This is a genomic window from uncultured Psychrobacter sp. (genome assembly GCF_947500265.1).
In the GTDB taxonomy this organism is placed as follows: domain Bacteria; phylum Pseudomonadota; class Gammaproteobacteria; order Pseudomonadales; family Moraxellaceae; genus Psychrobacter.
The window spans coordinates 57672-115342 of record NZ_CANMRN010000008.1; the positions used below are offsets into that span (position 1 = coordinate 57672).

57 protein-coding genes (2 of these 57 cut by a window edge) are annotated in these 57671 nt (G+C 42.5%); 28 read left to right on the forward strand and 29 right to left on the reverse strand.

The window, feature by feature from the left end; genetic code table 11:
- Positions 1–1040: the 3' portion of a dipeptidase gene (locus tag Q0788_RS11430; protein WP_298810732.1), read on the forward strand. The gene continues 16 nt to the left of window position 1, outside the view; only the last 1040 of its 1056 coding nucleotides appear in the window; its start codon lies beyond the left edge, outside the window; its stop codon occupies positions 1038–1040.
- A gap of 82 nt (positions 1041–1122) precedes the next feature.
- Here Q0788_RS11430 and Q0788_RS11435 read toward each other — a convergent pair whose 3' ends face one another.
- The gene (locus Q0788_RS11435) at positions 1123–2037 is read right to left on the reverse strand and encodes a LysR family transcriptional regulator (RefSeq protein ID WP_238070080.1); all 915 of its coding nucleotides are present in this window, start codon (positions 2035–2037) and stop codon (positions 1123–1125) included.
- A gap of 175 nt (positions 2038–2212) precedes the next feature.
- Here Q0788_RS11435 and Q0788_RS11440 point away from each other — a divergent pair, with 175 nt between their 5' ends.
- From Q0788_RS11440 to Q0788_RS11450, 3 genes are all read left to right on the forward strand, one after another.
- Complete coding sequence (locus Q0788_RS11440; RefSeq protein ID WP_298810768.1) at positions 2213–3187, forward strand: hypothetical protein; 975 nt, start codon at positions 2213–2215, stop codon at positions 3185–3187.
- Positions 3188–3455: 268 nt separating this feature from the next.
- Positions 3456–4112, forward strand: coding sequence for an oxygen-insensitive NAD(P)H nitroreductase (nfsB, locus tag Q0788_RS11445; protein ID WP_298810771.1), 657 nt, complete (start codon positions 3456–3458; stop codon positions 4110–4112).
- A gap of 172 nt (positions 4113–4284) precedes the next feature.
- The gene (locus tag Q0788_RS11450) at positions 4285–4674 is read left to right on the forward strand and encodes an ester cyclase (RefSeq protein WP_298810774.1); all 390 of its coding nucleotides are present in this window, start codon (positions 4285–4287) and stop codon (positions 4672–4674) included.
- Between the two features lie 170 nt (positions 4675–4844).
- Here Q0788_RS11450 and Q0788_RS11455 read toward each other — a convergent pair whose 3' ends face one another.
- Positions 4845–5738: a LysR family transcriptional regulator gene (locus Q0788_RS11455; protein WP_298810777.1), complete on the reverse strand. Its 894-nt coding sequence runs from the start codon at positions 5736–5738 to the stop codon at positions 4845–4847.
- Between the two features lie 147 nt (positions 5739–5885).
- Between Q0788_RS11455 and Q0788_RS11460 the strand changes: the two genes are divergently transcribed.
- Complete coding sequence (locus tag Q0788_RS11460) at positions 5886–6761, forward strand: MBL fold metallo-hydrolase (RefSeq protein WP_298810779.1); 876 nt, start codon at positions 5886–5888, stop codon at positions 6759–6761.
- A gap of 133 nt (positions 6762–6894) precedes the next feature.
- Complete coding sequence (locus Q0788_RS11465) at positions 6895–7509, forward strand: GNAT family N-acetyltransferase (protein ID WP_298810782.1); 615 nt, start codon at positions 6895–6897, stop codon at positions 7507–7509.
- A 53-nt stretch (positions 7510–7562) separates the two neighbouring features.
- Here Q0788_RS11465 and Q0788_RS11470 read toward each other — a convergent pair whose 3' ends face one another.
- A complete protein-coding gene (locus Q0788_RS11470) occupies positions 7563–8432 on the reverse strand; it encodes a DMT family transporter (protein ID WP_298810784.1) in 870 nt (289 codons plus the stop codon).
- A gap of 131 nt (positions 8433–8563) precedes the next feature.
- Here Q0788_RS11470 and Q0788_RS11475 point away from each other — a divergent pair, with 131 nt between their 5' ends.
- Positions 8564–9454, forward strand: coding sequence for a LysR family transcriptional regulator (locus Q0788_RS11475; RefSeq protein ID WP_298810786.1), 891 nt, complete (start codon positions 8564–8566; stop codon positions 9452–9454).
- 122 nt (positions 9455–9576) lie between these two features.
- Complete coding sequence (locus tag Q0788_RS11480; protein ID WP_298810788.1) at positions 9577–10323, forward strand: carbon-nitrogen hydrolase family protein; 747 nt, start codon at positions 9577–9579, stop codon at positions 10321–10323.
- A gap of 171 nt (positions 10324–10494) precedes the next feature.
- Here the strand turns inward: Q0788_RS11480 and Q0788_RS11485 are convergent, their stop codons facing one another.
- Both Q0788_RS11485 and Q0788_RS11490 read right to left on the reverse strand, forming a co-directional pair.
- Positions 10495–11082, reverse strand: coding sequence for a 2-hydroxychromene-2-carboxylate isomerase (locus Q0788_RS11485; protein ID WP_298810790.1), 588 nt, complete (start codon positions 11080–11082; stop codon positions 10495–10497).
- Between the two features lie 63 nt (positions 11083–11145).
- Positions 11146–11874, reverse strand: a complete 729-nt coding sequence (locus tag Q0788_RS11490; protein ID WP_298810792.1) for an SDR family oxidoreductase — start codon at positions 11872–11874, stop codon at positions 11146–11148.
- Positions 11875–11976: 102 nt separating this feature from the next.
- On the opposite strand from Q0788_RS11490, the gene Q0788_RS11495 reads away from it, so the two are divergent.
- Complete coding sequence (locus Q0788_RS11495) at positions 11977–12450, forward strand: helix-turn-helix domain-containing protein (RefSeq protein ID WP_201569071.1); 474 nt, start codon at positions 11977–11979, stop codon at positions 12448–12450.
- Between the two features lie 58 nt (positions 12451–12508).
- On the forward strand, positions 12509–12697 hold the full coding sequence (locus Q0788_RS11500) for a zinc-binding dehydrogenase (protein ID WP_298810795.1): 189 nt from the start codon (positions 12509–12511) through the stop codon (positions 12695–12697).
- Between the two features lie 166 nt (positions 12698–12863).
- On the opposite strand, the gene Q0788_RS11505 is transcribed toward Q0788_RS11500, so the two are convergent.
- The 9 genes from Q0788_RS11505 to Q0788_RS11545 form a co-directional block, all read right to left on the reverse strand.
- A complete protein-coding gene (locus Q0788_RS11505) occupies positions 12864–13169 on the reverse strand; it encodes a putative quinol monooxygenase (protein ID WP_298810796.1) in 306 nt (101 codons plus the stop codon).
- A gap of 99 nt (positions 13170–13268) precedes the next feature.
- Positions 13269–14318 (reverse strand): zinc-binding alcohol dehydrogenase family protein, encoded by a 1050-nt coding sequence (locus tag Q0788_RS11510; RefSeq protein WP_298810964.1) that lies wholly within the window; start codon positions 14316–14318, stop codon positions 13269–13271.
- Positions 14319–14460: 142 nt separating this feature from the next.
- Positions 14461–15330 (reverse strand): SDR family NAD(P)-dependent oxidoreductase, encoded by an 870-nt coding sequence (locus tag Q0788_RS11515; RefSeq protein WP_298810797.1) that lies wholly within the window; start codon positions 15328–15330, stop codon positions 14461–14463.
- 502 nt (positions 15331–15832) lie between these two features.
- The gene (locus Q0788_RS11520) at positions 15833–16750 is read right to left on the reverse strand and encodes a LysR substrate-binding domain-containing protein (RefSeq protein WP_298810799.1); all 918 of its coding nucleotides are present in this window, start codon (positions 16748–16750) and stop codon (positions 15833–15835) included.
- 297 nt (positions 16751–17047) lie between these two features.
- Complete coding sequence (locus Q0788_RS11525) at positions 17048–17398, reverse strand: cupin domain-containing protein (RefSeq protein WP_201607756.1); 351 nt, start codon at positions 17396–17398, stop codon at positions 17048–17050.
- A 19-nt stretch (positions 17399–17417) separates the two neighbouring features.
- On the reverse strand, positions 17418–18734 hold the full coding sequence (locus Q0788_RS11530) for an FAD-binding oxidoreductase (RefSeq protein ID WP_298810803.1): 1317 nt from the start codon (positions 18732–18734) through the stop codon (positions 17418–17420).
- A 10-nt stretch (positions 18735–18744) separates the two neighbouring features.
- Positions 18745–20100 carry an FAD-dependent oxidoreductase gene (locus Q0788_RS11535; protein WP_298810806.1) on the reverse strand — a complete coding sequence of 452 codons (1356 nt, stop codon included), beginning with the start codon at positions 20098–20100 and terminating at the stop codon, positions 18745–18747.
- Positions 20101–20126: 26 nt separating this feature from the next.
- Positions 20127–21557: an aldehyde dehydrogenase family protein gene (locus Q0788_RS11540; protein ID WP_298810809.1), complete on the reverse strand. Its 1431-nt coding sequence runs from the start codon at positions 21555–21557 to the stop codon at positions 20127–20129.
- A gap of 1 nt (position 21558) precedes the next feature.
- Complete coding sequence (locus tag Q0788_RS11545; RefSeq protein WP_298810812.1) at positions 21559–22752, reverse strand: aromatic ring-hydroxylating dioxygenase subunit alpha; 1194 nt, start codon at positions 22750–22752, stop codon at positions 21559–21561.
- Positions 22753–23078: 326 nt separating this feature from the next.
- On the opposite strand from Q0788_RS11545, the gene Q0788_RS11550 reads away from it, so the two are divergent.
- Both Q0788_RS11550 and Q0788_RS11555 read left to right on the forward strand, forming a co-directional pair.
- Complete coding sequence (locus Q0788_RS11550) at positions 23079–24728, forward strand: BCCT family transporter (protein WP_298810815.1); 1650 nt, start codon at positions 23079–23081, stop codon at positions 24726–24728.
- A 524-nt stretch (positions 24729–25252) separates the two neighbouring features.
- Entirely contained in the window at positions 25253–25861 is a 609-nt protein-coding gene (locus Q0788_RS11555) for a Crp/Fnr family transcriptional regulator (RefSeq protein ID WP_201569081.1), read from the forward strand.
- Between the two features lie 8 nt (positions 25862–25869).
- Here Q0788_RS11555 and Q0788_RS11560 read toward each other — a convergent pair whose 3' ends face one another.
- From Q0788_RS11560 to Q0788_RS11570, 3 genes are all read right to left on the reverse strand, one after another.
- Complete coding sequence (locus tag Q0788_RS11560; RefSeq protein ID WP_298810817.1) at positions 25870–26865, reverse strand: dihydrodipicolinate synthase family protein; 996 nt, start codon at positions 26863–26865, stop codon at positions 25870–25872.
- Positions 26866–26889: 24 nt separating this feature from the next.
- On the reverse strand, positions 26890–28074 hold the full coding sequence (locus Q0788_RS11565) for an L-lactate dehydrogenase (RefSeq protein WP_298810819.1): 1185 nt from the start codon (positions 28072–28074) through the stop codon (positions 26890–26892).
- 121 nt (positions 28075–28195) lie between these two features.
- Positions 28196–29377 carry an alpha/beta hydrolase gene (locus Q0788_RS11570; RefSeq protein WP_298810820.1) on the reverse strand — a complete coding sequence of 394 codons (1182 nt, stop codon included), beginning with the start codon at positions 29375–29377 and terminating at the stop codon, positions 28196–28198.
- A 363-nt stretch (positions 29378–29740) separates the two neighbouring features.
- On the opposite strand from Q0788_RS11570, the gene Q0788_RS11575 reads away from it, so the two are divergent.
- The 3 genes from Q0788_RS11575 to Q0788_RS11585 are packed head-to-tail and all read left to right on the forward strand — an operon-like array spanning position 29741 to position 31110.
- The gene (locus Q0788_RS11575; RefSeq protein WP_298810821.1) at positions 29741–29869 is read left to right on the forward strand and encodes a hypothetical protein; all 129 of its coding nucleotides are present in this window, start codon (positions 29741–29743) and stop codon (positions 29867–29869) included.
- Positions 29870–29881: 12 nt separating this feature from the next.
- On the forward strand, positions 29882–30916 hold the full coding sequence (gene ampC / locus Q0788_RS11580; RefSeq protein WP_298810823.1) for a class C beta-lactamase: 1035 nt from the start codon (positions 29882–29884) through the stop codon (positions 30914–30916).
- A gap of 59 nt (positions 30917–30975) precedes the next feature.
- Positions 30976–31110, forward strand: coding sequence for a hypothetical protein (locus Q0788_RS11585; RefSeq protein ID WP_298810825.1), 135 nt, complete (start codon positions 30976–30978; stop codon positions 31108–31110).
- A gap of 234 nt (positions 31111–31344) precedes the next feature.
- Here Q0788_RS11585 and Q0788_RS11590 read toward each other — a convergent pair whose 3' ends face one another.
- The 4 genes from Q0788_RS11590 to Q0788_RS11605 all read right to left on the reverse strand — a co-directional run bounded on the left by Q0788_RS11590 (position 31345) and on the right by Q0788_RS11605 (position 36420).
- Positions 31345–32253, reverse strand: a complete 909-nt coding sequence (locus Q0788_RS11590) for an AraC family transcriptional regulator (protein ID WP_298810827.1) — start codon at positions 32251–32253, stop codon at positions 31345–31347.
- A gap of 289 nt (positions 32254–32542) precedes the next feature.
- Positions 32543–33397, reverse strand: a complete 855-nt coding sequence (locus tag Q0788_RS11595) for an SDR family oxidoreductase (protein WP_298810829.1) — start codon at positions 33395–33397, stop codon at positions 32543–32545.
- A 349-nt stretch (positions 33398–33746) separates the two neighbouring features.
- Entirely contained in the window at positions 33747–34964 is a 1218-nt protein-coding gene (locus tag Q0788_RS11600) for an acetamidase/formamidase family protein (RefSeq protein ID WP_201569086.1), read from the reverse strand.
- A gap of 274 nt (positions 34965–35238) precedes the next feature.
- The gene (locus Q0788_RS11605) at positions 35239–36420 is read right to left on the reverse strand and encodes an MFS transporter (protein ID WP_298810835.1); all 1182 of its coding nucleotides are present in this window, start codon (positions 36418–36420) and stop codon (positions 35239–35241) included.
- Positions 36421–36685: 265 nt separating this feature from the next.
- Here Q0788_RS11605 and Q0788_RS11610 point away from each other — a divergent pair, with 265 nt between their 5' ends.
- The 4 genes from Q0788_RS11610 to Q0788_RS11625 all read left to right on the forward strand — a co-directional run bounded on the left by Q0788_RS11610 (position 36686) and on the right by Q0788_RS11625 (position 41864).
- Positions 36686–38065 (forward strand): PLP-dependent aminotransferase family protein, encoded by a 1380-nt coding sequence (locus Q0788_RS11610; protein ID WP_298810836.1) that lies wholly within the window; start codon positions 36686–36688, stop codon positions 38063–38065.
- 255 nt (positions 38066–38320) lie between these two features.
- The gene (locus Q0788_RS11615; RefSeq protein ID WP_298810838.1) at positions 38321–39295 is read left to right on the forward strand and encodes an EamA family transporter; all 975 of its coding nucleotides are present in this window, start codon (positions 38321–38323) and stop codon (positions 39293–39295) included.
- A 278-nt stretch (positions 39296–39573) separates the two neighbouring features.
- Positions 39574–41004, forward strand: a complete 1431-nt coding sequence (locus Q0788_RS11620) for a patatin-like phospholipase family protein (protein ID WP_298810841.1) — start codon at positions 39574–39576, stop codon at positions 41002–41004.
- A 428-nt stretch (positions 41005–41432) separates the two neighbouring features.
- Positions 41433–41864, forward strand: a complete 432-nt coding sequence (locus Q0788_RS11625; protein WP_298810842.1) for a DUF6789 family protein — start codon at positions 41433–41435, stop codon at positions 41862–41864.
- Positions 41865–42040: 176 nt separating this feature from the next.
- Here Q0788_RS11625 and Q0788_RS11630 read toward each other — a convergent pair whose 3' ends face one another.
- The 3 genes from Q0788_RS11630 to Q0788_RS11640 all read right to left on the reverse strand — a co-directional run bounded on the left by Q0788_RS11630 (position 42041) and on the right by Q0788_RS11640 (position 45662).
- Positions 42041–43168 carry a M14-type cytosolic carboxypeptidase gene (locus Q0788_RS11630; RefSeq protein ID WP_298810844.1) on the reverse strand — a complete coding sequence of 376 codons (1128 nt, stop codon included), beginning with the start codon at positions 43166–43168 and terminating at the stop codon, positions 42041–42043.
- A 225-nt stretch (positions 43169–43393) separates the two neighbouring features.
- Entirely contained in the window at positions 43394–44938 is a 1545-nt protein-coding gene (locus tag Q0788_RS11635; protein WP_298810846.1) for an ATP-binding protein, read from the reverse strand.
- Between the two features lies 1 nt (position 44939).
- Positions 44940–45662: a heavy metal response regulator transcription factor gene (locus Q0788_RS11640; RefSeq protein ID WP_057760064.1), complete on the reverse strand. Its 723-nt coding sequence runs from the start codon at positions 45660–45662 to the stop codon at positions 44940–44942.
- 220 nt (positions 45663–45882) lie between these two features.
- Here Q0788_RS11640 and Q0788_RS11645 point away from each other — a divergent pair, with 220 nt between their 5' ends.
- The 7 genes from Q0788_RS11645 (at position 45883) to Q0788_RS11675 (ending at position 51608) form a co-directional block, all read left to right on the forward strand.
- A complete protein-coding gene (locus Q0788_RS11645) occupies positions 45883–46167 on the forward strand; it encodes a hypothetical protein (protein ID WP_201569095.1) in 285 nt (94 codons plus the stop codon).
- A 177-nt stretch (positions 46168–46344) separates the two neighbouring features.
- On the forward strand, positions 46345–46641 hold the full coding sequence (locus Q0788_RS11650) for a hypothetical protein (RefSeq protein WP_298810851.1): 297 nt from the start codon (positions 46345–46347) through the stop codon (positions 46639–46641).
- Between the two features lie 194 nt (positions 46642–46835).
- The gene (locus Q0788_RS11655) at positions 46836–47429 is read left to right on the forward strand and encodes a cytochrome c (RefSeq protein WP_298810853.1); all 594 of its coding nucleotides are present in this window, start codon (positions 46836–46838) and stop codon (positions 47427–47429) included.
- Positions 47430–47584: 155 nt separating this feature from the next.
- Complete coding sequence (locus tag Q0788_RS11660; protein ID WP_298810854.1) at positions 47585–48238, forward strand: DUF411 domain-containing protein; 654 nt, start codon at positions 47585–47587, stop codon at positions 48236–48238.
- Positions 48239–48357: 119 nt separating this feature from the next.
- A complete protein-coding gene (locus Q0788_RS11665) occupies positions 48358–50058 on the forward strand; it encodes a copper resistance system multicopper oxidase (RefSeq protein WP_298810856.1) in 1701 nt (566 codons plus the stop codon).
- Positions 50059–50083: 25 nt separating this feature from the next.
- Positions 50084–51097, forward strand: a complete 1014-nt coding sequence (locus Q0788_RS11670; RefSeq protein ID WP_298810857.1) for a copper resistance protein B — start codon at positions 50084–50086, stop codon at positions 51095–51097.
- A 43-nt stretch (positions 51098–51140) separates the two neighbouring features.
- Entirely contained in the window at positions 51141–51608 is a 468-nt protein-coding gene (locus Q0788_RS11675) for a DUF305 domain-containing protein (RefSeq protein WP_224737935.1), read from the forward strand.
- A 35-nt stretch (positions 51609–51643) separates the two neighbouring features.
- Here the strand turns inward: Q0788_RS11675 and Q0788_RS11680 are convergent, their stop codons facing one another.
- Together Q0788_RS11680 and Q0788_RS11685 are read right to left on the reverse strand one after the other, a co-directional pair.
- Complete coding sequence (locus Q0788_RS11680) at positions 51644–51865, reverse strand: hypothetical protein (protein ID WP_298810858.1); 222 nt, start codon at positions 51863–51865, stop codon at positions 51644–51646.
- A 217-nt stretch (positions 51866–52082) separates the two neighbouring features.
- A complete protein-coding gene (locus Q0788_RS11685; protein WP_298810859.1) occupies positions 52083–53219 on the reverse strand; it encodes an alkene reductase in 1137 nt (378 codons plus the stop codon).
- Between the two features lie 174 nt (positions 53220–53393).
- Between Q0788_RS11685 and Q0788_RS11690 the strand changes: the two genes are divergently transcribed.
- A complete protein-coding gene (locus Q0788_RS11690; RefSeq protein WP_298810862.1) occupies positions 53394–54278 on the forward strand; it encodes a LysR family transcriptional regulator in 885 nt (294 codons plus the stop codon).
- A gap of 231 nt (positions 54279–54509) precedes the next feature.
- Here Q0788_RS11690 and Q0788_RS11695 read toward each other — a convergent pair whose 3' ends face one another.
- Positions 54510–55337, reverse strand: a complete 828-nt coding sequence (locus tag Q0788_RS11695) for a class III extradiol ring-cleavage dioxygenase (RefSeq protein WP_298810865.1) — start codon at positions 55335–55337, stop codon at positions 54510–54512.
- A gap of 88 nt (positions 55338–55425) precedes the next feature.
- On the reverse strand, positions 55426–55872 hold the full coding sequence (locus tag Q0788_RS11700; protein WP_298810868.1) for a DoxX family protein: 447 nt from the start codon (positions 55870–55872) through the stop codon (positions 55426–55428).
- Positions 55873–56033: 161 nt separating this feature from the next.
- Here Q0788_RS11700 and Q0788_RS11705 point away from each other — a divergent pair, with 161 nt between their 5' ends.
- The gene (locus Q0788_RS11705) at positions 56034–56948 is read left to right on the forward strand and encodes a LysR family transcriptional regulator (protein WP_298810871.1); all 915 of its coding nucleotides are present in this window, start codon (positions 56034–56036) and stop codon (positions 56946–56948) included.
- An 83-nt stretch (positions 56949–57031) separates the two neighbouring features.
- Here the strand turns inward: Q0788_RS11705 and Q0788_RS11710 are convergent, their stop codons facing one another.
- Positions 57032–57671, reverse strand: partial view of a hypothetical protein gene (locus Q0788_RS11710; protein WP_298810872.1) — the 3' portion only. It continues 74 nt past the right edge of the window; 640 of the gene's 714 nt are visible here — the last part of the coding sequence; its start codon lies beyond the right edge, outside the window; it ends in the stop codon at positions 57032–57034.

The window sequence follows — 57671 nt, forward strand, 5'->3', positions numbered from 1 at the left end:
AGCCTCTCATATTTGATGGACATAATGATCTGTTGACTCGCCTTTGGCTAAGTTCAGCTGCCGATCCGGTACATGACTTTATTTATGGCGCGTTACCGGGACATTTGGATTTACAACGCTGCAAAGAAGCAAATTGGATGGGCGGATTATTTTCTATTTTCCTGCCGCCCTACGCTTATGTGAAAAACAACCATCCTGACAAATTAGCCAACCCATCACATTCAGATTTTACTCCGCAAGAAATCGTCGATATCTGCTGTGCGCAATTGAAACTAGCCCAGCAACTACAGGCAAGATCTGACGGTCAGATTCAGATTTGCACCTCGTTAGAACAAATTCAGGCCTGTCAGCAGAATAAGCAACTGGGCATTGTATTGCATTTGGAAGGTGCTGAGTTTTTAGCCATACAGCCTGACCTGCTGGATGTGTTTTATGAGGCAGGACTCAGAAGCATTGGCCCACTATGGAATAGAAAGAGCCTCTTCGGTGATGGCTTAAATGCGTCTTTTCCACACTCTCCAGATACTGGATCTGGGCTGACTGCTCAAGGCAAAGACCTCATTCTTAAGTGCAGTGAAAAGCATATGCTGATCGATGTGTCGCATATGAATGAACGCGCTTTCTGGGATACGCTAGAGATTGCCTGCCAGCCGATTGTTGCGACACATTCAAACGCACATACTCTCTGTCCGCAAGCAAGAAACCTAACCGATCAACAACTGGCTGCCATCAAACAAAATGGTGGTATGGTTGGGGTGAATTTTGATGTGGCGTTTCTTCGTGCAGATGGGCAACGTAATACGCAAACCTCACTTGATGTGATTGTTGATCATCTTGATTATCTGATCGACCATCTAGGCGAAGATCACGTTGGGTTTGGCTCTGATTTCGATGGTTGCCTACTGCCTGATGAGTTATCTGATATCAGTCAAATCTCTATGTTGATTGAGCGAATGCAACAACGCCATTTCTCTGATCAACTTATTGAAAAGGTGACGTCAAAAAACTGGTTTACGGTACTTGATAAGGTATGGCAATAATTACAATACCCATCAAGCAATTACTGTCTAGGGACTACTGTTTTGCTCGTCTGATCAAACAGGGTAATCATTAGCTTTCGTTTTACCTTAATACCTGCTCTACTCGTTCAATCAAGTATTCTTTGACCGCATTAAACAATGGATCGATTAAGCGCCGTTCTGGACAAATCAAATATAGTGGATAGTTGGCCACTTGCCAGCCGTCCAACTCTACTTCAACCAGTCTCCCTGCCTTTAAATCGCCGGCGATATCTAACTGAGACTTTAATGCGATGCCTTTACCCGCGACTGCCCAGCGGCGTACAACGTCACCGTCTTTACTTCTGCGATTGCCATCCACGGCCACACGTTTAGTCTTTCCCGCTTTCTCAAAAGTCCACTCGCTCAAATACTTTTCATCATGACCCAAACGTAAGCAATTATGCTGCGATAAATCTTCCGGCATTTTTGGGATACCAATATCCTTATCAATTTTGCTCAAATACTCCTTTGACGCACACAATATAGGACGATTATTCAACACTATGGGTAATGCGACCAGTGACGAATCTTTGGGTGCGCCGTAACGTAGTGCCAAATCAATCTGCTGACCGTACAAGTCCACATAGCTGTCAGACATATGTAGCTGCACCGTCACTTTTGGGTGAATGTCTATAAAATCGTCCAACCAAGGCAAAATTAGGTTTCGACCCAAATCTGATGATGCCGACAGCCGAATTGTACCCGTCAGCTCAGCATCATTGTCATGTAGTCCTGCATAAGCATTGTCTAAGATAGCCACCGCATCTCGGCAATGCTTTAAATATTGTTCACCCTTGCTAGTTAAACGCAGCCTACGAGTAGAGCGAACAAACAACACCGTCTCAATTTCCGCTTCTAATCGCTTGACCGCTGCACTCACAACGGCAGGCGATAGATCTAAGTGCCGAGCACAGGCAGATAGGCTACCCAAGCGAGCGGTCTCAATAAAAATACGTAGATCCTGCAAATTTTTCATCGTCATGCCTTCGTTCAATTAGCGTCTAACTTAGCAACCACCATCGCTTGCTGTTGCTAGCCTCATCATTATATAAAAATTATTGAAACTGTTTCTCTAAACCTGCTGATTATCAAAATCATTAATTATAGTAGCATGCACCTATAAGATTTACTCACACATTTGGAGAGACACGATGGATACTATAATACGGCCTACGAGCACACAGGATACTCAACACCATAGCCACCATGATGGAGATAATCAACAGAGCGCACTACAGCAAGCACGCAACTTACCACTACCTTCAAAATCAGACATGCTTAGACGTGCACCATCGGTAGAGCGTTTCTGGCATCAAAACAGCCAGTTACTAGAGCAAGCATGGGCAGAGTGGGAAACCACTGAGCATGACTTGCCTGTACTTGATGACTCATTATTTGATCCAACTCTACGTGATGCAGTGACGCAAGCATGGCGCACTCCTTCTACGGAGACGGCTGTTAAAAGTTTATGGCAAGAGATACTACCTGACGTATATCAGGGGCAACTCTTTGACCCAGCACAACTATCAACACTGCGCCGTTATTTGCAAGCAATCGCAGACGCTAACATTCCCATACGTCCTCCTTATGGTATTGCATTGAACAGTAATGGGGCCATGCTAGATGCGCGCTCGCTAGGCTATCTGGCCACCCCTAATTTTCAGGCGTTTTATCATAGAGTCATGAATCAATATATGCGCCCTATCGCTCGGTTATTATTTGCCAATGTTTATGGCTATGACACTCAGACCTTTGGGTTCTCGATTCAATACCAGCCGGCAGGCGACACATCGCTACAACTTCATACTGATGCTTCAGCGGTGACGATGAATATTAACCTAAATTTGCCAGGCGAAGACTTTACTGGATCAGAAGTTGACTTTGTCGATCGCCATTTAGGGCAAACCAAACGTGCCATCTTTAAACCTGGCATGGCGATTATTCATAGAGGCTCGGTGCCGCACGCCGCACACCCAATCACCAGTGGCAAACGTACCAATATGGTGCTTTGGCTATATGGCGATAATATGCAAGTACCACGAGGAGTTGGGCTTAATAGTCATATTGATGCCAATCAACGTTGGACTGCTACGCACAGCCAGCCTGATAATTTCGCGCCGTTTTAAGATGAGTTTATGCGTTTAATGGATTTATCAATTGATAAATAACCTTTAAACAGATTAAAAACGCCATATTATCAAAATAATATTGAAAGTATTTACTCTTATAGCTAGTGGTTCTAATGTATGAACTTTACTATTATGAGTCATCACTAGGACGGACTAATCAGTTAACTTAACGATGAACGCTAAGGATTGAGTGGCACCGTTTGTTAAATCCATTTGTATTACCAGCTGACTAAAAAACTGAAACTTACTTTACTTAAGGACAATCATGAAAACCATTAATGAAGCACTAAACTGGCGTTACAGCACCAAAGTATTTGATGCCAATAAAAAGATATCTGCTGAAGATTTTGAGCAGATTAAAGACATGCTACAGATGAGTCCATCAAGTACCAATATTCAACCATGGAGCTTTGTCATTGCAGATGATGATGCAGGCAAAGCACGCATTGCCAAAAGCACGCAAGGCGCCTTTCATTTTAATACACCTAAAGTCCTAGATGCCTCACACGTGGTGGTTTTCTGTACTCGTATCCATGCCGACGATGAATACATGCAGGCGGTGTTAGAAAAAGAAGATCAAGATGGTCGCTATGCGCAGCCAGAATTCAAAGCACAGATGCATCAAGGTCGCCAATTGTTCTTAGATATGCATCGATTCGATACCAAAGATGAGCCACATTGGCTTTCCAAACAGGTATATCTCAACATGGGCGGGGTACTATTGGGCAGCGCGCTTTTGGGTATTGATACCGTCCCTATGGAAGGCGTTGATTTACAGGCGCTTGATACAGAGTTCGACTTACGTAGCAAAGGATATTCTGCTGTGGCAGTGGTATCGTTTGGCTACCGCAGCGATGATGACTTTAACGCCAAAATACCTAAATCGCGCTTGAGTGAAGAGACTATTTTTATTAAGGCTTAAGCAATCACTAAGCGAAGTCTAAACATTATCAAATGGTCAATAAGCATAATTTTAGCGTTGCTATTGGCCGTTTGAGTTTCTGCTATAGATTTTCTGACGTTTTTTAATAATATTTCTTATTAATTTACTGTATTGCTTTTAAAATAAACATAAATAATAACTGGAGCCGACGATGAATTTGGCAAACAATAAAAAGAATGCTATCGCGTTCTATAAGACCGCTTACGAGGGTAATCCACAAAAGGCCGTCGCTGATTATGTGGGCGATGATTATATTCAACATAATCCCGCCGTAGCCAATGGTAAATCAGGATTTATTGAATACTTTGAACGGATGCAAGCACAGTATCCGAATAAGTCAATTGAGTTTGTACGTTGTATCGCTGAAGATGACTTAGTCTCATTGCATACCCATCAAGTCTGGCATAACGAAAATAAAACCATCGATGAGTTCGTGACGATGGATTTCTTTCGATTTGATGATAGTGGGAAAATTGTCGAGCATTGGGATTCTATCCAACAAATACCAAAAGATTCTGCTAATGATCAAACCATGTATTAGTTCATATATATAGAGAGGTGACAATCCCTTTTATGCGTAATCAGACTGTGCATAATCTACGCCTTTAATCCTTAATCATAGTAGTAATAGAGACCTATTGGCTAACGTTAACATTAGAGCCGTCGTAAGATATTTCCTATCTATTAATATCCTAGTTTATGAGTTTCTTGCTACCAATAAGGCGAACGCTTTATTTCTTCGGCAAGAAAATCAATAAACTTTCTTTGTAGTGGTGTCACCTGCTTTCGATTGGCATAAACCACATAAACACCCAAGGTTTTGGGTTTCCATTCAGGCAATAACTCAATAAGTTGTCCAGATGCAATCAAAGATTTGACTGCGCCAGATGGCTGTAAGCTGATCCCATGTCCACGCAACGTGGCAGAGAGCAAGACTTCAGAGATATTGGCGCTGATATTGCCAGAGATAGGAACAGACTCTGGACCATTTGGCCCATCAAACACCCATGCCGACCGTCCAAAATACGCAAATGATAGACAGTTGTGATGTACAAGCGACTGTACATCTGTAGGTCTGCCACGACTTTGTAAATATTCAGGTGCAGCGCATACGATAGAGTGGCACTCACCGATACGTCTGGCAACGACATTTGGCTCCAAGTCATTGGTGATACGAATCGCCAAGTCAATACGGGCATCAACTAAATTGACTGAATCATCAGTGGTAAGAATATCAATTGCTGTTTGAGGCCAGTGAGAAACAAAGCGACCAACCACATCCATCAAAAGGCTATCAATCAGCGAAAAGCTGGCAGTGATTCGCAGCTGACCTTTTAGCTCCAAAGTATTCTGATTGCGTATCTGATCCAACGAGTCGGTCAATCCAAGCAACTGGTACGCCACCTCAAGAGTCTGCTCACCAGGTGCAGTGAGGCTCAGACTTCGAGTCGTGCGATGTAATAAGCGCATATCCATCCAACTCTCAAGCTCTGTCAGATAGCGCGTTACCTTAGCTCTAGACATGTCTAAATTGTCCGCGGCACGGCTCAAGCTACCTTGTTCAACGATCGTAACAAACACCTGCAACGCGGTCAGCCTATCCATCTCTCCATCCTTATTTGCGCGAAAACTGAAACAGTAAATGCCGAATTATAGCGTATTTAAACGAAATACAATCGAATAGAATAGCCATTAACAACGAATACCGCTATTAACGCGGTCTATTTACTCAAACGAAAATATAGGTGAATTATGAAAAAATTAATGACAGCTTCTATGGCGGCCAGTGTGCTACTGCTTGCAACCCAAGCAAACGCAGCCGACCTACAACTACAAGCATATAAACCTGATCAAAATGCTATTTTCCCAGTGGTTTCTGTGCTGGCAAGTGGCGAGAAAGATGCTATTTTGTTCGATGCACAGTTTAGTGTCAAAGATGGTGAAGCATTGGTTGATATGATCAAAAAAAGCAATAAAGACCTAAAAATGATTTATATCACAGCAGGCGATCCAGATTATTATTTCGGTCTTCAGCCTTTAGTCAAAGCCTTCCCCAATGTAAAGGTTATGTCTAGTCCTTCTATTATTGAGCACATTGAGGCGACTAAAGATGCAAAATTAAAGCATTGGGGTCCAATCCTTGGCAAGCATGCGCCTACCAACATCACAGTACCGCAAACACTTGATCAGTCCACACTGACCCTAGAAGGTCACAAAATCGAAATCAAAGAGATGGGAACCCATCAAGCATATATGTGGGTACCAGAGTCAAAAACCGTTTTCGGCGGTGTGTCAGTAACATCAGGTATGCATGTGTGGACTGCTGATACCCAAACTAAAGAAGCTCGTAGCGAGTGGATGCAATCATTGGAACACATGAAGCAATTAAAGCCAAACCTTGTGATACCAGGTCACTATTCAGGCAACCTACTCAAAAAAGACTATGCTGTTGATTTTACCCTCAGTTATCTAAAAACCTTTGAGAAAGCACTGGATGAGGCAAAAAAGCAAGACTCCAAGAAATCAGAAAAAGTGATTTCTACCATGGAAGTAGCTTATCCCGCGTTATCTGGGGATACTAGTTTACAAATAGGCAGTAAAGTAAATACAGGTGAAATGAAGTGGTAAATACGGACTATTAGATAAAAAGAATTATACTTTGCTAAGTCTGTTAGCGAAATACGAGTGTCAAAATGCTGGCGTATGAATGCTTGGTCAATCAGCATACGCTAGCACTTTTAATGATAAATGAGAGTGACTAATGACAATACAGTATCGTCGTGCTACGCCTGAAGACTTTACAGCCATTGTCGACCTCTTTGTCGTCAATATGAATTTGAGTGTCTTTACTACTGCTACAGATAAGCAGGTTCTAAAGCAACTGGCTACCCTATTTCTTGCGAAAGACTATCATTATGCTACTTTTATACAAGTTGCAGAATATGATGACATTATTTGTGGTGTGGTTATAGGGGTCACTAAAGAAGATCAATATAAGGCATTACGATTCGATGATAAGCCTATTATTGATCAGATAGAACACAAGCTGGGTCTATCTGATCAAGGTCGACAGGTATTAAGTGATTTACAGAAAAAAGAAACGGCTGGTGCGAAACGAAAAGAAGTCGATTTTGATAGCGAGCTACAGTTCTTCTGTGTAAATCCAGACTATCGTCGTCACCGTATTGGAGCGACGTTGATTCAAGCATTTGAGGCTTATCTCGTGGCACAGGGTGCAGACACGTATGCACTACATACAGACACCCTGTGCACTTATCAGTACTACGATAATAATGGCTATCAACGTGTTGATGAGCACCCCAACCATCTAAACCCGCAGATAATGCACTATACCTATATCAAACTCTTGTCTTAACACGTTTATAGAGACAATCATCCATGATGACCAAAAAATACAATCTAAAAGCTCTATAAGGCTGTTCTTTTATATTTAATAGACTCAAGCGTGGCGAGCCAAATGAGAGGGATGATAATCAATGCTGAACCTATCAATAAGCTGATATCTGGTATCTCATGGAACCACACGATGCCGATGAATACTGCTCCTAACAGGCCCGTATATTCTGCACTAGAGATTTTATGCGCTTCCACCGCACGGTAGACCAGTACGCAGATACCTGCATAGATCAAAATAAACAGATTTGAGCCGGCTGCTATCCATAGCGCGTACCAACTCAAAGGGGCATTTTCCCAAATAGCCAAACTAAGCCCAAATGGTATGCCGACTAAATTGGTCAAAAACAGTGTTTGTGCAACGGTGTGATTCGAAGGCAATTTACGCACTAGTAGGTTGTTTGTCGCCATGGTTAAGGCCACGATCAGCGCAAATATAGCACCCATATTAATTTGTGTTGGTTTTACCACGACAAGAATACCTATAAAGCCTAGTATTGCCACAATGATGCTTGGTGCTGTGAGTCTGTCTTTATAAAACAGAAACCCTAAAGGCAACATCAGTAAAGGCGCAGTATAAAAAATCGCATTGACCGTTGCTAGCGGTAGCGCTTGGATAGACAACACCATAAATACCGCGCCAAATAACCAAATATGCCCACGCACAAAATGCCATTTTACGTTACTAAGTAGCTTGGCTTTTTGGTTGAATAAACAAAACGGTAGCAGCATCAAGACAGCTGTTAGCTGACGCAATAGCACAAACTGATAGACCGCTGCGCCATCTGGCAACTCTTTTATCAGCGCATCTGAAAGGACGGCAATCATGTTTCCTGCAACCAACAGTATCATTGCAAACCCAACACTCATCTTCGGCATTATCATGCTTATACCTATCTCAAAATACATAAAATTTTAAATTAAGCCATTTAATCTAATGGTCAGGTAAATAGTATATTCGCGTATACTCATGACGTATAATGATATAAAAACGTTTAGTATTAGTTGAACTCATAATGAAACTCCCCCCATTACGTGCCATACAATGCTTTGAATCTGTAGCAAGGCTTAATAGTTTTTCTAAGGCAGCAGAAAGCCTCAATGTAACGCAAAGTGCCGTGAGTCATCAGGTTCGAACGCTTGAAGAATATCTTGGTGAAGCGTTGTTTTATAGGCAGGGCCGAACCCTTTCTTTAACAGATATAGGCGAGCGTTATTTCACAGAAGTAAATCAATCGCTGACGGCTCTGTCCAATACCAGTCAGGCCATTCGCCATGATAAGCCTGGCCATATTCGCCTAGCGCTGTATAGTTCAGTGGCTGTCAATTGGTTGATTCCTCGGTTAGAAAACTTCCGCGAACAGCACCCAGAGATTGAGCTGACCTTAAATATGGTGACAGACCAAGACGACTATAATGAGCAGTGTTCGGATTGCTTTATTACCGTCAATCCACCGAAACGCAATGTAGTCAGCAAGCTTTTATTCGCTGAGAAGCTATTTCCTGTCTGTGGCCAAAAACTTTGGGCGGAAATAAAGGATCAGCCATTGCCTGAGGCGTTATGGCAACACCCTATACTGTCCGTAAAATATTCTGACAAAAGTGAAGGTACGGCTAATGATTGGCTAAAATGGTGTAAAGCAGGCGGGTTTGAGCTGCCAAGCGAGGTAAAGATTAATCAATTTAGCCATGTACTGCTTGCCGCACAGGCTGCACGTTATAACTTAGGTATTACGCTTACCGACAACTATATGATGCTAGAACAAACACATCAGCAAAATCTTGTCAAAATCCCAATGCATGAATTACTCACTGGCGACAGTTTCTATTTCTTTTATAATGACTTAAAGTCAAATCAACCAGACATCATTAAATTGAGTCGTTGGTTAGAGTCACAATGTCTTTAAAAGTGTTTTAAATAGCATTTTAAATAAGTGTTTCTAACGACCATCATTAACGAGTATTACCTATAATTGCGACCAATAAGCACTGTGAAAGTATCAACCCCCTACGATAAAGAGCAAGACCTATGCAAATAATCCTCAATCAAATGGATATTACCGATTATCAAGTATCAGTAAATGCTGCTGCGATATTAAAATCAATCCATGATCATCAAGTTTGTGATGGCTTTATGATTTTTCCAGAACTTGCTTTGACTGGCTTTCCGACGCTAGACAATATTGAAGCGTTGTATCATCAATCAACAGAGCACTTTCACAGCATATTGGAAGCAAGCAAAAATACAGATTCAACCATCATTATTGGACATATTGACAAGCAGGATCAACTTTTCTATAACGCATGTTCTTTTATAAAAAACGGCAAAATCATTCATAAACACCGAAAGTCAAAGCTTTGGCTTGATGATGTTGGGGTATTTACAAGCGGAGAAGACTTGTCAGTGGTTAGCATTAATGATGTGGTTTGTGGTGCTCAGATTTGTTTTGAGCTAGAGTTTCCAGAAGGCTCAAGAGCACTGGCAAAAAAAGGCGCACAGATCATATTTATGCCAAACGGCAATATGTCTCCCTATGCAAATACCCACTATGTATTGACTCAAGCGCGTGCCATTGAAAACCAATGTTTTGTGATTACTTGCAACGGTGTGGGCGTCGGTCATGGCGGTCAGTTTGTAGGAGAGAGTCTGGTGGTCTCTCCTACGGGACGAATCATCAAAAAACTTGGTTCGTCGCCAGATATAGTAACAGTAGATATAGATTTAGAGGAACTAGAGCAGTCTAAGCAAAACTATCAATATATAGACTTGTCTTAATGTCACCATAGAGCTTAGTCATTAAACTGAGTGGCAAGGTTGTTTTCTAGAGAAACCACAGTGAAGAAAAATCACCGTTACGTATCGCGGCTGATGTCTGGTGGCTTGAGAGCCGATGGATTATCGTTGAGCTAGTACAGCGCAATCTATATATCCTATGACTTACTATTCTCAGTCTCTCAAAGCATCTTCAACAAAGCTCAACCGGTCTTGACCAAAGTACATTTCATCATTTACGAAGAAACTTGGTGCCCCAAATATGCCTCGTGCTACTGCTTCTTCGGTACTAGATTTTAAACGCGCCTTGACCTCAGGCTCACTAATACGCGCCATAAAATCAGTCGCCTCAATACCTACTTTCGACAGAACTTCAGCCACGACTTCTGGTGATTCCATATTTAACTTTTCAGCCCATAGCCCATTAAAGACAGCGGATAAATAACTCTCAAATTTAGGTGTCCCCAAATAAGCGGTAACACCGCGCATAAGCTGCATCGTATTGACTGGGAAAAATGGATTGAAGCGAAAAGGCACGTCATAGATGGCTGAAAAACGCTTAAGGTCTTTGAGCATATAAGCGCCTTTAGCAGGTACGGCAGCTGGTGAGGTGTTACCAACGGCTTGGAACACTGCGCCAAGTAACATAGGTCGCCAAACGACCTCGGCATTGTGACGCTGCGCGATACTCGCTAACTGTGTCCATGCCAAATAACTGGCTGGGCTGCCCACATCAAAGAAAAACTCTACTTGTTTATTCATCTTTGCATTCCTTGCAATATATTAAAAATCCATTAAAATTTGACGGTTACTAATTAGATAAGATCAAAAAGTTTCCATCCATGGGCGTAAATCCAGCTCATGCGTCCAGCTATCTCTTGGCTGACAGTGCAACTGCCAATACTGCTCAGCGATATGTTCTGGATTTAAAATACCGTCTTGGTCTTTTAGCTCATAGCGCTCAGGAAAGTTGTCACGAATAAAATCAGTATCAATAGCACCGTCAATGATAGGATGTGCGACATGGATGCCCTTTGGCCCCAACTCTCGCGCCATGCTTTGTGCCAATGCCCGCAGAGCAAACTTAGCGCTAGCAAAAGCCGAAAAACCTTTACTACCGCGTAAAGACGCTGTTGCACCCGTAAAAATAATTGTCCCCCTCTCACGTGGAATCATGACTTTTGTCGCTTCTCTACCTGTCAAAAATCCAGCCAAGGCACCCATCTCCCACACTTTTCGATAGACCCTCTCTGTCGTATCTAAGATGGAGAAATGAACGTTTGCCCCGATGTTAAACACCACCACTTCAATCGGGCCAATGTCTTTTTCAATATGAGCAAACAGCTCAACCATCTCTTGCTCGACACGCGCATCACAACCAAATGGCTTGACTACTCCTCCAGCCGCTTCGATATCACTGACTAATGTCTCTAGCTTCTCAACAGTCCTTCTGGTTACGCACAAAGTAAAACCTTCTCGCGCAAAACGTCTGGCAACAGCGCTGCCAGTGGCATCGCCTGCGCCGATTACAACTGCTACGGGTGCTCTGTTCATATCTATTTCCTTATAGGTTCCTTTTTAGAACTAACAAAAACATAGCTTTATTTTTGGACCCTGTCAAGCTAACCTATATCTTAAAGATAAAGGAGATAACCTATGCGCTGGGATGAACTGGACCAACAGTCTTGCTCGGTGGCTCGCACTTTAGCAGTCATTGGTGATCGTTGGACGCTCATGATTTTACGCGATTGTTTTTTGGGAGTCAGACGATTCGACGTATTTGAGCAACGCTTGGGCATTACACGCCATGTCCTATCTAACCGTCTTCGTAAATTGGTTGAATACGATATTTTAAAAAAAGTCGCCTATCAGCAGCGGCCGCTACGTGAGGAATATAGACTGACAGAGTGTGGATTAGATTTGCACTCTGTCGTACTGGCATTGGTCAGTTGGGGTGATAAACACATGGCTGATGAACGCGGGGCACCGCTGTTGCATAGACACAAGGCATGTGGTCACATTATGCATCCGGTGACAGTATGCTCCGAGTGCGCTGAAGCCGTTACCGCACGTGATATTGAGGTTGAAATAGGTCCCAAATGGATCGGTAATGATGGAGTGAGTATTTAATATAGTAGCGGTTGATGAATAACTGGAGCTAGACATCAGAACACTTTATTTAAAAGACTTGACCTTTTACGGTTGTACCGTACTACAGCCTGAAGTATTCCAAAACCTCGTTAACTGTATCGAACAACGTAAAATAAATCCAATCGTGGCGTGTACCTTTCCATTAAAAGAGATACATACTGCTCAAGCGGTTTTCTTAGAAAAGAAACATGTCGGTAAAATCGTTTTGAAAGTTGCTCAAGAATAATCATCGATCAATAGCAAACAAATAGCGTGTAAATAGCTTTGAATATTTTATTCAAAGCCATTCATATCTAAATCAATAGCTACTATTTTGAAGTATAAAAGTCAATCTTATCAGTCATGACTTTCAACCATTCATTTTATTGTTAGCAGTAGAATATAGATAAAACCTATGAAATGACTGTCATTTCAGTGACGACAAACTCATCGACCATCCCATCTGTTACTTGTATATAGTTTTGGAAATGCGGGCTTTGTACATGTTGCTGAAGACACTCGTTGTTTTCCCAAATCTCATAAACAACGAAACCGTTACTATTTGCATTTTCTTGATGTAAGTCATATTGGATACAACCTTGATCATCTTGTGATGCTGCTGTCAGTTTAAGCAGCTCAGTTTTAACTTGTTCAACGTGCTCAGGTTTGGCTTTGATAGTGGCGACGATGGTAAGTGGTTTGTTTGCTTGCGTGCTCATCTATTTATCCTATATTTGTTATTATCATTGATTTAAATAGGTCCAACGTGTCTGCTAAAAGCGTCACATTGGACCTATTAATCTAAATGGCGTTATGCGTTATGCAGACCAACCTTCTAATACAATCTTGCCATGCGCTTGCTGTTTTTCTAGCATTTGGTGCGCACTACGTAGATGTTCAGCGGTGATAGCCCCAAGGTTGTGAGCGACCGTGGTTTTGATCTCGCCTGCATCAATCAATTTTGCCACCGCATTTAATAAATGATGCTGTTCAATCATGTCTGGCGTATTGAACATTGAGCGTGCAAACATAAACTCCCAGTGCAGACTTAAGCTTTTGGTTTTAAGAGGGTTGGCATCTAATGATTTTGGATCATCAATCAGTCCAAGCTTACCCTGCGGCTTTAAGCATTTAATGATTTCTTCATAATGATCTTCAGTATTATTGAGACTCACAACATAATCTACTTCAGCAATACCTGTTTTTTGTAGTTCATCAGACAATGGGTTGCGGTGATTGATGACATGATCAGCACCCAAATCTTTGAGCCACTGCACGCTCTCATCTCTCGAAGCTGTACCAATAATCGTGGCAGATGTTCTTGTTTTTAATAACTGAGTTAAGATAGATCCAACGCCGCCCGCTGCGCCAATGACCAATACTGAGACGTTATTAGCATTCTCGCTACTACCGCTGTCATTCGCTGCGCTATCAGAGACAGGCACTTGTAAACGATCAAATAACATCTCCCAAGCCGTAATCGTTGTGAGTGGTAATGCCGCTGCCTCAGCGAAAGACAAAGAGGCTGGCATGTGTCCAACGATACGCTCATCGACCAACTGATATTCAGCATTGCTGCCTGAACGGGTCAAATCTCCAGCATAATAGACGTTGTCGCCTACTGAGAATAAACTGACATCTTCACCGACAGCCGTCACAGTACCAGCAGCATCCCAACCAATAACAGCATACTCACCCTCTGCAGCAGGACGCCCTTCACGGATTTTGTAATCTACTGGATTGACTGATATGGCTTTCACTTCTACGAGAATATCGCGGCCTGAAGCAACTGGCTTATCAAGGGTAATGTCTTGTAGCGACTGTTCATTATCGATAGGTAGGTTGTTTTGATAACCAATGGCTTTGATAGTTTGCATAATATTGTGTCCTGTTTTTAATGAGAAAGTTTTTAATAATAAAATTTGAAAATATAGTTATTTGAAAATATAGTTAGTAATGGTTCAATTGTTTGAAATTTATTGATGCTGCTAAATGCAAGTTTTATGCATCTTATGCAAAAATTGACTGCAATACTGTTTGAGTCTGCTGCTCAAGCTCTGTAATGGCTGCTTGGTTTAGAGCATCAGCATGTGGTCGTCCAAACGCCCCTCTTGCATCGCCATGTGCGCCATCTGTTATATCGTTATCAAAGTATTTACCAGTATCATCAGCGAACTCATCCGAGATGGCCAACTCCGTTAAGATATTTGCGCCCTTGTCTGCTGATGACCAATGCTGACCATACGCTTCGTTGGCCATTTTTGTGTTCAGCAGCGAGCCTGGATTGACGGCAATGACATTAATATCGTTGCTAGCGACGGTGTCAGCTAATGCCATACTCCACATCGTGAATGCTAGCTTACTTTGGGCATAAGCATCCTTATCATCGAGGCGGGTCTGGCCTGCAAGTGCTTGATAAGATATGGACGCTTGCGCAGCTGAGCTTAAGTTCACAATACGCGCTTTATCAGACTGCTTGAGCAAAGGTAATAAAGCATTTGTCAGCTCATAAGGCGCTAGGTAATTGACTACGAAACGTACATCCAAACCGTCTTTAGTCAATGCTGATGCCGTGGTATAAATCCCTGCGTTATTTATGAGCACATCAAGCTTTGGCAGTTTTTCATTGACGTCTGCTGCCATCTTTAGCACATCCGTTAAATCAGAAAAATCAGCCACAAACCCATCAATATTATCTACTGCTGCGCCTGTCGCGACTGCTTGAACTTCTGCAATGACGCTGGCAAGTTTGTCAGCATCGCGGCCATGCAAGTACACTTGGTGCCCAGCTTCTGCCAGTTTTAGCGCTGCCAATTTGCCAATGCCATCTGTGCTGCCAGTGATTAAAATCGTTTTAGTTTTAGTTGTATTCAGAGTCATAAACCGCCCTTATTATTTGTTTGAATTATTGTTTCAGTTTTGGATACCTGTTCTATTTTATCCGTCGTGATAGCGTCCATTGTAATGAAAGTGTTGTGCTTCAAACAGTAGCCATCACCTAAAACACTTTCAATATAATTTTGAAAGTAGGTTGTTTTTAAGGGGTTATTTAGATCGATATCTAAGCGGTTGGTTGTTAGACTGAAGATAATGTAACTATCGACAAAGCCACTCTATTGCATTGTAGAGCTCACAAGTGATAGTAATGGAGTCGAGACATTAAGCAATGCTATCTAGATGGTATTGCACTGAAAACCGTCTAGATAGTCGCGTTGATATAAAAGAAGGGCGGCTCGTTGAAGCGGATCGTTGAAGCTGCTCATTAAAGTCGGTTTAGGAAGTTAAGTTAAACAGTCAGTGCCATACAAAAACATTTAATCGACTATGTGCAGTATATTGGCTTGAGTAAAGAAATGGCTCATCAGAAAATTCGTTAATTAAATCAATCTTTTACCCCTACAAGTTCAGGAAGCTGTTGTAATAACCATTTCCGGAATTTGGTCACACTCATTGATGTGTTATGTCGGCCTAAAGGCTCTAACATATAAAAGTTTTCTGCAGTACGTAGAACGGTATCCACTGGGCGCACTAGCGCACCGCTTTTCAGATAGTCATCTACAAGTGAGCCCCACGCCAAAGCAATACCTTGACCATTGATTGCAGCCTGAAGCAACATCGTGTAATTATTGATATGGACTTTGTTTTTAGGCGTGATAGTAGGATAACCTACTTCACTAAACCACTCAGGCCAAGTCATCCAGTCTATTCGTGCTTCATCGAGGTTTAATAAGGTGCCACCAAAGACCTTTTCTATTGATCTATCATTATTAAACTGTACCAAATAATCTGGACTACAGACAGGGAACACTTCTTCTGGAAATAGAGGGGTTACCTCCATTCCTGCCGGTGGTACTCGGCAATAAAACAAAGCCAAATCGCAGTCCATACTATGCAAGTCTACAACATTATCAGTTGCTAGTATTCTTAAATCGATGCCTTCTTCTTGCTGAAATCGTGCAACCTTAGGCAATAGCCAAAGCGCTGCCATAGCATGTGTAGTGGCTACTGTGACTTGATTTTCACCACGCCATTTTTTGATTTCTCCGGTCGCTTGGGCAATATTAATAAGCGCACCATAAATGCTTTGATAATACTGCAATCCAGTAGGCGATAAAGCAATCTTACGGTTGGCTCGAATAAACAATTCTTTGCCAAGATACTCTTCTAATTGGCGTATCTGACGACTGACGGCTCCTTGCGTGACGTTTAGCTCATCAGCAGCTAAGGTAAAGCTCTGGTAGCGAGCTGCTACTTCAAACATAATAAGGCTGTTCATCGGTGGTAATGGCTTGATTTTCATCGACACTCCTAGCTTGTCATCTTGGTAATAACTAATCTATTCCTTAGATTAGAACGTAAATAGAATTAGATCGTAAATGGAGACACCTGAAAGCTTGAGTATATCACTAGAAGTCGTAAAAACTGATCGTGGTGTTCAACACTTCAAAAGTAAGGACACTAAGATACATGTGTGTTAATCATTATCACTTAAATGCGTTGTTATTGACTCTAATATCAATATTTATAAGAACAGTTATAAAAGCACAAAGCCCTTTAAATCCTAAGACTTAAAGAGCTTTGTTCTTTTATATCGCATTTATGTCAATCCATGGATTTCTTTCCAGTTACCAGGGTGCACAACATAGCCAAACAAGGCATGACCACCGTATATAAGCTCTGTTCCTTCAGGAATCCAAAGCATCTGTCCTGGACGCACTTCGTACTTTTGACCATTAGCCGTTAACTCAAAACAGCCTTCGATCACAAAGACAACCTCATCGTAGAGTACTTGCCATGAGACCTCCGCACCTTCCCAACGAGCAAAGCCTATCCCCATATTTGGAGAAACATCAGGCGTTAACGCCCTAGCCACATAAGCCATGCCTGGAGAGTCGCCACGTACACTAAATTCGAGGTTCTTACTATCTATTAATCTTACTTCACTCATTATTATTTCCTAGCGATTGCTATAGTTCACTGCGACTTTGCCATTTTGCAAGATTGATGCGAAATTTGACCCCCAGTCCTAAAAACGGTTCTGGTGGGTTTAAGCTTGGCATATCAGTCACATATTGAATATCACGCAAATCTTGGGAGTCTGCTCCTACCACCAGATCTGCGAGTAGCGTTCCAGAAATGGTTCCCCACGCCGCACCAACACCGTTGTCACACGCGCTGGCGTACACGCCATTTTCTAACTCACCAAAGAAGTTCGTAAAATTACGCGAGATGGCGTAAACACCTCCCCATGTATGGGTTAAAGGCACACCTGCTAGCTCAGGATAACGGGCTAAAAATGCTTTTCGATGATCTGTTTGAACCCATTGGCGTGTTTCATCACTGATGCTTTTGCCGTATTTTGGTACATGTTTGTAGGTATTACGAATAAGGATGCGGCGATCCGCAGTCATGCGTAATGTCGTGCCAGCATGGTCAGCTGGTGTTAATCCCCAGTTCAAGTCACCTTTGTATATCTTCATCTCTTCATCAGTTAACGGACGAGTCCAACTGGCAAAAGTCATCACGGGTAATAAACGATTTTTGAGATAGCCAAACTCTCGTGTAAAGATACTGGTGCCCAGTAATAACTTAGGTGTAATCACTGTTCCTTTATTACTGGTCAGTACCCAATTACCATTTAATTTCTGTATGTCTGTAATTGGTGATTCTTCAAACAGTTCTACATTCTCAGGTAGATTGTTACCCATTCCTTGTACTAAAGCAGCAGGCTGCATGAGGTAAGAGCCGGGCGTAAAAATAGCACGGCTATAATAATTGGTTCCAAGAACGCTACTGAGCTCTGCTTTTTCTACCCAGTGATAAGGCTCCCCTAGATTTTTCATCAAATGCTCAAAATGTTTTAGGTGCTCCTCACCACGTTCGCCAACTGCGCCTTGGTACTTACCTACCGCCGACCACTGACAATCGATGTTGTGCTGTTCGACCAACCCTTGCAACTGCGATATGGCAGTTCTATTTAGGTGTAATAGCTTTTTCTTAAGCTCAGGATCTGGATGCTCTAATGAAAACTTATGTGGTAAATCTATCACAAAGCCTGAGTTACGCCCTGAGGCCCCTTCTGCCACACGCTGCGCATCTACCAATATAATACGCGCCTCTGGCTTTAGCTCAGCCAATCGTCTTGCGGCTGCCAGACCAGCAAAGCCTGCACCAATGATCGCATAATCGGCTTTTTGTGTTCCAAGCAGTTTTTTGGCAGGTTCTGGCGCAGGCAATACGGAATACCAACCACAGCTTTTGTCATCATTCGGTAAATTAACCATTATTATTTCCTCAAGCTGCCGTTTTATTGAGCGTGATTTTTTCAAGCCATTGATTGCGCTGGCTTTGCAGTGTCGCACCAAGTAGTGCAAAGCCTTTTAGATTGCCTGCCTTATCATAAAAACCTGCAGCCAACTCTTGCCCATACTGCTCAACCTTCCAATCCCCAGCGCCGACCCCTGGCAATATACTCAGCGGTAAAACAGGCGTCTTTACGATAATGGGTGTCGCCTTCAATGATGCTGGTGTCGGCTTCCCTAATAGACTATTGACCAAAGCAGGTAGCGCCTGATTAATAGGGTTAATATAAGGTGCCCATTCACCATCCACCTCAGCGCAATCCCCCAATGCATATATCGCAGGGTCACTACTCTGGTGATTTAAATCAGTCTGGATACCTCGGCCTGTTATCAAACCTGCTGCTTGAGCCAATGCAATATTTGGTCTCAAGCCAACGGCACTGAGTACCAAGTCTGTCTCTATACATTGCCCATCTTGTAGCGCTAACTGATAACGATCACCGCGTGATTGAACAGAGCGGATACTATTCTCCAGCTTCCATTCCACACCAATTCCGCTCAATGCTTGTTGCAATGCACTACCCAACTGCTGCGGGATTAGTCGCTCCATAGGCCATTTGCCCAACCCTACCACTGTGACAGCAATACCATGTGCTGCTAGATCATTAGCAAACTCACAACCAATCAAGCCATCACCTAAAATAGTGATATGTTTTTTATCGGTTAGATGAGAGCGGAACTGTTTGTAATCTGCTAGATCATTCACACTGAATAGAGCGGACTGCTCACCTTCTACCGGAATGATGATTGGCGTTGCACCAGTCGCTAACACTAAGCGGCCGTAGGTATATTCACCTATTGTGGTGTAGAGTCTTTTTTGTGAACGATCAATTTTGTTGATACGAGTGTGTGCATATACACGAATATCTAATCGTCGCTCCCAGCTCAGCGCAGACTCTCTCACTAGATCATCACAGCTTTTGCCTAGGGCAAGCGCATTAGATAGTGCAGGTTTACTATAGACCGATCCATCATCGGCGGTGAATAAGGTAATAGACAAATCTGGAGACTGGCTACGCAATGCTGACGCCAACTGATAACCTGCATGACCACTTCCGATAATAACGATTGGTTCAATAGTATTATCAACGATAGCGTTGCCAATACTTTCCTCTTCTTCATCGGTAATATCGAGCATCTCAAAATCAGCTTTTGTCACTTGACAGTCAGGGCACAACCAATCTTCTGGAATATCTTCCCATCTTGTGCCAGGTGCGATTCCATCAGCAGGCCAGCCTTTCGCCTCGTCATAAACCCAACCACAGACAATACATAACCATTTTTTCATTGTGCCTACTCCCCTTGACTCTGTGACTACTTGTTGTGTCTCAAACGAATACCAATATTGCGCGTCTGAACATAACTATAGATGGCTTCCTGCCCTTTTTCTCGACCAAAACCTGACAATCCTACGCCGCCAAAAGGCGTCTCAACCCCGCCTGCAAACCACTCATTAATGAATATCTGCCCAGCAACCAGTTTGTTTGCCACCCGTAACGTCTGACTTAACCCTTCGCCAAACACCCCAGCCACCAAACCAAACTCTGTACCATTGGCCATCTCAATCGCTTGCTCTTCTTCATCAAATGGCATTATCACTAAGACAGGTCCAAAGACTTCTTGCTGCGTGATACTCATCTCATGGCTGGCTTCGATGATCGTTGGCGATACAAAATAACCATCTAAGTCAGGTGCACTGCCACCTGTCAAAATACATGCGCCGTCTTCACGAGCAGACTCAATCATTTTTAGAATCTGCTGCTGTTGACTCTTAGATACTACAGGCGTTAAATCAGAGTTATCTTCACCTACTCCGATACTTAAGCTCTGTGCCAAATCAACGACTGCATTTTTTACTTCGTCATAACGGCTGCGATGTACCAGTAAGCGTGACATCGCTGAGCATACTTGCCCAGAGTTGTAGAAAATACCGACCTTGACACTGCTCAATAACGTGTCTAGATCCACATCTGCTAGTGCGATGGCAGCAGACTTTCCTCCCAGTTCCATCACTGAAGGCGTTGCGCGTTCAGCAGCATCTCTTAAGATGCGTTGCCCAGTTGGTACTGAACCTGTAAATACAATTTGATTGGTTTCTGAATGCTTGACTAAGTGCGAGCCAACCTCTGAGCCTTTGCCGCAAAGTAAGTTCACCGCGCCTTGTGGAAAACCAGCTTTTTCGATCGCTTTAAATAACAATGTCATAGCGATGGGCGAAATCTCAGGAGATTTTACAACCACCGCATTGCCAGCGGCTAAAGCTGGCGCCAAAGAACGCGCGCAAATTGATACAGGGAAATTCCAAGGGACAATCTGTACTGATATCCCCATTGGCTCGTATTGAGTAAAATTGATGTAGTCTTTGCCCAATGGCACAGATATCCCTTCAATTTTGTCTGCGATGCCAGCGTAATACTCAAAGTAACGGGCCGCTTCGATGAACTCATCACGAGCCGTATCCAAGTTTTTACCATTTTCTGAGCACAGCACTAAAGCGGCCTCTTCCGTAATTTTACGAATTTCCTCAGCTGCCTTGAGCATCCAAGTAAGACGCTGCGCTGGGCGTATATCGGTGAGCAATCCTTGGCTCACACAATGCCTTGCTCCGGCCATTGCTAGATCAGCATCCTCGATACTTGCTTGAGCAACAGTGGCATAGGGTGCACCAGTAGCAGGGTTTATCACAGTCAGTTGACTGTGTGAATCTTTCCATTCGCCATTGATATAATTGAGGTAATGTTGCATCTTATGCCTCCTTTTCTAGTGCAGCTTTCGCTTGTGTGGCTAGCCATTTTTGGAAGAAATGTGTTGGTAAGTCCATCTCGGGTGAAAACACACCGCCACCAAACCCTGGAGAATGACGACCTTTTTGTAGACCTTCGACCGCCGTAATGTCTTCACTAAAAACCACACGCCAAGACTCTAGCGTCGCTGTACGACAAGCTGCATAAATGTCTTTGGCAGATTCATCACTGACAAAGTACAAGCGGAGTTTTTCAGTTGTTTTTTCGGCACTGATGGGATCAATCATCATTGCAAATACATGGTCTGCCTGAATACCTAATAGCACGTTTGGAAACAGAGCCACATATTCAGCGTGACGCAACTTGTCCTCTGGCCAGCTTGGGAACTTAGGTAAATGAGTGCCTTGAGTATCAGACAAGTTGTATTTATAGCTACCTTGTCCTGCGAAGCGGTCTTCAAACATAATGTTGTAATGGTCTTCTAGCTTTGAGTACGTGTTCAATGCTGGATGTACCCAAGGTAAATGATAGGCTTCGCAGTAGTTTTCGACCGTCAACTTCCAGTTACTATCTACCTCAATCTCTAAACCTTCACTCATATCCACACGGTGGATTTGATCGACACCACTCTCTCCCCAAAACGGCTTCCAACGCTCTAACAAAGGAGCGATATGCGCTTCAAACGGTGCGGCATCCCCTGATATGTTTACGAAGACCATATCCATCCAAACACTAGAACGTAATGCCCGTAGACCATGGTCTTCGCATTTGAAACGCTCATCTTTGTGTTTGCCTATACCGCCTACGTGCGGTGTTCCTTTTAAATTTCCGTCTAAATCGTAGCTCCAAGAATGATACTGACAGCGAATCACACCCTGTACCACGCCTTCTTCATGAACCAATTTCATACCACGGTGACTACAAACATTATGGAACACTTGTACCCTACCTTCACGATTGCGCATCATCAATAATGGCAATCCCATAAATTCGACAGGTTTGATGTAGCCGTTTTTAATAAGATCAGAGGCAAACCCGACACATACCCAAGTTTTACTTAAGATGTTATCGCGCTCAAAATTGAAATATTCTTCGCTGACATAAGCAGTATTAGGCATACCATTTGCTTCAGTGATGGGGTGCAAAACACTGTCTACTTGTTGGATTGAGATGCGATTGTGGTTAGTTTGGTTCATGCTGAATCTCCATGTAATAAAATGACGCATACTTCCTTGCGTTGGCTGTAGCCATTTATGAGCAATGTGTACTGCTTGATGAAGATTCTGCTAGACATTGCGAAGTTTGACAAACGACTTTTTTGCTAGATATTCATGAGTTTTTGTCATGTATTTTATAAAGATCCTTTGTATTAAATACCTACAATTGTTTTCTATTAATAAAACTCATGTATTTATGATAATAAATAGGTTGAAAGGTACTGGCACATAGCACTACTCTGAATGACCCAAACACGCAGCTGACTATGGAAATCTGGCTGTTGTAACGTATTCAAGGAGTGATCATGCTAGCTACATCAGGCATTTTTAAAGGACTAAATCCAACCATAACGGTTGTCTCAAAAGTATTGGTTATTGCTTTCGTATTGTTCTGTGCTCTCCAAGCAGAACAGGCAGGTGTAGCGTTCGAAAGCTTTTCAACCATGCTGTTGCAAAATTTTAAGTGGTTTTATATTTTTCTGATGACAGGTGTTGTCGGCTTCCTGTTTTTTGTGATGTTCAGCCGTCTTGGACATATACGCTTAGGTAAAGACGATGAGGAGCCAGAGTTCAGCTTTATCAGCTGGATATCCATGCTGTTTTCTGGTGGTATGGGCGTGGGTCTGGTTTTTTGGTCTGCGGCCGAACCTATCTATCACTATATGAGTAACCCTTTCGCTGCTAATTTGAGCGATGAGTCTGCAAGTATGGCGATGCAGCTCACCTTCTTTCACTGGGGATTACACCCTTGGGCGATATTCTGTATCACAGCTCTAGCATTGGCTTATTTTAGCTATCGAAAAGGATTGCCTTTTAGTTTACGCTCCATACTTTATCCAGTCATTGGAGACCGTATTTATGGGCCCATTGGACATGTCATTGACATCTTCACTATCGTCATTACAGCGTTCGGCATTGCTCAATCTCTTGGTATGAGTGCGCTCCAAATCAACACAGGCCTAAGCCAAGTCTTCGGTATTGATAATGGTCTATCTAATCAGCTGCTACTATTGGGCGTGCTGTGTACGATTGCGACTTATTCGGCAGTCACTGGCGTCAATAAAGGGATGAAATATTTATCTAATCTAAACATGTTGTTGGCACTTGCCTTGATTATTATCCTCCTTGTTATCGGTCCAACTCGATATATCCTACATACGCTGCTAGAAACCACTGGAAACTATACTCAAAATATCATAGGCATGAGTTTTTGGAGTGACGCACAAAAAGATTCAGGTTGGCAGAACTGGTGGACGGCTTATTACTGGCCGTGGTGGATGACCTGGGCACCTTTTGTTGGTATGTTTGTCGCCCGTATCTCCAAGGGACGTACTATTCGTGAATTAATTGGGGGCGTACTGCTGGTACCAACTTTGATCACAGCGATTTGGATGTCAGTCGTAGGTGGCTCTGCTTTAAAAGTTGAGCAGGATGCTCGCCACAGCTATGAAACGCAAGCGGCAGCATTGGTTGAATCAGGACTACCTGCTCAAGAAGCTTTTACCGGTGGACCTATCGTTGAAGCTGTCCAGCTAGACACCACTTTTGCTTTATTTACTATGTTTGATAGCGTGGGCGGCGACACGATCGGACAGGTATTAAGCATTCTAGCTTGTATATTACTTGCTACGTTCCTAATCACTTCCGCTGATAGTGGTACTTATGTTTTATGCTTTCTGGATGCAGAAGGCGCGCAGACATCTCCCAAAAAAATGCGGGTTGTTTGGGGGGTATTAATCGCTATTATTGCTGGTGGGTTACTCTATGCTGGCGGGCTAAAAGCCATGCAAACAGCCTCTATCATCGCTGGTTTCCCAATTTCAATTTTCCTTTTCATTATGTGTATTACTCTATACAAGAGCTTAAACAAAGAAGCAGACAGGATAGAGACTTATAGTGCTCTTAATTCAAACGTTAAGACTATAGATCAAGATCTGCCAAAAGCATCATCATAAAATCTGCTTTACCTGATTAAAATAGAAACTCTTAGGAGTTTCTATTTTTTTGTTTGATACCTAAAATGACCGTTATTTAGAATTGCTGTTGCTTGGAATTGCTGTTGCTTCAATTTTCTATTACTTGAAACGACTACTACCTACGATAACTACTAGGGCGTGTCCTCATTTTAAAAATGGTGATAAAAATGAGATAAATTGCCGTCAAACAAGGAAAATGGCGAAGATAATATCGAGATATTAGTCAGCTATTTGACGCCGTTTGGCAAGATTTAGCCATTTTTAACCCATTTAGATAACTATCGATTGAATTGAAGACACGCCCTAGACAGACCTAAGCACACCCCTCTTTTACATAGAAATCAACGTCACCGTCTCTTGTATAAACGAATAGGAATGCCTGAATCAAAGTATGTTAGATTGTTATTCTTAACTCAAATGAGGGCATTCTTCTGAATACGTTAATATTTTATAACTGGTTTGAAAAACTTCCTACAGATATTCAGGAGGACATTCGTTCAGCGATGACTCAACGAACGCTATCTGACGGAGAAGCCTTGTTTCGTATACAAGAACCGTCTAATGAGCTGTACCAAGTAGTATCGGGTAACATAAAATGTAATATATATAGCCATGATGGTACAGAGGTAGTCATCGGTACGCTATTATCAGGAGAGACATTTGGTGAGCAAGGATTGATAGATGAATTACCCAGAGCCACCAATACCTATTCAGTAGGTGATTCTGTTGTCAATGTATTGAGCAAGAGACATTTTTTTCGACTTAACAACAAGTACCCTGAGATAAACGCTCAGCTCCTAATCATGTTCTCTCACCGAATGCGGGTTGCCTTCGAGATTAATACTGACAATCTGACGCTTCCCTTACATCAAAGATTGTCACGATGTATATATAGGATAGTGGTCAATCAAAGCTCAAAAATGGCACAAAGCAATGAGCTAGAAATTACTATTTCACACGCAGACTTGGCAAGGATGGTAGGTGCCTCTCGGCAGAGCGTTAGCAAAGAGCTTAAACAAATGGAGAGAGACAAGCTTATCTGTATTCAATACGGAAAAATCGTTATCAACAGTATGGATGCACTCTCAAAAGCCTATCACGATGCTAATTAGACAAGCGATCAAAGCGATGCTAAATCATCCATAATTAGCGCGATTTTTTCAGCTTCTGTATCAGACAGACCAGGTAAAGGCGCTCTGACCGTTCTTTGAATAGGCAAGCCCTTAAATCTTAGAGCTTCTTTGATTTTAGCGTGAGAGCTGGTCACATTTTTTATCAGCTTCACTGGGCTCGTGCTAAGCAGACTTAACGCCAGAAACTGGGTTTTTTCCGATAGAGTCAACGTATTCACAATCGGCAACATACGCTTTAATGGTGCTCTATATTTTTTGAGATTTTTATCGCTATTTTGAATAGCACAAAAATACTCATGTGCTTGCTGTGGCAGTACTGAGGCAATAGGACAAATCGCACCTACTGCGCCTAGCTTTATCAAAGGCTCTAATAACAAGCTAAGCCCGCTAAAATAGAGTATATCTGGTACATCAGACAAGATACGTTTGGCCGTTGGAATATGTACAGAACTGTCTTTGATACCAATAATATTGTCGATTGAAAGAATGGCAATCATCTGATCTGACGTAAATGACTTTTGAGTGATTTGCGGGAAATAGTAAAACAAAATAGGTTTTGCAGAGTGTTGCGCAATACATTCTAGTGTTTGTAGATAATCTTCAAAAGTGCTTTGGTAATAATCAGGAACCAATAGCAATATGTAGTCAACGTAAGCGCTATATGAGGCTATTTTTTCTATCGCCTGCGCACTGCTATACGCATGGACACCAGCAATAATCGCCTTGCTACCGTCTAGATAATTAAAAGCTGCCTTAATAATGTCATATTGCTCACTGTCTGAAAAATAAGGCAACTCCCCACCGCTTCCAAGCAAAGTAACACCCGGTAAATCTGTTTGATTGTAATACTCCAAACAAGCTTTTAAACCCTCAAAATCAATGCTTTCATCTTCATGTAATGGCGTATGAACAACGGGATATACGCCATGTGTCATGGTCATGGTCATGGTCTTAGTCTTAGTCTTAGTCGTCGTGCAAGTCATGTGGCTTCTCCAAATAGAAGGTATTTAACTGAGCAGGTTATTAAGTGGTTGATTGAATCGCTCAATGACATCGCTATTGAGCGATTCAATACGGCTTACCCCCATCAATCCCATCGTCGCAGCTATCTCCTGCTGATAGAGAGCCAACAGCTTGTTCACGCCAGCCTCTCCTTGCGCTGCCATCGCATATACCCAAGAGCGCCCTATCAAAACGCTGTCTGCCCCCAGCGCTATGGCCTTCACGACATCGACACCATTGTGTATACCACCATCCAATAAAACTTTGGTGTGCTGCCCGACGCTATTCGCTATACTCGGCAACTTATCAATGGTAGACGAGACACCATCTAGCTGACGACCTCCATGATTGGAGACAATAATGCCATCTGCACCTGCATCGACCGCTGCTTTCGCATCATCTGCATCCATGATGCCTTTGATGATAATATTGCCACTCCAATTATTACGAAGCCATGCAATATCTTTCCATGTGGCGCTTGGATCAAACTGGCTTTCTACAAACGCTTTGTATCGATCAAGGTCACTTGCACTCTCAACTTTGTGTTTCAGGTTGCCCAAACTGTGTGGTTTTCCCAAAATGCCAATATCGAGCAACCATCCTGGCCGCATTAACAACTGCGTTAGATAAGACATTTTTCCTTTTGTAGAGCCACCTAACATACCATTTCGGTAGTCTCTTAAACGCATACCAGGCAGTGCTAAATCGACCGTGAATACCAGCGTTTTACAACCTGATGCAGCAGCACGGTTTAACATATCTAGCACAAGTGCCCTATCACGCAGCATATACAGCTGAAACCAAAAAGGCTGATTGGTCGCACTTTGCACTTCTTCAGACGAACATATCGCTACGGTAGACAGGGTAAATGGTATGCCATTTTTTTCTGCTGCCCTCGCCGCTTGCACTTCTCCGCGCCTTGCAAACAGTCCAGCCATGCCGACTGGTGCTAATGCTAACGGCATAGACAGAGACTCTCCAAAAAGAGTCGTTGAGGTATCGACAGCTGACACGTCTCGCATGACTCGCTGTCTTAGCGTATATCTTTTAAAATCTGCTGTATTCGCTTGCAATGTTTGCTCAGCATTTGCGCCGCCCTCTATGTAATCGAACAAAAAATTGGGCAAGCGTTGTTTGGCCTGTCTTTTATAATCATTGGTCGTAATAGCCACGACATCATATTTACTCATTGTTTTTCTCCAAAGCTACCTCTAAGGTCAGCCACCTTTAAAGCCAGCCATATTTAAAATCAGCCACGTAGTGAGCATTGCAGATTCAAATAATGAACCGCAATGCCAAGTATTTGCGCTGTTATTTTTTATCTTTGAGAAATTCAATCATGATGTCATTCACCGCTTTTGGCTGCTCTTGTTGCACCCAGTGCCCTGCGCCTTTTACAAAATGAATCTCTAGCTGCGCGATACTCGCCTTCATTGCTTCAAAGTTGCCATAGCTCTGATACGGCCCCCAGTCTTTTTCGCCTGCTATAAATACCACGGGCACATCAATAGATTTACCGCTGAAGGTTTTTATCGCATGGAAATATTTTGGATTAGTGGCACAGCGATAAGAATTCATAGTGCCTTGGAATTGCGTGCGGGCGAATTCGTCAGAGAACACTTTTAGCTCGTTATCGGGTAACCATTCACAGGCATCTATTTGCGCTTGGGTTGGCATAAACTCCATGACTTGCTCAGGCATGCTTTTATCCAGATCCATCACATAGTATTTTGGAATTTTAGAAAACTCTTCAAGGGTTTTGGCTTGTAGGCTGTGTGGGTTGTTCTCTTGCCAGTCACCGCTTTTGGCATGATTGTATGCCCGCATAAAATCATGAATTCCCTGAGGTGCATTCATAATCTCATCGTTAGCATGCGATGAGGCAAAGTACATTTGATAATGTTTGCGGGGTGGTACTAAAGAGCCAAGCTGCTCTTCCATACTTTTGGTCAAGGTTGGATCGTAGTTTGTAGTATCTTTTGGTAGATTGGCTGAATTAAATGGAAATTGCGGCGTGCCTGGCCAAGGTGTGCTCATGATGATTAAAGACTTAAAAATATCAGGACGGATAAAACTACATAGTGCTGCCGCAGGAGAACCAAAATCATGTCCTGCAACGGCTGCAACTGTTTTATAGCCTAATGCATATACCAACCCAATCATGTCTTGTACGTTGTTATATAAACTAAACTGGTCAAGATTACAGTCGAAACCTGTCTCCCACCCTGTTGTTCTGCCACTACCGCGTAAATCCGGAGCAATCACATGAAACCCTTGGTCAGCCAAAGGCACCAGCTGCTTGCGCCAACTATAGGCCAGCTCTGGATGACCATGCAAAAGCAGCACGACTGGTCGGCTTCCTTTCTCAGACTCTGTTTCTTCAAACCCTGCTTCTAAAATATGAACATTTAGACCATTGTTGTTATCAACAAAACGCGATCTGATTTTTGGATCAAGCGTATCGGTACCATAAGCATTTTGATTACTATTCATCATTCATCCCTGATTAATTTATTTAGTGATAAGTTAAGGTTTATCATTGACGACATACCTTGCCTGTAGACTATAATTTCATAACAGCGCTTAGAAGTTTGTCGTGCACACGACAATTCCTCAATAAATGAGAGATAAATACGTTTAAACATTCATAGTAGAGGTATGAATTAGCCTTTAATCTATATTCAATAAACCGATTTCAGCTTGCCGGAATATTGGTATTCTGTAAAAATACGGAGGTTCTGTAGAAATAAAATAGGGAAATACGAAATGACATTCTGGAAGTCAGTAATCTATTTTTAGACTCGCTAAAGGAACAAACCACCGCTACCTCTAACAAAACGGACAAGTAATATAATCATGAAAAAATCAGTGCAAACACTTTTTAGCCGAGTTGGTCTGACTGCTGTCGTTGCCGCCTTATTGATATCTGTACAAGTACAAGCAGCAGACAGCGATAATCATCTAAAAAGTACAGTAGATGCATAAGCCAAGTCGCTAATGAAAGCACATGATATTCCAGGTATGGCGTTTGGTATTATTGTCGATGGAAAGTCGTCTTTTTATAACTACGGTTTGGCTGACAAACAATCTGGCAAGGCTGTTTCAGAAAACACTATCTTTGAGTTGGGCTCTATCAGCAAGACCTTTGCCGCGACTTTGGCCAGTTACTCCGAACTCAATGGCACACTCGACTTGGAGGATACCGCTGATAAATACATTCCTTATCTACAAGACAGCGCCATTGGTAACACCAAGCTTATCAACCTAGCCACCTATTCGGCTGGTGGTCTACCACTTCAAGTACCTAACGATGTCAAAAACAATAAGGAATTGTTCCGCTACTATAAGTCGTGGCAACCTGCCTTCCCTATCAACTCAAAACGTCTATACTCTAACGCCAGTATAGGACTGTTCGGCCATATATCAGCCTTGAGTATGGGCGCGGATTACACACAGGTGATGGAAGATAAAATACTACCCTTACTCAATATGCCTAGTACCTTTGTCAATGTTCCTAACGACAAAATGGACGATTATGCGTTTGGTTATAACGCTGCTGGAGAGCCGATAAGAGTTAACCCTGGGATTTTGGACGCCGAAGCTTATGGTATTAAATCAACCAGCGCGGATATGACCCATTACATGGCGGCTAATATGGGGTTAATCCCTTTGGATAAAGATATTCAACAGTCATTGCAAAACACTAGAAAGGGATACTATCAAGCGAGCACTTTTACACAGGGATTGGCGTGGGAAATGTATCCATTCCCCACTCACCTAGACACACTACTTGAAGGTAATTCAACGGATGTGGTACTCAAGCCACAGCCCATCATAGCGAACAATCAGCCGACACCTGTTTTAAACGATGTATGGGTGAACAAGACAGGCGCTACCAACGGTTTCGGTGGATATATCGCTTATATTCCCGCAAAAAAATCTGGCATTGTCATTTTGGCAAATAAGAACTACCCTAACGCAGAGAGGGTCAAAGCGGCTTACACCATCCTGCAAAGTGCGATGGCTAATTGAAGTAGAAGAAAATAGAACGTTGCTGTGTCTCTAGTGATACTCACCTTTTTTAAACCAATATGTGGCGTGATTGGAAAGATGCACGATTACAGAAAAATGACCTAGTAGAAGACTTGTATTTGCATGAAGTGACAGCGCCGATTTGGCTGCATTCGAGTACGGATTTTGCCGCAAAGTTAAAGCCAAAAAAATAAAAAGGGGTAAGACCTGACTGTTCTTTATATCAGTGCAATCAGGTTCGTTGGAAACCATAAATCAGAAAATTGCCAATACATTAAGTGTAAGGAACATATAAAGTTAAATTAAATTAGTATTTTGTCATATTCTCCTATGGAAATAATTACTTGTAGTCTTTTGCTGTTTTATTTTTTTGCTCGAATCTCGAGTCTACTTTTATCTGCTGTATTCTGCTTTTTTTCGCTCTACTGTCAATGCAAACTGTCTCTAAATTCGGTTGGTGTCATATCCGTTTTCTTTTTAAAAAGACGCACAAAATACTGTGGGGAATCAAAACCTAAGTCATAAGCAACACTGGTGATAGAGGTGTTTGAATTTATCAGCATTGCTTTTGCTCTTTCGATAATAAACTGTTGCATACATTCCTTAGCCGACTTGCCTGTTTCTGATTTAAGGGCATCACTTAGATATCGATTAGATAGCCGCATACAATCTGCTATATCGCTTAATGCTGGTAAGCCATTAGATTCAGGCTGAGTAAAATGATGTTCAAGCAATTGAGTAAATTTAGTGAACAATGAATCATTTAACTCCCTTCGTTGGATAAATTGCCTTTTGTAAAAACGTTGGCCGTAGCTCAACAATGTTTTAACATAAGATAAAATAATCTCACGGCTACAATCATCATAATGCGACTGGTATTCCTGTAAAATACTATCAAAAACACCGGCTACTAGTTGTTCTTCTTTTGATGACAGGTGAAGGGCTTCATTCACTGAGTAATCAAAAAAATCGCTATGCCTAATTGAATCGCTCAGTGGGTGGCCAACAAAATAATCTGGATGAATAAGTATTAGTCTACCCTCAGATTTAATTTTAATTCCTTGAGTACTAAAAGCTTGGTTCGGCGCAAAAAATAGCATAGTGCCATCACTGCAGTCATAACGTGTTTTGCCATATAAAATTTCACCTTCAATCACATTTTTTAAGGATATAGCGTAAAAGTCTGTGGTAATTGTCGTCTCAAAATCGGGGCAATCTAGTTGAGTACCAGAGGTATCTGTATTGACTGAAATAATGGTAAATAGTGGATGTTCTGGTGCTGGTTTACCTACATCCGCTAAATATTCACCTATCGATTTATAATGTATATTTTTCATCCGTTTATCCTAAATTTAAACATTGCCATTATGCCATTGCCTTTCCCACACTGCTTGCATAACCTGAGATCTGAATAAAAATTGTCGTTTTTATATTTATTTTTCTTATAATTCAAATACTTACTCGATGACAAAATTTTTGTGTAAAGCTAATTTGAAAACCTAGGACATGAATGCCCTAGGTAATTGAATCGTTGAAATAAGCGGTATTAAGCATAGATAAGGTTGCAGTTAAACGTGTCCTTATCCTGATATAATCAGCACAGATCATTTACTTCAATAAAATAAATCAAGCTAAAAACTGGTTAAATACCTGCTCATTCTGTTTATGCCCAGTTGGGTCCGATTCAGTCTTAAAACGAGTGAAGTTTTCAGCCCAAGGAGACGTCCTTTGTCTAATTGGCGGCTTGTCCGTTTGCATACATTTTATTACTACGTCAGCGACTGCTGCAGGTGTTTGATATAGTCCTTCTTTTGATCTAGCGGCAGCTCCTGCCATGTATTTTTCCAGAATAGGACGATATTCATCATCTAGAATACCTCCTGTTGCACTAATCTTTTCCATCACGTTGTTGGCAAATTCAGATGTAATACCACCCGGTTCAACATTAGTGAAATGGATACCAAAAGTAGGTGTCACATAGGTGGCAAGGGACTCAATATAACCTTCAACGGCAAATTTAGCTGCACAGTAATATTCGTTAAAGGGCTGGCCAACTAAACCGCCGACAGATGAAATATTAATGATATGGCCACTTTTTGCTTTTCTCATATGTGGTAGTACGGCTTTAGTGCAGCGCACCACACCATGAAAATTAACATCCATAACCCAATTCACTTCTTCTTCTGTTGATTGTTCTGTCGTTCGCACATAACCTGCACCTGCGTTATTGATCAGTACATCAATTCGACCTTCTTTTTGGATAATTTCATCGACACAAGTTTGAATACTTTGCTGTTTTTGCACATCTAGTTGTTTGATATGTAAGGTTACATCAACAGCTGCAGCAGCTTCGCGAATGGATTTAGCTTTATTTAAATCACGCATAGTGGCATAAACAGTATTGCCTTGTTTAGCCAGTTTTACCGCTAGGGTTAAACCTAAGCCCGTTGATGTACCTGTTACTAAAATAACTTTATTCATTATAACTTCCTCAATGCAGCTGTGATTATTTTTAGAAGGGAGGTTTGCCCCTCTAGCGATTCAGGAAGTTATTATATTCATAGCTAATATTGGCGCAGTACACAAAATTGCTTTTAGGGTGGACAAAATCACATATATTCAGCAGCGGAGTTTCTTTTGCTGTTTTATGCTTTACTCGAATCTATTTTTATCTGCTCCATTCATCTCCACTCTGCGAGTATAGAAAAATAGAACGTTGCTGTGTCTCTAGTCACATTCGCCTTTTTTAAAACCAATATAATGAATGTAAAAAAGTCCTTTATATCAGTATAAAGGGCTTTTTTTCTAAAATTGAGAGTGTTAGTTCTTACTATTTTTCAAATTCTTTAAAATCTGCTTTACGAATTTTGGCGTGAATACCTTTGGTCTTATCCACGACTTGCGATACTTCAAAATCTGTCGCTGCACTTAGGTAAGCATAAGCGATTGCCTCATCAATACCATACTCTTGATTTAAGAAACGAATCGCTTCACGAGTAGACTTCTTCATCGCCTCATCCAAATCTTCATCTAGCCCTGGCGTGATCCAAAATTCAGCATTCTCTGCCAAAGGTTGCACAATCTCTTTACCTGGTATCTTATCCTTACCTGCTTTTAGCAGTGTAAACTTAAAAGTGGCCCGAGCAGATGCTTCAAGGGCAGTCAATGCAACCTCGCCATCGCCTTGGGCAAAGTGACTGTCACCTGTATAAAACAGTGCACCTGCCACTTGTACCGGATAATAAACCGTTGCCCCTGCACCCAATTCGTTGATATCAATATTGCCGCCATACATAGCAGGTGGAACTGAATGTACTCGCTCTGAGGTGTTTGCTGCGACACCCATTAGACCCATAAATGGACTGAGTGGAAAACGTATAGACTTACCAGAATCTGTTTTTAGGATACCTTCGTATTCACCTTTAGCATTTTTTTCGATAGGCGTAAATACGGAGACATTGCCATAGCGCTCAGGGTGAGCGGCAGACGCATTATCTTGTTTTGCTTTTTTGGGAAACTCGCCTGCCAATGCGCCTTTGCCATGGCGGTTAGAGATGACACCATACGGCACGCGCGGCTCAACGTTGATGACTTCTACTTTTAGGATATCGCCTGGTTGCGCCCCTTTGATTTCGATAGGGCCTGTCACGATATGTGGACCATCTTTATCAAAGTCATGTTTTAATTTTGATTTTGTTATTGTTTTTGCTTCATCTAAAATAAAGTCGTCTTTGACCCCTTTTGACTTAAAGTATTTTGCTGCATCACGGCCCTGATCTTCGAGCAGACCTTCGTGTGAGACGGTATCAAAAGTCACCACACTACCAGAGGTAACAGACATAACGGGGCTGGCGTCTCTGTTGGGCAAATATCCCCATGTTATGGTGTCTAAAGTAGAAGGTACATAGTAATTGCCTTTATATTCACCACTACTCAACTGAGTAGGTTTATCTGCTATTTGCTTGAGAACCGTAAAGTCTTCTGCTTGGGATACTGATATACCAAACGCGCTTAGAATAAACAGTGAAAGAATGGTTTTTTTGAACATAGAACATACCCTCTTTAGTTAAAACATGACAATATTGTCATACCTGTATAAAGGGCAAGTTCTATGCCATGGGCAAAATGGCGTTTTCTATTAAACTTAGTGGCAAAAGCACTATATTGATACAATTGTTTGCTTTATCGTGGTGCCTCAGCAAAAAAAGAGCATTATTTTAGAGCATAGACATTGCGTGCAGAGGTATTAAATTAAAAGGTATTGAATTAAAAAATATTAAATGAAACGATAATGAATAGAAAACTGCATTATCAATCTTATTTTAAGACACGCTATGCAAATTGGCGTTCGAACGACGTCCAATTCTCAATATAGGTTGACTGGCAAATAAGACAATCACACCAACTAATGAAAACACACCAAAGGCGTAGAACGCAGTAGCAGGACCATACCTATCCACAATCAAACCAGTAAAGATGACGGGTACACTAAACCCTATATATGCCATCAGAAAATAGCCTGCACTTGCACGTGCCTGCTCATTTCCAGCAGAGCGTGCGACTCCTAACATACCGCCCAAATAGACAAAGCCATAGCAACTAGTACTGGCCAAAAATGCCGCCAAAAGAATGACTGGTAGATTGGCATTCAACGTCCCCCAAGCCAATAAAGCATAAGCTGGTAGTAAGATCAGAAGACCAAGCTTGCTTGAAACTTGAGGGTCAAGCTTTCGGGCGATTGGCTGAACGATCAATCCACAACTGATGGCTAACATAGAGGATATCCCTGCATATTTAGCCAGTCCATGCGTGGCCAGCACTGAGGGAATAACTGATAATACCAATCCTGTCGTCGCCCAACAAATCAAAATACCGCTGCCATACCAAATGACTTCACGGTTAAAATAAGGTAGCCGTAGCATAGAGGTGGGCAAATTAGTGCGTTTAGGTGCTGTCTCTGGTAATTGATATAACAAAAACATAGCGAACAGCCCGCTCGCTAGCAGTAAGAAAAAACTGGCTGGCTGATCGGTTTCATAAAACATCAAAGAAACCGTCGTCAATACAGGGCCAAGACCAAAACCTATCGTTGTACTGGCCGTCACCCACGCTGTCGCACGCATCGTATCTGTTGAGCCGAGCAGCTCAATCATATAGGCAGTCGCCGTCGCAGCCATTAGAGCTGTTCCAACACCAAGTATGAATCGCGCTACTGCTAGCGCTCGCGTGTATGGATAAAACAACATAAGAGCCGTCGCTGCTATCGATAGTACTAGAGAGATTAAAATCACCTTGCGCCGTCCGATACGATCAGACAATCCACCAAACGCTAACAATACAGGTATGACGCCTAATACATAAAAGGAGAACGCTATCGTGGTCGCTAGTACGCCATAGCCATCATTGTGTGCATAAACGGCATAAAGCGGCCCTTGGATATTGACGCTTGTCGTTATCACACATAAGGCAAAAGCCAGATATTTATTATATTTTTTTGTGGTCATATATCACTGCTTTTTGAAGAACAATCGTTAAATTGACTGAGGTAAGTGCGGTTCACAATAGAAACACATTTACCTCCACATCGTTTACGTTCAATAATTAAAACAAAAGTACAGTAGGTTATCTATATACAATACAGTACAATTAGACAGAACTGTTTGGTCTATAAAACCCATACAGTTGGGATATCCTACCCATATATCGTCATAGCTGTAACCTTGAGATAAGACCTTCATAAAAGCCGCCTTACCAAAAATTGTAAAAAATATGAATAAGAAGCTAACACGCATCGAAGTTGTCATGGCTGATGTAAAAGAGAAAATAGCGACCGTTATCTACATGCCAGAGTCGCGACTACCCTCCGTCCGTGCCGCTGCCAAAGATTATGGGTTCTCACCATCGACCGTGGTTGAAGCCTACGAGCGCCTGCAAACTGAGGGCTTTATCTACTCTCGCCCTGGTGCAGGGTTCTATGTGGCAGAGACGACAGCGCCGCTATCATTGACAGATATAGCACCAAAAATTGAGCGAGTGGTAGATCCGTTGTGGGTATCACGGCAGTCGCTGGAGCCACCTGAGGGAGCGCTAAAGCCAGGCTGCGGTTGGTTACCAGCGGATTGGCTGTTTGAGGCAGGTATACGCCGTGGTCTGCGAAATGTAGCAAAAGCTGACGCGTCTATTATCAGTGAGTATGCAACGCCGCTAGGGCTGTTAGCATTACGCCAATTACTCACGCGGCGTATGGCAGGATTGAGTATCAATGCAGAACCGTCACAGGTCATATTGACGGATTCAGGCACTCAGGCGATAGATTTGATTTTTCGATTTTTGCTGACGCCAGGTGACACAGTCATCGTCGATGATCCTTGTTATTTTAATTTTCGAGCACAGTTGCTTGCCCATAGAGTCAAAGTGGTTGGTGTCCCTTACACGCCAAACGGGCCAGATGTAGAGGCCTTTGCAGCGATTTTAGATGAGCATAAGCCGCGCCTATACATCACCAATGCTGCCATTCACAATCCTACGGGTGCAACGTTATCACCTGCTACGGCATACCGTGTATTACAATTGGCTCAAGCGGCTGGTTTGTACATTATCGAAGACGATATTTTTGCAGATTTTGAAGTCAAGCCTGCGGCGAGATTGGCGGCTTTAGATGGATTATCACGAGTATTCTATATCGGCAGTTTTTCTAAAACGTTATCCGCATCCCTACGCTGTGGTTATATTGCAGCGCCTACAGAGTGGGTTGAGAGTTTGGTAGATTTAAAGATAGCGACTGGCTTTGGTGGCAGTCAGCTAGCAGCGGCAGTTGTGTTCTCAGCGTTGACTGATAGCGGCTACCGTAAGCATATGAATGATATCCATACTCGGCTGGCAAGCGCGCGTACTCATACGCTACCACGATTGGCCAAATTAGGCATCGTACCGTGGCTGCTCCCACAAGCAGGTATGTTCCTATGGTGCCGATTACCTGAGAATAATAATGCGACCGAATTGGCCAATCGCTGTTTATCACAGGGTGTGGTCTTGGCGCCAGGCAATGTTTTTAGCCAATCGGACAATGCTGAAAACTTTATGCGATTCAATGTGGCACAAATGAGTCATTCAAAAGTTTTCGAGGTATTGGCTCAATCGTTAGACTGACCAATCAGAGACTTATATAGTCATTCCACTATAAAAGTATTACAGCGTTAAACTCGCTTGAAGTATCACATGTACATCTACACTCGGTTGCCTTGTACTACTTTTAAATTGAATCGGCTATAGTGCTAGCACCTTCTTATTATATAGTGACCTTTCGACTATAATTCTAAGCCTAAATATCAGCCAAACATAAGCCGAACACAATTAAATCCAACCATCCCCGACAACGGATACTATTTCTCTAGGATAGCTCATATGTCCCCTATATATACTGCATTGGCTGTACTGGTTACCTTTATCTGGGGCGTAAATTTTACTTTTATTGCGTGGGGTCTTGAGAGCTTTCCACCATTGATGCTTACCGCCCTGCGTTTTTTCTTTACTGCTGTGCCACTGGTATTGTTTCTAAAGCCGCCTAAATTCAACCGTAACTTGTTTATTTATGCCATCGGTACATTTGTCATGCAGTACGCCTTTGTATTTACAGCGATGCATCTGGGTTCATCCCCGGGGCTGACGGCACTACTGCTACAAATTCAGATTTTTATCACGGTATTGCTAGCGTACTTTATATTGGGTGAAGCAGTCAGCCGTATGCAAATCGTCGGTATGTTGGTCGGTGTACTAGGACTCAGCGTGATTGCGTTAAACCTTGGCGGTGATATGCCTTTGGCAGGGTTCATCTGTATTTTGATTGCGGCCATCGGTTGGAGCTTTGGTAATATTGCCTCCAAGCAAGCATCAAAACAGACCTCAGAAAAAGCGTCAGAGCAAACGGCTCTAAAAGCGATGCAGCAAGGAATGAGGGTATCTGTTGCTACATCTAGCACTGGAAAAAATAAAGCCTCTGCTCTGTCTGCGCTAGCGCTGGTAGTCTGGGGCGGTCTCATTGCTTGCGTGATGTTGACGATATCTTCTCTTACATTTGAGACTGATGCATGGCAGCTGGCGACGTTTACTGAAGCATCACTCAAGTCTTGGCTCTCACTTGGGTTTATCGTCTATATCTCAACCTTAATTGGCTTTGGTCTGTGGGCACACTTACTCAGTCAAAATACCGCCTCCAAGGTTATGCCGTTTGCACTATTGGTGCCCGTATTCGGTATGGTGACCTCAGTACTACTCACAGGAGAAGTGGTGACTTGGTGGAAGATGCTGGCCATGATGTTGATCTTATCAGGGCTGCTATTAGCAAATGTGAAGATGAAAATGAAAAGAAGGGCTATTTGAATGGTTACTCAGTTTTATCTTGACTCGCTATTACCGTCCAGTTAAGGTTTATTCATAGTAATTAAATTTCCCACCGTGACTGATACTAGTAAGAAATCAATCTATATCAGCTTTGTTTTATATACGTCATATTTATAAGGTGCCTACTGCCCTTAAGTTTACTGCTCTTAAGTGTTAAGTCACAACCGACATGGAAGTCGAAAACTGACGTGATTTGCTCTGTCATCAAGTAAAAAATACAGAGCGAACCATAGTCTACAAACTTTGAGGTGATTTGCATGCGTATAGACATACCGACTTACTATGATCGTCTGCTGCAGAAACTCTCAAAACTGATGGTTTCACCTCGATTATGCTTTGCGTTTTTTTTATTTATCATCATTGTTATCTCGCTGTTATTCACTGGTTGCGCAAAACGAGTCTGGAACAAGCCTATTATAGATAAGAGCACTGCTCGTTATGACTTTCATAACAACCTCCCAAAAAACTCAGACGAAGTCTTTGTTGTACTTGCCTTTTCTGGCGGTGGTACACGGGCAGCAGCACTCAGCTACGGGGTGCTAGAAAAGCTACGTGATACACCAGTAACTATCAATGGCGTAGAGCGCCGACTATTAGATGAGGTAGATGTGATCTCTTCAGTATCTGGCGGGAGCTACACGGCAGCTTATTATGGGCTATTTGGCGATGACATTTTTGAGAAGTTTGCTCCAGAATTTTTGTATGAAGACTGGCAATCACGACTGATTAGACTTGCGATACGTCCGCAAAGCCTAATAGCGATGAGCAGTTCTGAATACAATCGTGGGGATTTAGTGGCTGACAATTTAGACAACAGTCTATTTCAACAAAAGACCTTTGCTGATATGAGCCGTGGAAAATTGCCTTACGTTATCCTAAATGCAAGTGATCTAAACAACGCCATGACTTTTTCATTTACTCAGCAACAGTTCGACTTTTTGTGTTCGGATTTATCAAGCTACCCAGTTGCCAATGCGGTGATGGCCTCTTCCTCAGTCCCTGGCATCTTTGCCCCTATTGCCCTACACAACTTTTCTGATTGTTCGCAGCGCTCGCAGCCTTGGGTCAATGACGCACTAAATCAAGACAGTCATTTGCCGCGTAGTTATGCGATAGCTCGCGCGTTAGATCGGTATTCGCAGCCAGAGCGGATGCCAGTAGTGCGCTTGGTAGATGGCGGGGTGACTGATAATCTAGGCGTGCGCGGCTCAATGATGAGTCCTGTGACCCAATATGGCGATGTGCCCAACATGGCAGGTGCCTTCAGTCCTGCGAAATTACGCCAAGTCAAACAAGTACTGGTCGTTGTAGCCAATGCTCAGACCTACTCAGAGCATGAGTGGTCAGTAGAAAATAAAGACCCGAGTTTTCTTGATACCATTTCAGCGGCGAGTGAAGTCGCACTAGGCACACTAAATAACGAAACTGTCTCATTGGCCAAAAAAGAATTTTTACAATGGGGAGAGCATGTAAATGCTCAGCGACCTGCAAGTGCGCCTCAGGTAGAAGTGCATTTCTCCGTATTAACCTTTGATCAAGTCAAAGATAAAACAGAGCGTGCAAAGTTCGATGCCATGCCGACCACTTTTCATTTACAACCTGAACAAGTAGATGATCTACGCTATTTGGGCAGTGATTTACTTGAACAATCTAAAGAGTTTCAAAATTTCCGCAATGCCCTCCAATGACCGTCATCGTGCTTGCCAATAACCAAGTATGCGTGATTTTCAAAACGCATACGCAGTATCATGACTGGTAGCATGCCAGCCTACATTTACCGCATTTTTCTACCTTTATCTCTATTTACTATATCCACCTCATTTCTCTTCGAACTGAATATTTATAGCGTACTTGTGGTTACAAGTAATATTGAACGATTACTCAAAATTACTTGAATGACTGTTCAAGACCTTTTATCGTAGGAACGATACATATTGGGGTTTTTAATACTTGGCAGGTAGTACACGATAGTCTTGAAGATCACCCATATTCTTCAATATCTCTACCGTATATATAAGCGGCCGTCTATCTCCAATGTATTACGACTGGATAATAACCAAAATTAAAAACGTTAAGAAAATAATAACGATTCAAACCTGAAAAAGGAATGACTACTATGAACAAATATATGGCTGGAATAATAGCTGCTTTTATCGCGACCATCGTTATGTCGCTACTTCTCATGCTAAAAAGTGCAATAGGCCTCATGCCTGATTTGGACATTATTGCGATGCTCGCATCGATGATGGGTGGCAGTCACATAATAGCGTGGATTGCTCACTTTATGATCGGATCGATCGGCTATGGTATCGTCATGGCATTGATAGCAGGTACGGATAGGAGTAAGAACTTTACGCTGACTGGCGCAATGGTAGGTGCAATTGGTTGGTTTATGATGATGATTGCTATTATGCCCATGATGGGCAATGGCTTATTTGGTTTATCTATGCCAAGCGGCATTATGATTCCCATCGCTACTCTTATGCTACATCTCGTATTTGGTGTAGTATTGGGCAAAGTTTATGCCAAGCTGGTTGCCGCACACTAAAAACTTAAACACCAATCAGCTATAAGAATATTTGATTGAAACTCGATATCAAAAATCAACATTAAAAGTATAAACTTAAGTGCACTTGGAATTATTTGAAATACGCTGCTAACGATGACCACTAAAACACTCGGCCATCATTAGCAGCTTTTTATTTTCTGCAGCTTTTTTTATCGTTATCGTAAGTCATCCACGACAGCCAGCATTGCTATCAGTGATGCTTCCCCTAATTTGATAGAACGCTCGGGCGACCAACCCATCTCTTCATCGGGCAGATTATCATTGTCTTTAAATGGCATCTCTAACGTATTAGCGAGGCAATCAAAACGCTCTGCTACCCAATTGGTGGCAACGGTCATATTGGCAGCACCCGGCGCATCAATCTCATAACCAATCTCAGACTGAAAATCAGCACTGGCTAACTTTAATACGTCTGAAAACTTATCACGTAGTCCAGCAAGACGGTCACTGTAGCTTGGCGTCCCTTGTGAACCAGCGAGGAATACGTATGGCAATGCTTCATCACCATGCACATCATAAAATAGATCCACGCCCGTCGCTTCCATTTTATTAATCACATAAAATACTTCAGGGCTTTTGTCTAAGCTTGGGCTTTGCCATTCACGGTTTAGGTTGGTTCCGACAGCGTTAGTACGCAAGTGACCACGTACACTGCCATCAGGGTTCATATTAGGGACAATATAAAAATTGGCCTTGTCTAACAACTGTTTGCCAGTCGCATTATCGCTATCTAACAAGCTATACAACAAACCCTCGATCAGCCATTCAGCCATCGTCTCACCTGGATGCTGACGAGCAGTAATCCATATATTGCGCTTACTAGCATCTCCATCACCAATTTTGACCAAAGTAAGGTCACGTTTATCAAGCGTTTCGCCTAGATGCTCTAACGTCACTAGCGGATGCACTTGCACAGCGGCCAATAAATCTTGATGACGCTCATAGCTATAAGGCGCAAAATACGCAATCTGAATGGTTTCGCACTCTAACTCTGCCACGATGGTCAATTTGCCATCTTTATAAGACGTTGGCAGACGGAACCAATGCTGACGATCATAAGAAGCCACCGCTTGGTAGTTCTCCCAACCCTCCAGATAAGAGGCCTCTCCCGCATTCAGAATATTGAGAACATACTGCTCACCTATTTGACCTGACAGACGAAAGTTAAACCACTGAAAGAACTCGCCACCAACATCTGGGCGAATCGCTAATTGAATGTCTTTTTTGTCATCTGCATTAATAATGTCAATGTTGCCTGCATCGAAATTAGCCGTGATATGCATAGTCATTCCCTAATTGATTTTTATGATTGTGTTTTAAGTATTATGTTCGTTATCGACTTGCCGTTCTAACTACTGCTTTTTAATAATTTCTAGTTTTTAATAATCTCTAACTTTGTATGAGGCATTAGATATACATTTACTTGGTCATTACCAGCTCGTTTTCAAGGCAATCACTTGCCAAATCTATCTATTCAGATTGAATATCTATCATTGACTAATAAAAGATTAAACGTCCGCCAATAACTCGACACTCACTTGAAAGTAATCATCATCTTTTATAGTAATACTGACGTTACCGTTATGCGCCCCAACGATAGACTGTACGATAGATAGCCCCAAACCTGTTCCTGTATGGCGATCTATTGTTTTGTGATGTCGATAGAAGCGCTCAAACAACTTATCTGCCTCACTTTGTGTCAACGGCTCATCTAATTGGTTGGTGATGGTCATTCGTAGAATATCTTGTTTTGATTGCTGAAAACTGGTTATCGTTGTGCCCACCATCTCATCTGAGTTTACTCTATCTGCCCTAATGGTTATAACGCTATCTTGAGCAGCATAATAAATCGCGTTCGATATCAGATTAGCAAAGAGCCTTTGTAATAAACTTTTATCTCCTAAGACAGCGCTGAACTCACCTTTGGTTTCAATAGCGATACCTCGGTCCTCTGCAATCATTTCGTAGTAATCAACGAGCTTGGTGATTAAATTTTCCGTATCCACATGACTGATTTGCGAGTCACTCAATCCTTTTTGGGTTTTTGCCAGCAGCAACATATTATTTATCATGGCTGACAGCTGCTCTAACGTGTCATGCTGATGATGTAGCTGCTCAATATATTCATCGCCCGCTCTCGGTTTATTTAACATGACTTGCGTTTGCGTGCTGAGTGTCGCTATTGGAGTGCGCAGCTCATGGGCGATATTGTCTGAAAACCGTGACAATGATTCAAAATTACTTTCAAGCTTGGCCATCATTGAGTTGTAAGATTCTGCTAGTGGTCGCAGCTCTAACGGCATATCACTGACCGTGACTCTGTCATCCAACCTTTCAGGATTCATTGTTTTCATTTTTTGGACGATGGTCGCCAAAGGTGCAAAACCCCAGTACACACCCAACGCCGCTACTGAGACGAGCAACAAGGTAATCGCGAACAAAATCATACTAAGCTGACGATTGAACTGTAATAAATACTGATGATGCACATCTATAGGCAATGCGATAAGCGCGAGCATTTTGTCGTCTTCAATGACCATTGCTCGATAGTATCGGCTATTGATATTCATCACAAACTGTTGCTTATCATTATCTTGTTTCAGTGATGACAGATTAAACCCCTCTCCTAGCTCTTGAGCAAAGTTATTGGGTGTACTAGACAGTATCTGCCCTTCTTTATTAGCGATAATGGTTTTTAGATCGTAATCTAGCCAAGAAGAATGCTGATGATCAGCTTCCTCTGATATCACTGCGGTAGAAGTATTTCCATCAAATTTTATGTCAGGTGCCGCTCTTAGCGGCTGTTGACTATTCAATGGATTTTGAGAGCTAGGTAGGGTTTGAGAAGTTATAGGGCTACTATCTATCACTCGTTTACGTAGATTAAAAGCCGCATGGGTCATAATCTCAGCGTCCATTTGCTCGAAATGGCCTTTAACAGAACGCTGTATCCATATATAAATAATAACCTGCGATATAACAACAAATATCGTGAGCAACAGCACAGTACGCCATAATAGCGGCAAGCGCCGATTATCAAACCTATATTTCATATTAGACATTGCCAGCTTCGTGAGATGGTTTGCTATCAAGCGCTGTATCGACAGCCTCTAACCGATAGCCCATCCCGCGCACCGTATGAATCAGCTTTGCGTCATGATCATCGTCTATTTTTATACGAAGACGCCTTATCGCCACATCAATCACATTGGTATCATTTTCAAAGTTCATATCCCATACTTGGGAAGCGATGATTGAGCGTGGAAGCACTTCACCGCGGCGCTCTAATAAAAACTGTAGTAAGGAAAACTCTTTTGCCGTGAGCTTAATAGGCTTATCTCCTCTATGCACCGTGCGCTTACCAATGTCCATCTTAAGATCCGCTATTTGCATAATCGTACTTTGATAGTCGGCTTGATTGGCACGTCGTAATAAGCTTTTCATCCTGACGATCAATTCTGCAAAGGCAAAAGGCTTGGTCAAATAATCATCGCCACCAATCTCAATCCCTTTTATCTTGTCACTTAAGTCATCTTTTGCGGTTAGAAATAGCACAGGCGTATGCTTGCCAGCCGCTCGGTAATTACGCACCAGCTCAAAGCCACTAACATCAGGCAGCATCACATCCATCAATATCACGCTAAATTCTTCCGTCATCAATGCATGATAGCCATCTAATCCTGTTAGCTGATGATCCACGATAAACCCAGCTTCGGTTAAGCCTTTTTTTATATACTCGCCAAGCTTCAATTCATCTTCTACCAGCAGTACTTTCATTGTGATTCCTCAATACGGTCATGATTGTTTAACGTTCTAACCAGCACAGGTGACAACATTGATGGGTAACTGACAAAGATGTCATGTGCTCGTAATCAGACTGTCAGTTTTATTTTGCTAACCTACATAAACGATAAATAGCTGCTCGTTTTCGATACTTAGCTACGATGAATTATTTTTATCGGTAATCAATGTAAACAACTTACAAAAGAGGTTTTATATGAAAATTCACGGCTCATTCAAAAAAGCAGTACTGCTATCAGTCTCTGTACTTATTGGTACTACCACTGCCAATGCGCATACGACTGATCTAAGCACCTCAATCATCAATAACTGCGATGCTGTGACTGAGTTTGCAAAAAACTTGGATCATAACGATGCTCAGCTCTCAAATTCACAAATGAAAAGCTATATCGATGCGAGAGTGGCTTGTGAGATTGAACACAAAGATCAACATCTACAATCTGAAAAATACTTTATCAATAAATATGGTAGCGATAAGTGATATCAGCTCTGATGTCATACTAAAGGATTACTGACAACATTAAAAACCATAAATACTAAGATGACAGAATTGTAATCTTACCGTCATCTCTCTGTCAGAATCACTAAAGTATGCTTTAAAGTAACTTAATATCTTAAAGTCTTTTCGACTACATACCAAATCAAATAAGGATTTACCATGTCACTATTCAAATCAATGCCACTGCTCAAATCAATGCCACTGTCTAAATCAATCGTAGCAACTGCTATAGCCTTAGTTGTTTCAACCTCTGCGTTGGCACATGATCCAAAAATGCATGCTGAAAAAGACCAAATGAACTGTGAGAAAATGCAAAAGCATATGCAGATGATGCAAAAAATGGATCATAGCAAAATGGATATGAATGATCCTGCTATGAAAGCCATGATGGCTAACATGAGCAAAATGAAAGCGATGTACCAAAAGCACTGTGTGAGCAGCGATAGCGACTCTTAAATATCAATTTATAAGTTCAACACTATAGTCAGTTCAATATAATTTCGATACAAGGAAACCGAGTGCAAGTTATACATTAGTATGCTTAGCGAGGATGACGCTGTAGCGGATTTATATAGACTTGACTATATTGTCAGAGAAGCTGATCAAGCAGTAATGGGATATTAAAGAAAATGGATTTTTAGGACAAACCTATGAAGTTTTTGTTAGGAATACTTTTTACTGTCTTTGTCGCTATTACGGGTATTTTTATTACTGTGACTAGTGGCATGATAAATATCGGTGCTGATCGAGCTCATAGTCCGCTGGTTTACGATTTTTTAGAAACTGCCCGCACACGCTCAATTGAACATGCCAGTAAGAATATTTTGGTTCCCAATTTAAAAAAGGCGGAGATGATCAGCTCGGGCGGTGCAGATTACAAAGATATGTGTGCAGGCTGTCATTTGTCTCCCGGCGTCAACAGCACAGATTTAAATAGCGGTATGTACCCAAAGCCTCCTAACTTTACTGAGGCGGATATCGTTAAGCGCTATCAAAACGAGGCTGGTGCCAGACAAAGCTTTTGGGTGATTAAACATGGCATTATGGCGTCTGGCATGCCCGCTTGGGGCGCTACTCACGATGATGATAGGATGTGGGCGATGGTCGCTTTTATTAGATCGTTACCTGACTTGAATGAAAACCAGTACACCATGCTAACGACTCGGTTAGACGATAGTATGTTGGATATGTCATTTGATGGTGAGATGGATATGTCAGGTAATGGATCCGAAATGCAACATTGATTTTTTGTACAAAATGCAGTGCTCAATAGTGCTGCTTTTTGCGATTTGAGTTTTAAGCTTTGCTAGCACTATTTTGTCCAGTGCTATTTTATCCAGTGATATGGCTCTAATTTTTATAATATTTAATCGTCAGACAGACGCTCGGGAGTGGTTTTATGAGACGCTATACTAATAGATTTATTAATGAACATAATCTGATATCTGGCCGTGTGCTCTCGGCGATCGTGGTATTGCCATTATCGTTAACGATTGCCGCTTGTAGTCAACCTAACTCCGCTGCTGCTGACTCAACACCAGCGACTGAGCCAACTGTTGCTACGCAAAACGTGCAAACTACGCACACGGACCAACCAACAGCTGAAATGACACCTATTAGCGCTCCTTCAGATACCCAATCAACTATCCTAAAAAATATCTCAGCCACCGTCTATAAAGATGCCAATTGTGGCTGTTGCAAAGAATGGGTCGGTTATGCCGAAGGTCATGGTCTAAACGCAACCGCACAGAATGTCGAAGACGTGTCCTTGTTTAAAGAGCGATACAGCGTACCGCAGCAAATGCGCTCTTGCCATACCACCGTCACTACTGATGGCTACGTTTTCGAAGGTCATGTCCCTGCTAAGTATATGGCGCAGTTCCTAAAAAACCCGCCAAGTGATGCGATCGGTCTTGCCGTACCGAGCATGCCAGTTGGTAGCCCAGGTATGGAATATCAAGATAAATTTATGCCGTATAAAGTGATGCAGCTTAATAAAGATGGCTCAACAGCTATTTATGCAACTATTGACTCACCGCAGCAGCAAATCTAGCTTGGTTGTCGTTTAAATAGCTTATCCAGCTCTATTAATAAGCAGCTAAAGACATAGGCTTAGCTGATAGATATATAGACTCAACTCTCACTCTATGGACATAAATCAGGTGAATAATTATGAACAAAACTATGCTTAACCGCAGGCGTTTTTTGACAGGATCTTCTACCTTGTTAGGGGCATCCATGCTGTCCACCCTGCCGTCTATTGCCAATAGTGCGCTCGGTAAAGGCCAGCAGAATGTAGCCGTCAACAGTGATAAATCTGACCATATCGTACCTATCCTAACCGGTAATGAGTTTGACCTGTATGTCAGCAAGAAGCCTGTCACTGTCAATGGCAAGTCGAGTATGGCAACGCTGATTAATGACTCGCTACCAGCACCAACGCTAAAGATGCGTGAAGGCGATACAGTAACTATTCGTGTTCATAATCAGATGGATGAGTCGACCTCTATTCATTGGCATGGTCTGCTCGTCCCATTTGAAATGGATGGCGTACCAGGTATCAGTTTTGATGGCATTCCCGCGAACAGCACCTTTACTTATAAATTCAAACTTAAACAATCAGGCACCTATTGGTATCACTCTCATAGTGGGTTCCAAGAGCAAACCGGTATGCTGGGTGCTATCGTGATTGAGCCAAAAGGCCGTGAGCGTCATCCAGTCGCAGAAGACCATGTGATCGTGCTGAGTGATTGGACGCACCGCGATCCGCACAATCTCTTGAAGTTGCTCAAACAGCGCGCTGACTTTGATAATTATCATCTGCCAGACTTCAAAAAACTATTGTCTGATATCGCCGCAACAGATTTAGAAGCCGCTTATGACAAGCGCAAAATGTGGAATCAGATGCGCATGATGCCGACGGATTTTACTGATTTATCTGGCGAAAAGACCTTTACCTATCTGATGAATGGTAAGACCACAGCGGCTAATTGGACACAACTAGTAAAAGCAGGACAGCCCGTTAAATTACGCTTTATCAATGCCTCAGCACAGACGATATTCGATGTGCGTATACCGGGTCTCAAGATGACTGTGGTAGCAACAGATGGTATTGATGTCGCACCCGTTGCGATTGATGATTTCCGCATTGGCGTGGCTGAGACCTATGATGTCATCGTCACGCCTACTCAAGATGCACATACCATATTTGCCCAAAACATCGATCGTTCAGGCTATGTCGCGACTACGCTTGCAACTAAAAAAGGCGCGCGAGCTGCCACACCTGCTCTGGACAAGATCGAATGGTTAACCATGGCCGATATGATGGGTGCGATGGGTGATAAAGGCTACAAAGCAAAGCATGCTAAGACCGAGTATGACTTTAAATCTGACATGCGTGTCGACAGTCCACGTATGAACCTCGATGATCCCGGTATTAACCTGCGTGATATTGATAGAAAGGTTTTGACTTATGACCAATTACGTTCCGTGGATGAGGCTATATTTGCGGAGCAGCGCAAGCCTACCCGAGAGATTGAGTTACATTTAACGGGTAACATGGAGCGCTATATTTGGGCGTTGGATGGTGTCATGTTTAAGGATGCAACGCCTGTCAATATTAAGCCAAACGAACGCGTACGTATTACCTTAGTCAATGACACGATGATGAACCATCCTATGCATCTGCATGGAATGTGGAGTGACTTGCGCACGCCATCTGGAGACTTTCAAGTACGTAAACATACGATTGTGGTGCAGCCTGCGCAAAAGATTAGCTTCGATGTGACGGGAGAAGTTGGACGATGGGCGTGGCATTGCCATCTGCTGTATCACATGGAAGCTGGTATGTTCCGAGAAGTTGCCGTCGTTTAACAAACCTTCGAATATGAGGCTTATTATGAAAATATCTAAGAAAAATCTGTCATTCATTGGTTTGTCATCGCTAGTCTTGCTCACATCACCTTTTGCAACAGCTGCTGAGATGTCGAATATGGATCATAGTGGCATGGATATGTCGGGTGATATGTCTGATATGGACCACAGTGGCATGGATATGTCGGGTGATATGTCTGATATGGACCACAGTGGCATGGATATGTCGGGTGATATGTCTGATATGGACCACAGTGGCATGGATATGTCGGGTATGGATCACAGTGGCATGGATCATGGCAGTATGGATATGTCAGGGATGCAGGGTGGGCAGCCACCGGCTGATGCTCGCAGTCCAGACTATTCAAATGGGGTACCATACGGGCAGTATGGTAAGCCCATGATGATGGGCAGCATGCCATTATGGGGAGTCTCAGTAGACGACTTGGGCTATCAGTTTGATGAAGATCAAATCAACTTCGAGGCGACGGGTTGGTACGGTACTGATAGCAATCGTATAAGACTACGCACGGAAGGTAGTGCTCAGACTAAAGATGATAAAGAAATCGATAGCTTAAGCTCCCTTGCTTATTGGAAACCACTGAGCATTTTTTGGAATGGTGAAGCTGGTGTCGCTTACGATACTGAAAACGATAACGCTGCCGTAATGGCAGGTATTGTCGGTACCGCGCCTTATTTTATCGAAACGGATGCGAGAGCCTACTTATATACCGATGGTCAACTTCGTCTTGATTTGGGCGCAGAGTACGAATGGCGTTTGGATCAGCATTGGGTTGTCATACCGGAGGTTGGATTGACAGCCTTTAGTAAAGATGACCATGATAATGGTATTACCAAGGGCTTAAATGAGATGGAAACTGAGGTCAGGCTGACTTACGAAACGTTCAATCGCCAGCTAGCCCCTTATGTGGGTGTTAGTTATGAGACAGCGCTTGGCAAGGCTCGTGGCCAACGACGTCAAGAAAATGAATCAGTTGATAGCAGTAGTTTGACTGCGGGAGTTAAATTCTGGTTTTAGCTGTCTACCCATTTTAATTTAACAAAACAATGGAGGTCATATCATGGAAGCTGCTAAGCAAAAAAATATGAACCCTTATGTAAAATTTACCTTAATGATTCTGACATCGACTGTCATCATGTATATCATGATGTACTTCAATACCTACCAGTGGGATCACATTTACTTTAGTGAAACCCGAGCTTATATGGCGCTATACATGGGTGCCGGTATGGCAGTCGTCATGTTGGCATTTATGACCAATATGTATAAGAAGACCAAGGTCAATTTGATGATCTATGGTCTAAGTGTATTGATGTTTGCAGTTGGTATTTGGGGCGTTAGATCTCAAGCGACTGTCGATCAAGTCGATTGGATGCAGGCGATGATACCGCATCACTCGATTGCCATTCTCACCAGTAGTCGCGCTGATATTGAAGATCCGCGTGTGCAACAGCTTGCTGATGATATTATAAAAGCTCAAAAACGTGAAATTGATGAAATGAAACAGTTGATTGATGAGCTTGAATAAGAGAATGGTGTACCAGTGAACGCTGCGAAAAGCGATTACTTTTTTCTGCTCAGACGCTCAATGACCCAGCCTGCTAGTGGGAAGGAAACTAGCTGTGTCAGCGGAACGAGTATGATAGCTTCAATTAATACCACCACTGGTAGGCTTAAGCCTTGAGTCAAAGGCTTCAATAACGTCAATACGATCAGGAGCGTTGGATAAAGTCCAACATACCCTACCAATATGCGTATCAGTCTGTCTTTGGAATTCTGATTCATGGCATGATACCGATTGATGATTAAGCCTCTGCTTATATAAAAGCATTGAGTTTATAAATAGAGATAAGGCCATTGATGGCCTTATCTCAGTCACTGTTTAAATGCTTCGCTATTATTAATATAGTTGATTCAGTTTAAAAGAGAGTCAAGGCAACCGAGTGCAGATGTAACTGTGGTACTTCAAGCGAGGTTAAAGCTGTCACTCTTTTATCGAGGATTAACGATAGTAAGGATAATCACTATAGCCAACATCAGTACCACCATACATAGTGGCAGGGTCTGCCTCATTCAATGGCCAGTTATTAGCAATACGCTCGGGTAAATCTGGATTAGCGATAAAAGGACGACCAAACGCGAATAAATCACCGTAGCCTTTTTCTAAAATGTTTACGGCTTTTTGTACCGTGTATTTGCCAGCATAAATAATACGTCCTGAGAACTCAGCTCTGACCGCTTGATAAAAAGTGTCTGGTAAATCAGGCGCATTATCCCAATCAGCTTCTGCAATTGACAAATAAGCGATGCCCGCTTGCTCAAGGACTTTAATCGCTTCAATATACGTATGATGAGGATCTGACTCTACCAATCCTAAATACACGCGTGTCTCATCCGTACTCGCAAACAAAGGCGCAAAGCGTACGCCTAAACGATCAGCACCCACCACATCACTGACAGCAGCCACGATTTCTTTTAAGAAACGCAGACGATTGGTCAACGACCCACCATATTGGTCATCACGGGTGTTGCTATGCTCAGAGATAAACTGATTGACCAAATAACCGTTAGCACAATGCAGCTCTACCCCATCAAAACCCGCTTCCAATGCATTGCGTGCGGCTGCCGCATACATCGTTACCAGTTCACCAACCTCATCAGTACTGAGTGCGCGTGGCTCACTTGGATCAGCCAATGCACCTGCACCTGGGCCTGTTTCAATAAAGACTTTTACGTTGTCAGCAGCGATCGCTGATGGCCCTACCGGCTGAGCACCATTAGGCTGCAAACTGGTATGAGACACACGCCCAACATGCCAAAGCTGAGCAAAAATAATACCGCCTTTGTCATGTACTGCTTGCGTGACTTTTTTCCAGCCTTCAACTTGGGCTGGTGAATGAATACCTGGCGTCCAAGCATAACCTTGACCTCTTGGCTCAATCTGCGTACCTTCCGTCACCATAAAGCCTGCTGTCGCACGCTGTGCATAATAGCTGGCCATTAAGTCATTAGGGATATTGTCAGGTTGCGTGCTACGAGAGCGTGTCAATGGCGGCATGACGATGCGGTTTTTAAGCGTATAAGGCCCAAGTTCTACAGAGGAAAATAGTGTATTTGTGTTTAGAATGGTTTGTGTCATAGAGGTCTCTTTTAAAGCAGCTGTTGGCTTATTATTAAAGGTATTTGGCCTGTTTTGATGCTTAATAGCTCATTTAGTGGCTACTTAAGCAATGTTGGTCAGCATAGCGTTTTGCAGGTACAATTAGAAACAACCGTTTCTTGTTTAAGATACAATTATTAATGGTATGAAATTATGAATGGTATGAATCGGCTCGATATCAAGCAACTTAGAGTATTGCAGGCGCTGCTTGATCTGAAAAACCTGTCACAAGTCGCGCGCAAAATGGGGCTGACCCAACAAGCCATCAGTGAGCAGTTGCGTAAGTTACGTGAGGTGTTTGATGATCGTTTGTTTATTCGTCAAGGGAATAGCATGGTGGCAACGCCAAAAGCCCTGTCGATGCAGCAACCCATTGACCACATACTAAAACAATTAGAGGGGCTGTTGGAGCCAGAGATTTTTACGCCGCAAACATACAAGGGCATATTTACGATTAGCGCGACTGACTATGCGACGCAGGCATTATTACCGCAATTGTTTAATATTACGCGACGCGACGCACCAGATTTGAAGTTAATCGTACGCGATTTTGCCTCAGACAATATCAATCAGCTGATTGCAGCAGGCGAGCTTGATCTGTTAATTACCTTTCCTGAATTTATCCCTGATAACTTATCGTATGTGACTTTATTTGAAGAACAACATTTATGCGTGACGGGTTGTGAAAATACCTTTACCACAGAGCCATTAACGCTGGCGCAAGTGGCTGCACACGCGCAGCTAGTCGTGTCACCTTCGCGTGCTAATTTACGTGGCTCTCATGATCAATGGTTTGCAGAAAAAGGTCTAAAACGAAATATTGTGATGTCAGTTCCAAGCTTTTCGGCTGTACCAGATATTTTGCACACGACTGACATGATTGCGTTTTATCCTTCGCGGCTATTGCCGAGCAGTAAGGTCAAAGAGCTTAAGGTTGAAGCGTTGCCCCCCACTTTTAAAGTCATCGCGGCATGGCATCCACGTACTGCTGACAGTGGCATACATCGTTGGTTAATCGAGCAATTACGAAATCTATAGTAATTAACTTAGCTATAGCCAACTTTGAAACGACATCGAACATTCTTAAACTTGAGCTTGACGGAAATAATGTAGTGGCAAAATATATCAAATAGAAGATGTTATCTCTTATTTGATATATTGTTAATAACTGCTCTATTAACATAAAACATCCTTTGAGTCTGAGATTCAAAGGATATTTTATTTTTGATAATCATGCTGAAATACCACGCATTAAACGTTTCAACATATTCAACCAAACTGAAAGGCTGATATTTGCGTTTTTAGCACTTGCTCAGAATAGATTTTGCGACCTGCATCACTCCCTGCTGCACCCACCGCTATCATAAGCGGTAACAAATGCTCCTCTGCCCCTAACGGATGTGAGTCAAGCGCGTGAGGAGCATTTTTCCAATTGGCCAAGGCCGTGAGTCGTTTATCCGAATCTGCTGATTCTACAGTATTCGTTAGCCATTCATCAAAACGCTCTGATGGTTCAGTAAAACTGGTATCGCCATAACCGCGCATATTATGAAAGCTCATGCCGCTACCGACGATTAGCACACCCTCTGTACGTAATGACGCCAATGCCTGACCAGCAGCCAAATGCGCTTGTGGGTCTAAATCATGACGCAAAGATAGCTGCACCACTGGAATATCTGCCTCAGGGAACATTAGCTTAAGCGGTATAAATACCCCATGATCAAAACCGCGCTCCGCATCTTGTTTATTACCTACCCCGGCCTCTATCAGTAGACTACTGACTTGCTCCGCCAATGCTGGCGCGCCTGAGGCTGGATAAGTCAAATTATAAGTATGCTCAGGAAAGCCATAATAATCATAAATGAGATCAGGTTGCTTGCCAGCGGTGATACTAAATTCAGCCGTCTGCCAATGGGCACTAATGATTAAGATAGCCTTTGGTCGCTCAGGCAAACGAGCAGAAATGCCCTTTAAAAAAATTGCCATCTCATGCCACGTATCCGCTGGTTGCCAATCCATAAAAAAACAAGGCCCTGCACCATGCGGTATAAACAGTACAGGCTGGCTGACTGGCTCATTAGATAAAAGTGTGGTCATGGCTTTCCCCTTGTTGCTTTTATTAAATGGCTCTAATTAAACAGCTTTATTCACGAAAATTGAATAAAACCATTTACAACTATAAAACCTATCCTAATTTTTCTGATAATACCTTATCCATACTGAAGGAACCGCCACCTTGGATGGCTAAAGCAAGCGTAGCTACCATCAAGGTTAATGCGTATTCATAACCACCATTATCAGCGAACAGCCCATTACTGATATGGACAGAAAAAATAGCCACCAACATGGTAAAGGCTGCGGCTAAAGCAGCTGGTCTGGTTAGCAAACCTAATACCAGAGCCAGACCACCGAAGAACTCAGCACCACCTGCCAATATCGCCATCAAGTAGCCAGGCTCCATACCCATACTGCTTAACCACTGGGCAGTGCCTGCCAATCCATTGCCACCAAACCAACCAAACAACTTTTGGGCGCCATGGGCTGCTAAAATCAGGCCAACGGGTACCCGAAGCACTAAGGCCGCTGCTCCAGCTTTTGATGTCAAAATAGTATCTAATAGTGATGATTTCATTGATGCTTACTCCATAACGTATGATTAGAATAAATAGTGTCGAAAATGATATAGGCACACTTTACTATCAACGCTATAAAAGAGTAAGCTCAGTTATATTGAATAATTATCAACATAATGTTTATAATGAATTTGATATCGAGAGAATTATAGGGACAGATATGGATAGAATCGATGCCATGCGTGCTTTTGTCGCGGTAGTGACAGAAGGCAGCTTTAGTAAAGCGGCTATTACGATGCAGCTCTCGCCGCAGCTAGTAAGCAAATATGTAGCAAAGCTAGAGGAGGAACTACATACTCGCCTACTCAACCGCACTACACGCAAAGTCAGCCTGACAGAAGCTGGCAGTCAATACTTTACGCATGCGCAGCAGATTTTATTAAGTATTGATGAGATGGCATCGCAGTTAGGCGGCTTACAGCAGCATCCTAAAGGCGTCCTGCGAATCAGTGCGCCCGTGTCCTTTGCCTTAAAGCATATGGCAAAGCTCATCACTGATTTTCAGGCGCGCTATCCGTCAGTTACCGTTGATCTGCAGTTGAGTGATCGAAAAGTAGATATCGTTGAAGAAGGGTTTGATATTGCCCTGCGTATCGGACAGCTCCAAAGCTCGTCGCTTATCGCCAAGCAGATTGCTCCGATTCGCGTGGTATTATGCGCCTCGCCCGAGTACCTCAAAACTCATGGCACCCCTAAGCAGCTTGAGGATTTAGAATCGCATCGCTATTTGCATTATAGCTATATGAATGTCGAAACTAAGGGTCAAATCTACAAATACCTAAAGACCAAACAATTCAAAGAACGTAGCGTTTTCCATAGTAATAATGGAGACGTACTCGTTGAAGCAGCTATTGCAGGCGGAGGGTTGATATTACAGCCGACTTTTATTGCTAGCGAAGCATTAAGCACTGGCAAGTTGGTCGTAGTGTTGCCAGAATATGAACCTAACCCTTTAGGCTTGTATGCTGTCTATGCCCATAGAAAACTACTACCTCACAAAGTCAGATGCTTTATCGATTTTATGACCGACTACTATGGCACGCCGCCGTATTGGGATGAGAATATACAGCTCTAAACATGGAGACATAAAAAAGCCACGACACATCATGTATCGTAGCTTTTGGTTTAAGCAAACTTAAGCGAGCGCTGACCTAACTATTAGACCCAACCTTCTTCCAATAGATGCTCAGTATTACTGATTTTAAAATTATTGCATAAGTCATAGAATGCCATTGGGTCTTCAACGTTATCGAGCAACTCTCGTTTATGCAGTGCCACAAACAGCGCCAACGCATACGCTGCACTATGGATAGATTTTTTAGGATTGAAAGTAATATCAGTAAACCCTTGATATTGAATCACTTCCTCATGTAGCTGAGGGTTTTGCTTGAGCGCATTCACGTACAGCCAATCATAGAATGTCGTTAACGGCTCTACGCCCCATTCCATACCAAAGTAGTTGTAACCAATGAGCTCGCCCGAGGTCATCAATCGCTCATCCTTTCGGGCTTGTCTTGGTGGCGCGGTAAGCAAATCCGTATAAGGACCACCATCTTCAAAGATCATACTGGCTTGAAAAGCATTTTCGACACTATATGGATTGCCATCATGCTCATCGGTAATCTTTAAACTAAACGGGCTTAGAGGAAAGCTTAGCTTATTACCAGATTTACTAGACAGCTCTAACACGTGCTTAAATCCATACTTTTTGCGAATGACTTGCTGTAAGTCATTGATGGATTTTTTCTTTTGTCTGGTCGCAAATCCCACATGTCGCTCAAACATAACCATATCCGTT

Coding starts and splice junctions, on each gene's coding strand:
- Q0788_RS11435 (WP_238070080.1), bottom strand. CDS start 2,037: ATGAAAAATTTGCAGGATCTACGTATTTTTATTGAGACCGCTCGCTTG.
- Q0788_RS11440 (WP_298810768.1), top strand. CDS start 2,213: ATGGATACTATAATACGGCCTACGAGCACACAGGATACTCAACACCAT.
- nfsB (WP_298810771.1), top strand. CDS start 3,456: ATGAAAACCATTAATGAAGCACTAAACTGGCGTTACAGCACCAAAGTA.
- Q0788_RS11450 (WP_298810774.1), top strand. CDS start 4,285: ATGAATTTGGCAAACAATAAAAAGAATGCTATCGCGTTCTATAAGACC.
- Q0788_RS11455 (WP_298810777.1), bottom strand. CDS start 5,738: ATGGATAGGCTGACCGCGTTGCAGGTGTTTGTTACGATCGTTGAACAA.
- Q0788_RS11460 (WP_298810779.1), top strand. CDS start 5,886: ATGAAAAAATTAATGACAGCTTCTATGGCGGCCAGTGTGCTACTGCTT.
- Q0788_RS11465 (WP_298810782.1), top strand. CDS start 6,895: ATGACAATACAGTATCGTCGTGCTACGCCTGAAGACTTTACAGCCATT.
- Q0788_RS11470 (WP_298810784.1), bottom strand. CDS start 8,432: ATGATAATGCCGAAGATGAGTGTTGGGTTTGCAATGATACTGTTGGTT.
- Q0788_RS11475 (WP_298810786.1), top strand. CDS start 8,564: ATGAAACTCCCCCCATTACGTGCCATACAATGCTTTGAATCTGTAGCA.
- Q0788_RS11480 (WP_298810788.1), top strand. CDS start 9,577: ATGCAAATAATCCTCAATCAAATGGATATTACCGATTATCAAGTATCA.
- Q0788_RS11485 (WP_298810790.1), bottom strand. CDS start 11,082: ATGAATAAACAAGTAGAGTTTTTCTTTGATGTGGGCAGCCCAGCCAGT.
- Q0788_RS11490 (WP_298810792.1), bottom strand. CDS start 11,874: ATGAACAGAGCACCCGTAGCAGTTGTAATCGGCGCAGGCGATGCCACT.
- Q0788_RS11495 (WP_201569071.1), top strand. CDS start 11,977: ATGCGCTGGGATGAACTGGACCAACAGTCTTGCTCGGTGGCTCGCACT.
- Q0788_RS11505 (WP_298810796.1), bottom strand. CDS start 13,169: ATGAGCACGCAAGCAAACAAACCACTTACCATCGTCGCCACTATCAAA.
- Q0788_RS11515 (WP_298810797.1), bottom strand. CDS start 15,330: ATGACTCTGAATACAACTAAAACTAAAACGATTTTAATCACTGGCAGC.
- Q0788_RS11520 (WP_298810799.1), bottom strand. CDS start 16,750: ATGAAAATCAAGCCATTACCACCGATGAACAGCCTTATTATGTTTGAA.
- Q0788_RS11525 (WP_201607756.1), bottom strand. CDS start 17,398: ATGAGTGAAGTAAGATTAATAGATAGTAAGAACCTCGAATTTAGTGTA.
- Q0788_RS11530 (WP_298810803.1), bottom strand. CDS start 18,734: ATGGTTAATTTACCGAATGATGACAAAAGCTGTGGTTGGTATTCCGTA.
- Q0788_RS11535 (WP_298810806.1), bottom strand. CDS start 20,100: ATGAAAAAATGGTTATGTATTGTCTGTGGTTGGGTTTATGACGAGGCG.
- Q0788_RS11540 (WP_298810809.1), bottom strand. CDS start 21,557: ATGCAACATTACCTCAATTATATCAATGGCGAATGGAAAGATTCACAC.
- Q0788_RS11545 (WP_298810812.1), bottom strand. CDS start 22,752: ATGAACCAAACTAACCACAATCGCATCTCAATCCAACAAGTAGACAGT.
- Q0788_RS11550 (WP_298810815.1), top strand. CDS start 23,079: ATGCTAGCTACATCAGGCATTTTTAAAGGACTAAATCCAACCATAACG.
- Q0788_RS11555 (WP_201569081.1), top strand. CDS start 25,253: ATGACTCAACGAACGCTATCTGACGGAGAAGCCTTGTTTCGTATACAA.
- Q0788_RS11560 (WP_298810817.1), bottom strand. CDS start 26,865: ATGACTTGCACGACGACTAAGACTAAGACTAAGACCATGACCATGACC.
- Q0788_RS11565 (WP_298810819.1), bottom strand. CDS start 28,074: ATGAGTAAATATGATGTCGTGGCTATTACGACCAATGATTATAAAAGA.
- Q0788_RS11570 (WP_298810820.1), bottom strand. CDS start 29,377: ATGAATAGTAATCAAAATGCTTATGGTACCGATACGCTTGATCCAAAA.
- Q0788_RS11575 (WP_298810821.1), top strand. CDS start 29,741: ATGAAAAAATCAGTGCAAACACTTTTTAGCCGAGTTGGTCTGACTGCT.
- ampC (WP_298810823.1), top strand. CDS start 29,882: ATGAAAGCACATGATATTCCAGGTATGGCGTTTGGTATTATTGTCGAT.
- Q0788_RS11585 (WP_298810825.1), top strand. CDS start 30,976: ATGTGGCGTGATTGGAAAGATGCACGATTACAGAAAAATGACCTAGTA.
- Q0788_RS11590 (WP_298810827.1), bottom strand. CDS start 32,253: ATGAAAAATATACATTATAAATCGATAGGTGAATATTTAGCGGATGTA.
- Q0788_RS11595 (WP_298810829.1), bottom strand. CDS start 33,397: ATGAATAAAGTTATTTTAGTAACAGGTACATCAACGGGCTTAGGTTTA.
- Q0788_RS11600 (WP_201569086.1), bottom strand. CDS start 34,964: ATGTTCAAAAAAACCATTCTTTCACTGTTTATTCTAAGCGCGTTTGGT.
- Q0788_RS11605 (WP_298810835.1), bottom strand. CDS start 36,420: ATGACCACAAAAAAATATAATAAATATCTGGCTTTTGCCTTATGTGTG.
- Q0788_RS11610 (WP_298810836.1), top strand. CDS start 36,686: ATGAATAAGAAGCTAACACGCATCGAAGTTGTCATGGCTGATGTAAAA.
- Q0788_RS11615 (WP_298810838.1), top strand. CDS start 38,321: ATGTCCCCTATATATACTGCATTGGCTGTACTGGTTACCTTTATCTGG.
- Q0788_RS11620 (WP_298810841.1), top strand. CDS start 39,574: ATGCGTATAGACATACCGACTTACTATGATCGTCTGCTGCAGAAACTC.
- Q0788_RS11625 (WP_298810842.1), top strand. CDS start 41,433: ATGAACAAATATATGGCTGGAATAATAGCTGCTTTTATCGCGACCATC.
- Q0788_RS11630 (WP_298810844.1), bottom strand. CDS start 43,168: ATGCATATCACGGCTAATTTCGATGCAGGCAACATTGACATTATTAAT.
- Q0788_RS11635 (WP_298810846.1), bottom strand. CDS start 44,938: ATGAAATATAGGTTTGATAATCGGCGCTTGCCGCTATTATGGCGTACT.
- Q0788_RS11640 (WP_057760064.1), bottom strand. CDS start 45,662: ATGAAAGTACTGCTGGTAGAAGATGAATTGAAGCTTGGCGAGTATATA.
- Q0788_RS11645 (WP_201569095.1), top strand. CDS start 45,883: ATGAAAATTCACGGCTCATTCAAAAAAGCAGTACTGCTATCAGTCTCT.
- Q0788_RS11650 (WP_298810851.1), top strand. CDS start 46,345: ATGTCACTATTCAAATCAATGCCACTGCTCAAATCAATGCCACTGTCT.
- Q0788_RS11655 (WP_298810853.1), top strand. CDS start 46,836: ATGAAGTTTTTGTTAGGAATACTTTTTACTGTCTTTGTCGCTATTACG.
- Q0788_RS11660 (WP_298810854.1), top strand. CDS start 47,585: ATGAGACGCTATACTAATAGATTTATTAATGAACATAATCTGATATCT.
- Q0788_RS11665 (WP_298810856.1), top strand. CDS start 48,358: ATGAACAAAACTATGCTTAACCGCAGGCGTTTTTTGACAGGATCTTCT.
- Q0788_RS11670 (WP_298810857.1), top strand. CDS start 50,084: ATGAAAATATCTAAGAAAAATCTGTCATTCATTGGTTTGTCATCGCTA.
- Q0788_RS11675 (WP_224737935.1), top strand. CDS start 51,141: ATGGAAGCTGCTAAGCAAAAAAATATGAACCCTTATGTAAAATTTACC.
- Q0788_RS11680 (WP_298810858.1), bottom strand. CDS start 51,865: ATGAATCAGAATTCCAAAGACAGACTGATACGCATATTGGTAGGGTAT.
- Q0788_RS11685 (WP_298810859.1), bottom strand. CDS start 53,219: ATGACACAAACCATTCTAAACACAAATACACTATTTTCCTCTGTAGAA.
- Q0788_RS11690 (WP_298810862.1), top strand. CDS start 53,394: ATGAATGGTATGAATCGGCTCGATATCAAGCAACTTAGAGTATTGCAG.
- Q0788_RS11695 (WP_298810865.1), bottom strand. CDS start 55,337: ATGACCACACTTTTATCTAATGAGCCAGTCAGCCAGCCTGTACTGTTT.
- Q0788_RS11700 (WP_298810868.1), bottom strand. CDS start 55,872: ATGAAATCATCACTATTAGATACTATTTTGACATCAAAAGCTGGAGCA.
- Q0788_RS11705 (WP_298810871.1), top strand. CDS start 56,034: ATGGATAGAATCGATGCCATGCGTGCTTTTGTCGCGGTAGTGACAGAA.